The sequence below is a fragment of the Thermogemmata fonticola genome, assembly GCF_013694095.1.
GTDB lineage: Bacteria > Planctomycetota > Planctomycetia > Gemmatales > Gemmataceae > Thermogemmata > Thermogemmata fonticola.
Genome location: NZ_JACEFB010000014.1, coordinates 1 through 57,671, shown reverse-complemented (window position 1 = coordinate 57,671; position 57,671 = coordinate 1). Strand labels below are relative to the sequence as shown.

The following is a 57,671-nucleotide window of genomic DNA, read 5'->3' as shown; positions in this document are numbered from 1 at the left end:
GGTCCAGCGGGTGGATCGCTCGCGGCTAGCACACGACACAACTTTCAGGAGCAGCACCATGACGTACCACCTGTGTCTGGCTCCCCGCTTGGGGATTGTTGGTCTGGCCTCTCTGCTGGCAGTTTCCTCGGCTTGGGCCGGCCCGATCACCGTCACTTTCCAAAACGTCAACCCCGGTTACAGTCCGGCGGGACAATACAACTGGACTTCCAGTAGTACCATCCCCGGCTTGGTTTACACCTCCGGCAACAACTTTGCCACATTCTGTATCGAGCAGAATCAGTACATCTCCCCGAACACCACTTACTCCAACTACATGCTCACCGATTTGAGCAATGCCCCCAATCCCGGTTCCACATTATCTGCCACTCAAATCAACAATTTGAAAGCGATGTGGGCGCAATATCGTTCCAGTGTCGATACCAATGACGAAGCCGCCGCCTTCCAACATGCCGTGTGGCACATCGTCAATCCTAGCTACAATCCCTCACTGAGCGGAAGTGTGTTGAGTTACTACAATCAATATCTCAACTCTACCACCTGGATGAGTGGATATGCCAATCTGGTCGCCATGGTGCACCTCAACCACCAGGATCACGTGGTGGAAATTCAGCGCGGCTGGCGGGTCAATCAGCAAGGGGATCTGGAACCGGTACCCGCCCCAGCAACGCTCGGGGTGGCATTCGCCCTGGGAGTGGCCTTGTTGGTCCGCCAGCGGCTGGTCCGGCCCGCTGCTTGACCCGGAATAATCTCGGTACTCGTAGCCTGCCTCACTGTCACCGCTCCGTCCTGCCGTTCGGCCCGCGCTGACGGAGCGATTTTGCTTCCAGCAGAGGAAGTGTCCATTCAGCTCCGGGTAAAGAGAATAGGTTGGGTTCTGTCGAAAAGCCATGCAAGCCTCAGCGGAGACCGGCGAGGATCGCTTGCTAGAGGAAATGGCCGATTGGGGTTGAACGAAAAAGCAACTCTCTTACTCCCTTACTCCGGGTCTGACAAATAAATCTGGCGCCGGCTGGGGAACTGTGGCAAAATAGATAAGCCCATTCCTGTTGTTTCAAGGAGTTCGCTATGGACACAACGCCGAAACTGAATCGTGCCGAACTGATGCAAGAGTTGCGGGCCGACTTCGAGGAGTTGCTGACCAAGTTGGCCGATGCCTTACTCCGGGGTTGGTTTTTTTCTGCTTCCGATCTCGGTTCCCTCAGGTATAATCAAGTTTCCTGCCGGTGCGTGTATTCAGGCCCACCGTAGCTTATCTGCCCTGAGTGTGACCAATCTGGAGGGAAACTCGAGTAGAAACGGGAGGAACAGCCATGTGGACACGGCGAGGTTTTTTGGCACAAGCGGGTCGTGGCGCGCTCGCGGCGGCCAGTGTGCCGTGGGTCTGGTCGCGGGCGTCTGCCGTGGCGGCCAATGAACGGATTGCCGTGGGGGTTATTGGGGTCGGGACGATGGGCCGCGGCCATTTGGGAGCGATGCTGGGGCGCAGCGAAGTGCAGGTGGTAGCCGTCTGCGATGTGGTGCAGGAACGGCTCGACCATGCCCGCCAACGGGTAGAAAGTCACTATGCCAGCCGGAGCAAGTCTGGGGTGTACAAGGGAGTCGGGGCGTATCGGGACTTCCGCGAACTGCTGCGCCATCCGGGTCTGGATGGTGTCATCATTGCGACACCGGATCACTGGCATGCCATGCCCTGCATTCTGGCGGCACGGGCGAAAAAGCATATTTACTGCGAAAAGCCGTTGACTCATAATGTGGCGGAAGGCCGGCAGATCGTGGAGGAAGTCCGGCGTGCCGGCGTCATCTTTCAGACGGGCAGCCAGCAGCGGAGTGAATTCGGCAACCGTTTCCGGGCCGCCGTGGAGATGATCTGGAACGGTTGGATTGGCAAAATCCGAACGATCCGCATCGGCGTTGGCGGGCCAGCTCGACCTTGCAACCTCCCGGCCCAGGAAACACCTCCCGGTACGGATTGGGACTTCTGGCTCGGCCCTGCCCCAGAGCGGCCCTACCACTCCGATCTGTGCCCCAAGGGGGTCCACAATCACTTCCCGGCTTGGCGGAACTATCAGGAATATGCCGGGGGCGGCCTAGCCGACATGGGCGCCCACCACTTCGACATCGCCCAATGGGCTTTGAAGATGGACGAGAGCGGACCGGTGGAGGTCATCCCACCCGAAAATCCCCAACGCGGTGCCGGCCTGCGCTTCATCTATGCCGACGGTACAGTCATGATCCATAACGAATTTGAAGGAAATGTGCGAGCCGATTGCGTCTTTGAAGGCACCGACGGTATCCTGCTCGTCGGCCGCGGCCAACTGGAAGTCCGCTTCTACGGAGGGAACAAGGTCCGCTTCCCCGATCAACCGCAACGGGTCTACCCCTCCCAGAACCATCACACCAACTGGTTGGAATGCATCCGCAGCGGCAAGCCCTGCATCTGTCCTGCGGAAGTAGGACACCGCACTGCCACCATCTGCCATCTCGGCAATATCGGCTACCGCTTGGGACGCAAATTGCGTTGGGACCCGGCACGCGAACAGTTCCTCGATGATGCCGCGGCCAACAAGGAACTGTCCCGCGAGCCGCGTGCCAAATGGAAACTGGTCTGAACCACCTGCCGTATGCTCTGAGAATTGTAGAGGACTGCTTTACGTTTCCCCCAGCTTGAGGTTGACTGCCTTTGCAGCCTGTTTTTCCAACAGTCGGCGCTGGGGGGAGCTGAGGGGAAAGCGGTCCAACTCCTGGGGTGTCACCCAAACCGCCGCCGTGTAGAAACTGGAGGCAAAAGTGCCGCGGAGATACCGAGCAGACCAGGCGTGGAGATGGATGCGGAAGCGAGTGACGCTATGGCACAGCGTGGTCAAAGGTTGCCCCGCTTGAACCTCCAGAGCGGTGAGCTGACGCACCACTTCCGGGAGCTGGGCGCGAGCGTCATTCGCGGTAGCGATCTCGGCGTGGGGAACCTCCCATAAGCGCGGCCAGCGGTTGGCTGTGGCGGGCCGCTGACAGAGAAGCCATCGCGAACCGCGGCGGATCAGCACCGCAAGCTCCTGGACTTCCACCGGTACTGGGCGAGAAGCGGGCGGTGGAATCCGCTCCTGCTCGCCGAGCTGCCGGGCGCGGCACCAGCGCTGCCAGGGACACTCGGCACAGCGGGGCTGCCGGGGCGTACACACCAACGAGCCTAGCTCCATCAAGGCTTGATTGAAGTCTCCTACCCTTTGGGTCGGAAGCAAGGCTTGCGCTGCCCGCCAGACCCAGCGTTGCCCCGCTCCCTGCCGGGGATCACCTCGGTAGCCGTAGAGGCGAGCCAGAACCCGCAGGCTGTTGGCTTCCACAATCGGCAAGGGACGATCAAATGCCTGCGACAACACCGCAGCGCAGATATACCGGCCCACTCCCGGCAGGGAACGCCACAAGTCAGGATCATCCGGCAAACGGCCTCCGTGATGTTGCACGAGAGTGCGCGCTGCGGCGTGCAGGTGGCGTGCCCGGCGGTAATACCCCAAGCCTTGCCAGAGCCGGAGTACATCCTCCTCTTCGGCTTGGGCCAGCGCTTCCACCGTGGGGAAGGTAGCTAGAAAGCGTTCGTAATACGGAATCACCGCGGCGGTGGTCGTCTGTTGCAGCATCACTTCGCTGACCCAGATGCGATACGGGTCGCGGCTGTTGCGCCAGGGGAGGGAACGCCGGTGCTGGGCGAACCAGACCAACAGACGACGTTGGAGTGCAGCACGCACCGGCCCAGGCCAAAGTGCCGGTTCCTGCTCCGACGAGCCAATTTTCCGAGGCATGGGCGGAGAAAAGAGACATGGGAAAGGATCAAAACACCGGTCGCCCTTTGATCCTAGGCTGTTGGGTGATACACCGCGGCTGTTGGGTGATACCCCACGATTCGAGAAACTCTACTCTGGTGCTACCGCTCAGCGAGGGCGGCGCATGATTCGGCGGAGGGCTTCATTAGCGGCATTCGACATTTCTTCCCGCGTCGGGACCTGCTTTTTATCCGGCTTTTTGGAGCCGCCGCTTTCCTGGCTCTGCCCCTGGGCTTCGGAGACTGTTTTCAGGGCTGGCACATCAGCCACCGTGCTTCCTTCAGGTACCTCTTCGCTTTCCAAGGACAGCAGGATGGCCGCGATCCGATCCTGGTCGCTGATTTCCTGTCCTTTGGTGAAGGTGGGGGGCTGGAGGGCCGGCTGTTCCTTGGAACCACCCGCGGACTCCGCGGACTTGACGAGCTTGCCCGGTTGCGGGGTCGTGTCTCGCGGCGGGGAAGCGGCAGCACTGCTGGCGGCTTGCACGGCTGCCAAGGCGGCGGCTGTCTCCGGTGTCGCTTCGGGCAGCGGCGTACCATCTGCGGGCATGGGGGGCACTTCGATCCGCATCTGGAAATCCAACGGGCCGATCTTGAGCGTGGCCCCATCCTTCACTTGGACTTCCGCACCGCGAATCGTGACATCGTTGACCGTAGTCCCATTGGTACTACCGAAGTCCTTGATGAAGACCTGTCCATTGCGTATAAGAATTGCGCAATGCATCTTGCTCACTGCCTGACTCGCCGGGCGGAGATGGCATTGCGTATCCCGCCCAATCAGAAACTCCGGTATAGTAATAGGGATCACTCGGCCTTGGTGAACGCCACTTGTCACAATCAGTTCGACTTTCATGACCGTGCCCCGCCACTCAACCATGTGCACCGCCTACCCCTGAGAGATGAACAAGGGGATTGTGGTTATCGTACCACACATATCCGGCGGCGCCCATACGGTCGTGCTAGAAATTTTGGGTTCTCTGTTCTGTTCCGTTAACACATGGGCTTGAAGGATGGCTCTGTGGGTTGGCCCTTCCTCACTTCCCATCATAAAGTTTGGAAGGGTGCGAGTCCCCCCAGAAGCATCCTTAGCTTGCATTGTATTACCTGAGGCAAGACCCATGCAATCGTCTTTACCGCAAAAAAGGCCCGGCTTTACAATTTTTCATAATTTTACCAATAGCAGAATCCCTACCCTGGCAAATGAATTTGCCTGCGCTCCCTCGCCATTGCGTCAAGCGGCACCCTCCGCCACGAGCGAGCAGGAAAACGCACCGGCACTCTGCGAATCTTCCCAGAAACACAGGACGAACAGGAAGCACAACGTGCGCCTCAAGGGCGCTGCAAGATTGCTGCTCGTCGCGAGTATTTTGCTATCCAGCAGCGGTTGTGCTGGTGAGATGGAAGAGGCGGCGCCGAAAGCGGAGCGCCGGTGGGAGGGTGTAGAACTGATCCTAAGCTGCCCCGATACGGCCTGGCGGACGACGTTGGGACCCCTGGTGGAGAGCTGGGCGTACCGGACAGGTGCCCACGTACGATGGCGAAGCGAAACGATGCAAGCAGGGGATGACACAGATATGGCCATAATACCGGCCGCGGAGCTGGGAAGTTGGGCCGATCGAGGCGAACTAGCCCGCGTTCCCGCCTCCTTCCGCCAGCCGGGCCATCCCTTCCAGTGGACCAACGTCCTACTCCCCTACCGCGAGTATTTGATCGAATGGGGCGGGCAAGCCCAAGCCCTGCCTCTCGCGGGCGACGCCTTCCTTGTAGTGGTCCGGCGCGATCGCCTGGAAGATGCCCCAGTCCGCGCCACCCACGAGCGGCTCTGGAAGCGCGTTCCAGCTCCCCCGGCGACCTGGGAAGAGTTCGCCGAGTTGGCGATTAGCATGACCCAGGCGAGCGGCCAGCCTTGTTTGCCCTCCTATCACGGTATCGAGCTAGCCGACTTGTTCTTCCGCATCGCCGCCTGTTATGACCGACCGGCCCTAACTGACGTCGAACAGACCCGTTCCACACCGTTTTTCTTCGATCCGCAGACGGCTGCTCCACGGCTTACGGCGCCGGCGTTTGCCCAGGCGGCCCGCTGGTTAGCGTCGCTGGCGGAACATCGTTGTCTCCCCCTACCCCCTGCCGGTTCCGACTCCGTTTCTCCGAATCCGTCCTCTGCTGCGGGTCAGGCTTTGGCCAATGGTCAGGCTTGGCTTGCCGTTGTCTGCCTGCGGGACCTGGAACAATTACCTCGCCCGGGCGGCTGTGTCGATCCCCGCTTTCTCCTCGCCCCTCTGCCTGGCAGCCGCGGCTATTACACGAGCGCGGGGAAGTGGGTTCCCACCGTCACTCCCAACTATGTCCCCTATTTCGCCGGAGGATATCTCGGTGTAGTCCGGCAGCGTTGCCGCTTTCCGGAAGCAGCCTTCGAGCTGCTCGGCGAACTGGGCGGACTAGCCCGCAGCCTGGAAATCCTCAGCACACCGGCTCTCAATGCCGGCCCTTTCCGCTCAGCCCATCTCGACCGGGAGCGCCTGCAGGTGTGGTATGGCTACCGCTTCGATGCGGAACGCAGCCTGCACTTGCAAGATGCTCTTCGCCATTATGTGCGGGTGGAAGTCCGGAACCCGGTGGTGGGTTTGCGGGCGCCGGATCAGGCACGTCTGCGGGCTGCGGCGGCCGCAGAGCTGAGCCGCTTGCTCCGTGGAGCCGACCCTCAGGAAGCCGTCCAGCGCCTGTCCGCCGCCTGGCAGCGTCTCGACGCTGACACTCCGTTAGCCGACCGCCTCCGTTGGCGCCAGTCCTCCGCCGGGCTGGCCGACTGACCGTTGCTAGCCTTCCGACGCTATGAGAAACCCCTCGGTTTCGGTTCCGCCTGCAACTGCCGAAGTTTTCCCGGATGTCGGCTTTCCTGTAGACTCTCAAGGATTGCTGACTACAACAGGCCATCTCCACGATGTAGGAGCAGAACGTCCGGAGCAGATGGAATAACCATGAGCCACCCGACATTTGCCATCAGCCGCGGACGCCCCATGCCTTTGGGGGTCACCTATCATCCCGAAGGCCACAACTTTGTGCTCATGTGCCGCCACGGAACCAAAGTGGTACTGGTGATTCTGCCAGAGGAGGGGAACGAGCCTTTGGCGGAGATCGAGTTGGACCCGCGCCGGCATCGTACAGGGGACATGTGGCACGTGCGGGTCAGCGGTTTACCCTCGACGTTCCGCTACGGTTGGCGCGTAGATGGGCCACGTACTCCCCGCACCCGCTTCGATCCCTCCCGGTTGCTGTTGGACCCAGCCGCCACCATGCTCTCGGATGGCGCCATCTGGGCTGGCACTTGCGAAGTCGATCCGCAGCGGACCAGCCGCCGCAGTATGGTTCACTACAGCCGCCGCTATCACTGGGATGATGACGCCCCACCCCTGACCCCCTTGGAAGACACCATCATCTACGAGTTGCACGTGCGGGGTTTCACCTGCCATCCTTCCAGTGGAGTGCACCATCCCGGTACCTTTCGCGGGTTGATCGAAAAGATCGACTACCTCAAATGGCTCGGCATCACTGCCGTTGAGCTGATGCCCATCTTCGAGTTTGACGAATGCAACTGTCCCTTTGTCAATCCGGAAACGGGCGAGCGGCTGGTGGATTACTGGGGTTACAATCCCATCGCCTTTGCCGCCCCCAAAGCGGCCTACGCCGCCTCCGCGCGCCAGCACGGCCAGAACCGCGAGTTCCGCGATCTGGTCAAGGCCCTGCACGCTGTGGGCATCGAAGTCATCCTCGATGTCGTTTTCAATCACACCGGCGAAGGAGACGACCGCGGGCGCACCTACTCCTTCCGTGGTCTCGATAACGAGTTGTACTATCTGCTGGACGAAGAGGGAAATTACCTGAACTACTCCGGCTGCGGCAACACGGTCAACTGCAACCATCCCGTGGTGCGGGACCTGATCATGACTTGCCTGCGCTACTGGGTCGGCGAAATGCACGTGGACGGCTTCCGCTTCGACCTGGCCAGTATCCTGGGGCGCGACCGGCAGGGACGGCTGATGGTAGAACCGCCGGTGATCGAAAGCATCGCTGAGGATGCCATACTCGCCGACACCAAGCTGATCGCTGAACCGTGGGATGCCGCGGGCGTCTACCAACTCGGAACCTTCCCCTACGGACGGCGCTGGAGCGAATGGAACGGCCGCTACCGCGACGAGGTCCGCCGATTTTGGCGTGGCGAAGCGGGACTGGCCGGTCAGCTCGCCTCCCGGATCTGCGGCAGTGCCGACCTCTACCAAAACAGCGGGCGGCTACCCCGCCATTCCATCAACTTCATCACCTGCCACGACGGCTTCACCCTCTACGATCTGGTCAGCTACAACCAGAAGCACAACTGGGCCAACGGCGAGAATAACCGCGACGGTACCGATCTCAACTACTCCTGGAACTGCGGCGTTGAAGGCGAGACGGAGGACCCAGCGGTTCTGGCCCTGCGCCGCCGGCAGGTCCGCAATCTGATCGCCACCCTTCTGATCAGCCAAGGTGTTCCCATGCTCCTGGCCGGCGATGAGTTTCTCCGCACCCAGAAAGGGAATAACAACGCTTGGTGCCAGGACAACGACATTTCCTGGGTCAATTGGGAATTCGCTGAGCGAAACAAGGATTTCCTGCGTTTTGTGCGGGAGATGATTTGGCTGCGTAAGCGGCATCCCGCACTGCGCCGCCGCCGTTTTTTCGTCGGGCCGCTCCACGGCGCGGATCCACGCCTCAGCTCGGTCGGTCCTTTTCCACCTACTGGTCCCGTGCGACCTGACGAGGCGGGGCTTTCTGGCCTCCGCGCTCATCCTGGCTATCTCCCTCCGCCGCCCCCGGATGTCTATCCCGGATTGGCCGATATCCACTGGCACGGAGTGGAACCGTACCAACCTGACTTCTCTCCCACTTCCCGCTCCCTCGCTTTCTCTCTGGATGGACGCTTCACCGGGCGCGAACACGACCCCGATTACCGCATCGATGCCGATTTCTACGTCGCCATGAATGCCTGGGAACAGCCCCTCCACTTCCGCATTCCCCCTTCCCCCACCCGCCGCCCCTGGCACCGCGTCGTCGATACCGCACTCCCCAGCCCGGACGACTTCATCCCGGAAGAACAAGGACCCGTTATCGAACCCGGCAGCCGCTATACCCTCATCCCCTTCTCCATGATTATCCTCGTTTCCCGAATGTGACCGTGCTTCAAGCTGAACTTTGATCGCACCGTGACAACCGCCGGTCAGCACCGGCTGCACGAGCTTCCCGGAGAAAATCCACAACTCTATCGATAATCTCGATAGAGAGGCCATCGTGGCTTACACGGACTGTCTGCGCTGTGCCCGTCATCCTCTCTTCAGTAGGACCGACCTGGAAGTAACAGCAAGGTTCCCGATTGGTCCATAAACTCGAGAAACGTAACAGTAAAAGATGGCGGTGGCAGTATATTCGCAGGACTCATTGAATAATCTAACTTGCCATTCCCTGAGAACATGAGTAAGACACAAAGGGGTTTCGCATCGAAGAGTGACAACGTCATAGCAAATATCTCGATCCGAGATACGGGTTGAGAAGGCGGATTGTTTTCCGAGCCTCTATGTTCCGGCGGAGGATGCCGGCGGAAATATGAGCAGCGTATCGCCCAGCGGGTCGGTCTCTTCGAGTGCAGCGGAGGCCCAGCTTTTCCCGGCCATTTTTGAGCATGCGCCGGAGGGAATCTTGCTGCTCGACGACAGCCGCCGCTGCGTAGAGGCGAATCCAGCCGCCCGGCATCTGCTCGGCTACTCCCGCGAAGAATTGCTGCAACGGACGGTGGAAGACCTAACGGTGCCAGACGACCGGCCTCACATTCCCTCCCGCTGGCAAACACTCCTCAGCCAGCGCACCTGTCAGGGGTTATGGCGTATCCTTACCGCCGTGGGACAAACCCTTTATGCCGAGAGCCGTTGCCAAGCGCATATCCTTCCCGGCGTTCATCTCTGTCTGTTCCGGGACGTCACTCCACCTCAGCAAGCCGATGCCGACGCTCATTTGCTGCGTCAGGCTTTGGATGCTCTTTCGGCTGGCATCATCATTACCGATCAGCAACAGCTCCAGGAACCCATCGTGTACGTCAATCGGGCGGTGACGCGCCTGACTGGTTACCGCCCGGAGGAGCTGCTAGGGCAGAACTGCCGTATTTTCAGCGGTCGGTATCGGGATCAACCGGGACTGGAAGAAGTGCGTGCCGCCATTCGCCAAGGGCAAACGGCCCTGGTGGAACTGGTCCAGCAACGCAAGGACGGCACTCTCTGGTTCAACTTGCTCAGTCTGGCCCCCCTTCGGAATCCCCGCGGTGTCGTAACCCATTATGTGCGGGTACTCATTGACATCACCCACGTGCGACAGCGATTAGGCCGGTGGCAACCGGAGGTCATTGCCTCATCCTTGCCAGATCAAGCACCCACCATTCCTGATCAAGCACCTGCCGCCTCTCCGCCCCGGATACCCCAAGCAGATCCGCCAGAAGCGGCTTCAACGACTCCACACATTCTGGTGGTAGAAGATGAGGATGCGGTGCGCGAGTTCATCCGTCTAGTTTTAGTACAGGCCGGTTACACCGTATCGCTGGCCAGCGATGGGGAAGAAGCCTGGGACATTTTCCGGCGCGAGCCGCACCACTTCGACCTGGTCCTCTCAGATGTGCTCATGCCTCGGCGCAATGGTCCGGAGTTGGCGGCCCTGATTCATTCGCTCCGCCCTACCCTGCCCATTCTTTTCGTTTCGGGCTATACCGGCGCTGCCGCGGCAAAACTCCAGCAAATCCCTGCCAGAGAGTTGCTCCTGGAAAAACCCTTCAGCATTGATAAGCTCTTGCAGGCTGTTCGCCAGGCCCTGGCGAGGGGGAAATCTGAGACTCCAGACAGCTCCCCTGCCGCCACTCCTTCATCCTCTCCTGGGGCTTCAGCCCTCTGAGCTGCCCCGGCGGCGAGTGTCGTCACACAGTCAGAGACCGGTCACGTGCCGCTACCAACCAGCGATCGGCCACGATACCGTTTTCGACTACGAGCAATTCCCGATACAGGGCCACCGTGGGGCAGATGTGGCCGGGCAAAGCGTAGAGGACATCACCGATCTGAAATTGCTCGGCGGCTGGGGTCTCTATGACCAGGTGCTCTTCGTTATGGGCTACGACGGTGTATTCCGGCACATCTAGGAGCCGGACGCGGCGCTCCAGCGGAGGATCGGCAGCTACGGCTTTGGTCCCCAGGTCCAAAGTGACACGTCGTGGATGCGGACGGCTGATAACGCGAGTCATCAGCGCAGCGGCGGGGATCAATTCTGCCAGGTCGGCATACTTACTGCCATAACCAGCATCGTGCAAGACGAAGGTGCCAGGGGAACATTCCAGGCCAGGGATCTGCTGCCAGCGGGAATGCACGGGAAAGCTCGGTGTTCCTCCCACGACCAAGCGCGGCACTGGACAGCCCTGTTCCTCCAACTGCCGCCGTAAGGCCAGGACATCCTTCCAAAACCGCTCCGCGGTCGCCTCCCGTTCCGATCGCTCCGGAGCGTTATTGTGGCCATCGTACACGTGGAAGCCTTCCGGACGCACACCGGGACTTCGGCACATCTGCTGGTATAGCGCCGCCGCTTCCGGTCCGACTGCTATTCCCGTGCGATCTTGTCCGACATTGAGGTCGAGCAGGACGCCTACTTCGGTCCCGGCTCCTTGCATTGCCGACGCCAGTGCTGCCAGAGCCGCCGGATGATCCACTAGCGTAGCAAAATGCGTGTGTGGATAGCGACGGATGAGTGCCGCCAAGCGTTGCAGATTCGGCCCGACCAGGGGATAAGCAATGAGCACTTGAGGGGCGCCGACTTGAGCCAGCATCTCCGCCTCGGCCAGCGTCGCGCATTTGTGCCGCTGCACACCGGCTTCCAGAAGCCAGCGGGCGATCTCGCGAGTCTTATGCGTCTTGACATGAGGGCAAAGCCGCTGGGGTCCGCCCGCCCACCGCAACACACAGGCGATGTTCTGCCGAATCAAGGCGGGATATACCAGCAGAGCCGGTGAGTAAACCTCCTCTTCCCTTTCCAACCGATAGTTCACAGCCATTTTCCCTCCTCCACCGCTACTGGCCCGTATTGTGCTCATCCTAGCAAGTGGCATAACAAGCTCCCAGCAGCTGGCCTCATTCCCGCAAAGAAGATGGAACAATGCCTGATTGGGCAATATCGTTATGGCGACATCCGCACGTCATCGAGAATCCACGGGTGATGTGGAAAAAGAACACCTCACGGAGCTTCCTCTGGAATGTCTTCGAGAGAATAGATGAGGAACAGGCGAGTCCGGGCGAGCGGAGTGCGGGTTTGGAGCCAGCGAAGCATATCGCGGTGGTGGGGTGTGATATCTGGATTGCAACGGAGGCAGCCTACGGAGACCGCTAGAAGCTTACCTCCTCCGCAGAGTGCGCGAATCTGTTGAGGGTTCCCCTGATGCGGCCAGTGACTCAACGGTGCGCGCTGCAACGGCGGGAGTTCAACGCTAGGATCCTTGCCGTAATACCACACCGCAATCCGATCCACCTGCTGCTGCTGACACCATTGACGCAGCTCCGGCAACCCCTGTCCCCAGTCATAATTCGACTCATGCAGTAGGGAATCCGGAGCTTGCGGCCCGCCCCACATATCATTGATGTAACAGAGCAAATGCGGCCAGTGCCGCCGCACTTCCCCGGCCTGGATCAGGAGCAAAATCCCCGCCAGTGCTAAGGTCCAACGGCGACTACCAGGCCGACACCATCCTGCTGCTGAGGTGCTGGTCCCTACATACCGTCCCAGGGCTGCTGATGCCGCAATCACCCCCAACACCAGAGCCGGAAACATAAAGCGGATGCCGATCTGCACCCGGTAGGTGGGGCTGAGCACGAGCACCAGCAGAGCCAAGGCTGCCAGTGGACTGACCAACTGTCGTGATGCTGTCACCATTGCCAGCAGGAACAATCCTAGCAGGGACAATGGCGTTTTCATCGACAATGCCACTGGGAAGTACCAGGGCGTGGCTCGCGGATACCACTGCCCATTCAAATAGGTGCCGTGACCCCGGATGTTGTGCTTGATCTGATAGAGTAAGGCTTCGCCAGCATTGGTAAAAATCGTCAGACGATGGCTCAGCGGCTGCATCACCCTCTTGAGCTGGCCTTCAGGAAGCTGTTCAGCCCAACGAATGAATGTCGGCTCTGGACCCCAATCACAACCGGTATAGGCGAAGGCGACGGCCAGGCCGACCAGCACAATTGCAACAATGTCCCAACGTAAGGTGACACTGCGTTGCCAAAGGAATCGCAACATCCTCCCTGCGAACTGCCAGTTGCCGCCCTCGCTGGGTGCCCTTTGAACCTTGTTCCCGCTTTGCCAGAGATGCCACAACCCCAGCACAATCATTCCTTGCAGACCGAACACCAGGGCTGATGCTTTCGCTGTCAGTGCCACGCCGTAAAACACTCCCGGCAGCAGCACACGCCTCGACCACGGCTGATCCCGTCCGCGCCAGAAGCTGTCCAGGAACAGCAGCAGGCAGGCTGCTAGGGCTATGTCCGTAGTGGCCAGTCCCGCATGGGCTAGTAAGTTCGGTTCACAGGCGACAAATGCCACTGCCCCTCGGCCTCCCCACGGACCTCCCCACTGCCAGCCCAGGCGCCAGACCATGAAGAGCAGCAGCCACCAGAACAACAGATTGGCCATGCGGGCCACCCGCAGCATCTGCGGCCAGTCGTGGGACAACTCCCACGGCACACCCCGCCATGTCTCCCAAAGATAGAGCGGCAACGTCTGCACATCCACGGCCAGCGTCATCGTACCGGCCCGCATGAGCAGCTTGTTGCTTCCGCTTCGCCAGGCGGTCAGACCCGCTTGCACATAAAATGGTTCATCGAACGTGGCACCAATTTCACCCCCCGTAATCCCATGGACAATCACAAGCGATGACAACACACAGGCAGCGAGCAGCCAAAGCCAGTCGATCCACCCACGCCAGGAATTGTGCCTCTTTTCCCCTACCGAACACCCCCCCTCTGGAAAACCGGATACCGCTGCTGGCAGGCGTTCCATTCTCAGGTCCTCCCCGGAACAAAGCACCTGCATAACCGGATCAGGCTGTTGGTACAAGCACAATTGCCCAAAAGCCAATCCAGCGGCGTCCCACCTCTGGACGCAGAACTCCGGTAATCCCGGCCACCGATTTCCCGACACCTATGATGAGAGATGAACAAACGCCAGAACTGTTCGCAGTGTGTTCACCTAAGGAGTTGCCGATGCCGACGCGGGAGGAGTGGAGCGGGGAGCTTATGGCTGGCCGACTGGCTGACGGAGGACCCCGCTACGTCGAGACACCCCAGGAACTGGGGAAACAGACTCTGGCGGAACCCTGGAATGCTGCCACCGCTGCTTTGTTTATCCTCATTCCCTTGCTTTGGGCTTGGCGTTTGCGAGGGCGCTACCGCCAGCATGCCTTCCTCACCTGCGGCTTGCCCATCCTCCTGGCCGGAGGTATTGGGGGAACGCTCTACCACGCCACCCGTGCCTCCCGCCTCTTCTTCCTCCTCGATGTCATCCCGATTTCCCTGCTAGGGCTGGGTGGTGCGGCCTATCTCACCGCTCAACTCTGGGGTCGCCGCGGCTGGTGGTATCTCCCCGCCGTCCTGCTCTTTTACGTGGCGGTGCAACTTCTCCTTTTCCGCACCTTGCCCCCCACTTGGAACATCCAATGGCGAGTCAACCTTTCCTATGCTGTCCTCGCTGCTATCGTCGTGACACCGATTTTCCTCTTGCTCTTGCGCACCGCCTTCCGCCACGGCGGCTGGGTCCTCTGCGGACTGCTCAGCTTTTCGATCGGCTGGTTCTTCCGCCTCTTGGACTGGGAAATGGGACTGTACTTGCCGATGGGCAGTCACTGGCTATGGCACATCTTCGGAGCGATTGCCACCTGGTGCGTCATCGAGTATGTCTTCCGCCTCCAGACCGACAGCATCGTCCGCACCGAATGCCGCGGAGGATAATCGCCTACAGTCCCTCCACTTTCAAATCAAGGTGCTCCGTTACACCGCGGACGTCAGGAATTCGTTTTTCCAACGTCGAAAGCTTCGTTTCGTGGAAGCGACGTCGGCGTAAAGTGGAATCTTCCTCCAAGTCCGATATCAACGGCGCGGCAAAAAGCGTTCGGCCTCCTGGCTTTCGCGCTCAGCAGCTTGAGCAGGAGTCAGATGCTGTGTTTTCTGATGTTTCTTCTCCGCTTCTTCTACTTCTTGCTGCTGCTGGCGGAGCTTCTGTTCCAACTCCGGTGTCAAAGGCACTGTGGCGGGAGATGAACCACAACCCAGGCTCAAACCCAAGCTCACCACCACATAGACGCCCGCTAACAAGCGAACCATATCCTCCTCCTTACTTCATCATTGCTAGCCGTCGTGCAACAGTTTGGTTGTCTCCTTTAGTTCGCCTTTCTACTCCCTCGATAGAGATCAGGCGACACGATTCAGTCACTATGAAGGCAACAGGCGGCGTATGCGGAGAGCCGCCCGTCGTTCTCTCCCGTCGTTCGCCTAAACTTGACAGGGCAAGTCAGTGGAAACCGGGAGTAAAGCTGGAATGCATCCGGTGGGAAATCTGTTACTCAAGGGTGACAGATTCTCCACCATTGCGGGTACAAGTGGCGGCCCAGACAGCCGGATCGACACCAAATCGTACAAACCGCACAGAACCATCTGCGAAAACCGCGTTCATACCGCCTGAGTGCGAAGAACCAAACTGCTGATTCCAAACTGAACCACTGCTCGGATTGGGAGCGTCGGCGTCAGGCTGCGGGGTTCGAGGAATCGTCACCGTCGCACCTGTGCGGGGATGAGTATAGGTGAATGTGCCTCCGCCAATTCGGACGATGTCTTCATCCCAGCCAGCGTTGACATACGGTTCATTGTCACCGCCATCCCTGCCCCATTGATTGGGGTGCAACCACTTTTCCGCCACCATCACCGTATTGGAAGTTCCATCCGTGATCATAGTGAGGCTAATCTGTGGCACATTGGTACGAACTACCACTCCATTTGCTGCACCAGAACCGGCATTGACAGAATTGTTGGTCGGAGTGCCATTCGAGAAGACTGTACCCGCATTTCCAGCATAATCAGATTTGGCGCTGCTTCCGTAAATCTGGGGAGCACGGCGCGAAGGGCAGTAATAAATTTTAACAGGCGTTACATAAAGCTGTGTACGATTCGGTAGACGGAATAGGTTATCTTGTTCAATGTATGGCATAATTTGATAGCTCCAACTGTATCCCGTACGATCATCCAGTTGACCGTTGGCGTTAAGGGTCGCTGCATTCTGATCATCCCAGTTGCAACAACTCTGGTTGGGTTGGCCTGCAGGTCGACCATCTCGCCCACCGGGAGGTAGCGTTCCGCGAACGTCGTGGAAATTGTGAAACGCTAGGCCGATCTGCTTCAAATTGTTAGCACACTGCGTACGGGCGGCTGCTTCCCGGACTTTCTGCACCGCCGGCAGAAGCAGACCGATGAGGATGGCAATGATGGCGATGACCACCAGCAACTCGATCAAAGTAAAGGCTTTGTGATGTCTCATGTTACTCCTCCTTGCTGCTTTCCTCAAGAAATACAGTTGGGCTAGAAACCTTTCAGGAATGATTCCGGCAGTTTAGCCTCACAAATATCCATATCGGCCAATAAGCGCCATGTCAATTATGGATTGCTCGATGGCTGCTTCCAAAATCCCTAGTCGTTAGTACTGGAGTGGAAGTGTTTGGAGGCGAGCGAAGGGCCGGTGGATAGGTTGGTCATTTTCCGCTGCGGACGAACTGACCAGAGAGATTCTCTCCACCTCCATCCAATAGGTTAGAGGCGGAAAAGAGGGGGCAGTAGCCCAAGGCACGCAGGGCCATCGCTCGCAAGGGTGGCTCGTGCGCCTGAATCAGGTCCAGTGGGAACATGTTGCCGCCTCAAGGGGGAAGAATGCGAGGTAAGCGGTGGACTTCGGGGGGTTGATCGAGGGAAATGTCCTCCCAGTTCCCCACAGCGTAGCGGGTACGGGCCGAGGCCACATGATCCGCCCAGACCGGCCAAGTGTATCGCCCCCTCTCGGCCAGCAGGAAGGCTCGCCCTCTCTGGCTGCGATAACGATCCTTGACGCGCTCCCAAAGGCAGACTTCATCGACCAAATGGGTGCTTTCGCCGAGAGACAGTCCGCCGAAACGGGACACCTGCCGCGGATCGATCAGGGCCTGCTGAACCCGTTCTTCCAAATGGGGCGGGGCATTTTGTTCTTCCGCAGAATCCAGCCAGAGCAGCAGTTCGACGAAAGGATGCTCAGCGGAGGCGCCGGTCAGGAGCTGCTGGTAGTCTGGACGTATATTCCTGCCACAACCAGGCAGTGTTTGTTTCTCTTTCCAGCGCCAGACGGTGCGCAGAGCGACGCTCCGGGCCGTGCGATTCAGGTTGACCGCCGTGAGGCGGCAGCCGACGTGGCGCTGGCGCTCGGTTTCCCCCACAAGTGACAAGAGGAAGCCATAGCATGTGGACGGCGGCGGCAGCGGCTCGGTTTCTAAATACTCGCGGGACAGAAGCCGGCGGAAGCAGGTCACGGGCACAGTCACAAAGATGCCGAGCATGGCTTCAGCCTCCCAGTCCGAGCTTGGCGTTGATCCGCTTAACAGCTGTCGCACAGGCTTCCTGGACGCCTTTGCAAACGGTGACATTCTCCGGCCAGCGGCCATTCCCTTCTCCGTGAGGCAGAACAGCAGCGACGATCAACTCTTCGGGGACAATGTCGCCATTGTGGAGGCGCTGATAGAGGCGCGGGGCGATCACCGTTCGGCCTTCATCGGCGGTATCGAAGCAGTAGAGCATGCGCGGAGCGGGATCGTCGGTGATGCGAATGGCGATCGCCTCGGGAGAAAAGTCGAAGAGGAAGCGGCTGTGGTTGCCGGCCACAGGACCGAGTTTGCAAAGGCATTCCAGCGCTTGGGCCGCTCGGCGTTTGTCGCGCAGGCGTTCCGGTGTCATGGCGATGCTGTACTGGTAGCGCGTGGCATGGAGTTCGGTGCCGTAGGGGACGGGGTTGGTCCCTTTTTTCTGGGCGGAAGGAGTGGCACCGGGCGAAGCGGCGTTGAAGGTGACATCCCCCGGCCAAGGGGTGAGCGAAACCGCACGAGTGACTTCCAGCACAGCCCGGCGCACAGTGGCCTTGCCCGACGATTCCCCCTCCTTGGCCGCTTCGGCACTCATGAAGCCGAGCAGGTCATCGTCAATGCACACTTCCTGACCATCCGAGTTCCAGCGCTGAAAATCCGGGTCTTGCCATACGTTGCTGTTAGCTCTCTCATCCCAGGAGCGATTGGTAGGGCCGTACTCAGCCAGGCGGCGGCGCAAAGCGAAACGGATGGCTTCTGCACTGACCGTCGTGTGCGTCTCCCCCATCCAGATGATTTTCTGCAAAGTGGTGATGTTGCCCTCAGTCTCGGCCCGATTGTTGGCGGCGGTCCCATAGGGCGTCACGATGCTAGCAAACACATGCAGAGTCATGGCACAACCTCCTTCCAGAGTCAGGCAACGAACAGACAAATCAGCAGATCCGGCATTCTCCCTCGTGGGACTGGAACAAGTTTTTGCAGCATAGCGGCCAGCCCCGTTTTTCTTAGGTCGCGTTGGCCTGTCCCTCGACAATCTCCGGCGCATCAGCTTTCTCGTCTTCGCGCCCGGTGTAACTGGCTAGAGCTAGCAGGGCGAGGTCACGGGTCAATTGCCAGCGGTCATCGGCGAGCTTGGGCAGAATGTCCCGCCAATGTTCGGATAACACCTGAACATAACCGGCCCGGCTGAACAGGTCGCAGAGAGCATGGCGGGCGTCGTTGGCTGTCTTGGCTCCCGCGAGGCGCAGGCGCAGTTCCTCACGGAATTTGTCCCAGCGATTTTTGGTCGCTTGCGAGGGGGACTTCCCTTCGCCATCGGTCTCGCGGTGGATGCGCCCGAAGGTACGGCGGATAGCTTCGTGCACCGCTTCGACAAGGCGGCGCTCCCCTTCCTCGTCCCACATCTTCGGTTCAGCGATCATGGCATGCAAACCTCCTTTCTCGTAACGAAGCTGCTCAAGGTAGGGCTTATCCGTGGCGGGATTCTTCCGCGTGTAGAACTTGATGAAACCGGCATACCAGGGGCGTCCCAAAGCCAGATTTTCGGCAACGTGCGGGCGGACAACGCTCTCCTGGCGATAGACGGGGGAGGGCGGTGGGACCGCTCCTGGTTGCTCCGCCTTGGCCGTTTTGCGTTTGCGCGTCGATTTGCCGTCGGGAGTGGAATCGGCAGGTACCATCACCCGCAGCGGCAGACAGGCCAGTGCTCGTTCGTAGCGCTGCAAATCTCGATCCGCCAGGCGGGGGACGTGAAGCGTGTTCACACGGGACTTCTGCTGCGTGGACCAGGGGGTTGGTGCCAGCGTCATGGCATCGATCGCAGGAATGCTTCCTCCGCTTCGGCGGATGATTTGGCTGGACCAGACGCGGACCTGCGCTTGCAGGGCGGCATCCGCTGCTCCCGCCACGAGGGTTTGCCGGGCATTCCGGGGTGTGATCAAGGGGCGGACATCGAGAAAATCTCTCAGGTTCTCCACCTCCGGAATCAGCAGCACTCCCAAACCGCGATTCACCAGCAGGGACAAGCACCCCACCATCGCAAAGTACAGGGGCAAGGCCCGTTCCGGGGGGTCCTTGAGCTTGGTCAAATCCCCCCAAGCCTGATGCCGCACTACCGCCCCCGGATAGACGGGGCCATCCAGGTCCACAGGCGTCTGTTTCAAACGGCCTTTGGTATCCACCAGTTCTTTCCACAGAGACTGATGTTTGTAGCCGGAGCATTTCTTGTAGGTCACCGGCAGGGCATGGACGTTGTCCACATCGCCGGGATCGTACTGGACGGTGCTTTCGTCCTTGGCCAGGTCGCGCGTGCCGCCGTGCTGGAGGAAGGTCAGTAGCAGCCCGGCTTGAAGGTCCGCCAGCACAGCTAGAGACGGCTGAGTGTCACCATGCTGGCCCGGCAGGTAGATCAACCCCTCTGGGGTGATCTGGAAGGCGAATTGGAAAAGTTTTTGCAGATAAGCTCCAGCATTTTCTGGCGTACCGAAACGCAGAGTGATCTGCTGCTCTTCGATGTCCCACTGAGGTTGGCCATCGAGAATCAACGGGCGGACCTCCGCGTCGGTGAGCAGTCCTTTGTCGTAACGCTGTCGCAAGACATCAAGGGTACAAGCCAATCCACCCAGACCGGCGCGGTGCATCAGGGACATGCCGGGTGCGAACAGATGCAGGATCAAATCGTCTGGTGCTGCCTGTTTGGTCGTGGTCGCCGTTGGGGATTTTCGGGAGCGGGGCATGCGTGCATCTCCTGATCGGCCATTCCGGACATTCCTCGTTTCAGCGGCTGCAAGCCAGGGTTATTCACTCCTCGCGGCGAGTCGAAACTGTTCTCTCCATTGGGCACCGCGGCGAGGGTCGTAGTCGACAGCCTCGTCGGGGGCGATAGGGACACCGCGGAAGCGAGGCCAGGTTTTCCACTCCTTGGAGCGGGGCGGCGGCAAGGGCAGAACATAGCGGGCTAGTTGGCGGGGCTGGTCCTGCACCTGAGAGTAATCCTGGCGTAACAGGACGTTGATACCCGGAGTCCCCTGGCGCAGTTCTTTGACCTCGGTTTTCGGGCCGCCATCAAGCCAGGTGCTATCGCCATACGACAAGCGAGTGTCACTGTTCTGCTGCCAGGCGGTCACAAGGTCGCGCTGGCTGATGGAGCTTTGGGGCAGGCGGTCCAACCAGCGCCGGGCTTCCTCCAGTTCGGCCGGGGTGTAAGGTTGAACATCATCCGGTTCAAGGATGAGGAAGGGGCGGGTAGGGTCTCCCTCTGCGGCGCGGCGATTGAGGCGGCCCAGGCGCTGGATCAGAGCAGCAATGGGGGCCAAGTCGCTCACTAGCAAGTCGGCTGACAAGTCCAGACTCATTTCCGCCACCTGGGTGCAGAGGCAGAGGGCCGGACCCGATCGCCGAAAAGCATCGATGACATCTCGGTGTCGTTCCACGCGATCTTGGTACTTGAAGCGGCTGTGGTAAAGAATGGGCTGAAGGCCGTAACTTTCCGCCTGCTGAGCCATCTGCATCGCCCGGCCGACGGTGTTGACCACCCAAAGCACTTTCTCCTGGCGTTGCAAAGCCTGCTGGATGCAGCTCAGCACGTGGTGCAGGGAGCTGCCGCCGCTCAGGCGGTGATAACGAGGCCGGTTTTCCAGTTCGGGCGGCCCTTGAATGACCAACAGTTCCAAGCCGCGGCGTTGAAGGACGTCACGCAAGGCTTGTTCCCGAATCCGCGGCAGACTGGCGGTCATCAACAACATGGGGGCGCCGACCATCTCGGAGATGAATCGCAGGAGAGACTGAAAAAGTTTGTCGTCATAGGCGTGGATTTCGTCGAAGATGAAGGCGGACTGGGCTAGGGCGGGCCAGGCAAACAAGGCGCGGCGATGATTTTGCATCAGTCCTAGGACGGTATCCACGGTGCACGCGACAATCGGGGTGGACCAGGCTTCCAGAGCGTCTCGCCGTTGCCAGGCCTCCACTTCCTCCTGCGCGGCATCCCGCCCCGTGGTCAAAATGATGTCCCAATCGACGTCACGGCGGCTGTGGAACAGGCCCGCCCCGAGCTGACGGATGTCGGCAGCGGTAATTCGAGAACCGGCAGACACAAGATCATCCGTGGACCATTCCAACTCAACCAGGTCCGGCGGGAAGAGATAATCGCGGAAGCCTTCGGTGGCTGTCCCCGTAGTGGGATAGCAGAAGTAGAGGCGATAGCCGGGCCAGCGCCTCTGCGCCCAGAGATAAGCGGCCAACGTCTTACCGGTGCCGCAACCTGCCTGAACTAGTGTGACCAAGGCCGGCGATTGAGCCACTTGCTCCTGAAAAGGGCGAGGTTTCTGACCGCGCAAGCGATACTGGACAATCCACCCCAACGCCTCCGCGGACGGCTTGTTCTCCAGAGCGTGGAGAATCCAAGACCACTTGCTCCCCGCTGCTGTTGAGCGGAATGGTAGGGCGGAACCAGCTACGTCAGCAGCAACCAAAGCCGCTTTGACAGCAGCCAGTAAGCGCTTCTCTGTCGGAGAAAAGTTTCTCCACAGTTTTTGAGCCTGACGATGCCAGCAAGCCAGATGGACAAAGACACTGTCATCACCGATTAACTCATACCGCCTCGCGCACAGGTGGGGCGGAGGAGCTAGATGAAACGTCTCAGCCAGCCATTCCAGGATCGTTGTGAAGTCCGGATGATCCGTCAAAAAGGTGATGTGGGGACCGCATCCACCCCCTTCGGGAGGGCCAGTCGGAGGTGTCTCGCGATCCTCGGCCGGATGATGGCCTCCGACAGCCCATTCGACAATCGCCCAATCTTTCCCTTCATCCTCCAGCGCGGGCATGAGCCAATGGCGCAGTTGCTGTAAGAGCAGCACGGTGACCCACTCGTGGCGCAACCCCTGGGGATGGGTTTGGACATCCCGCTGGCCGCGGATCATTTGCTGGAAGTGATCGTTGGCTTTACCCAGATCATGAACAGCGGCAGCGAGCAAGAGGCAGCGGCGGAAGCGATCCCTCCATTCGGTTTCGTTCAGTCCCAGGATGCGCAATTGGTCTGCACCGCTGCTATCGAGCAAGCAGCCGGCCGCCTCGTAAACATCCCGCAAATGCTGCGGCAGGCGCATGGATTCCACCAGGCGGTCCTGTCCGCTTTTCGCCCAGAGCGAACCTGCATCTAGAAGCATCAACTTTACATCCTCATGGGAACGAAGAAACCGCATCCCAGACGGATCCGACCGCCTAATCCTTCTTCTTGCAAACGCAGTGAATCTGCATCACTGAGTCCCCGCACAACCAAGGAATAACCGACGATAGAGCGCCCCTTGATGCGGATGATGCGCCGTTGCGGTTGCCCACGATGGGGGCCGGAAGTCAGCACGGGAATGGATGGCTCCCCCCGGATGCCGCGAGTCTGGAGTTGTTCCACAGCGGTGTCGAGAAAGGCGGCAGGGTCCACATTGTTGCGGAAGGTGACCAGCCAGGCTCGCAACTCCGAGGCAGCACCGATACACCCGACATGAGGAGTGCCCAACAGAACAGTGTATCCGTGAATATCGAGGCGTTTACCAGCCAGGGAAACGACGCGCGGAACATCCTGTTCGGGCAGTCGCACCCGCAACACCGACTGGCGATGCAATTGGAGCAACCCCCCGCCCACCGGCTGCCCTGTGATGGGAGCAAACCGCCAGTTCCCCTGCGGATCGTGAAACTTCGGCAAGCGCCGCGACAGGGCCGCATAGAGCGGATAGGCATGATCTGTCGGCAGGAACCTTCCTTCCACGTGGAAAACCACATCGCAGAGCATACCTCACCTCCTTTCCCGGAAGCAGAAGTGGTTCCCAGCGTCCCCTTTCCCTTCTTAGCTCTTCGTTTCCGTCGCTCGATGCGCAATTACAAATCAGAACGTCAATACCCTTCCGATGACTATACGCTGTCTTCCTGAGATCCTCCCGTGTTATTTCACGAGCCGGGGTACACCTATCTTTGCCAATGGAAGCCACGTCTCCGATTACCCAGAGAATTACCATGATTTTAACCACGTCATGACATGATGTAAAGTGCCGACCGGACTTGTCAAAGTGAGTAGTCAGGAAAAGTTGGAAAGGCAGGTCGAACATTCCCGCCGGTGGAGAGGGCAGCTAGAAAGCTGCGGAGCTTGGCGCGTCAGGCTAGGACGGCACTTCCAGTGGAATGATAGCGTGGGAGGAATCAGCGTGTTTCGGGGAATTGCTGCAAAGCGAGAACACAGAAGGCAGTGCCGATGTTGGTGATGTAGTGAGCTTTGTCGTTATTGAGGGAACGTGTGAACCACCGCCCGCTGTCGCGCTGGTGTTGGAGAAGCCATTGCCGGGCTTTGACCAGGACGGGGTCCTGGGGGGGCAAGCCTGCTTGCAGCAAAATGAACGTCACCATGCCGGTGGCGTAGCCATCGCTAGGGGCTTGGGGATCGTTGGGTGAGCCATCCCGCCGCTTGTAATGGCCCAAGGCTGGCAAGGCCCAACCGCCGTCGCGCTGCTGCCGGCTTTTCAGGTCGGCGATGATCTGGCGGCGCTGTTCCTCCCGGAGCAGTCCCGGCAGACGAGTGGAGGCCCACAGGAGCATGGCGGCATGGTGCAGGTCCGGGGGTGGTGTGCGCTCCAGGTATTGGCGCAGGCGCTTGAGGCCGGCTTGAGCTTGGGGTGTTTCGGCGTAGCGATCTGGAGCGTATCCCACTGCCACCGCGGCCAGGACGGCGCCGTAGTAATCGTCATGTTCCAACGGGGGCCAATCGCATTTGAGCCAGTTCCACTCGCCGCTTTCCCGCTGATGCTGCCACATGCGATCCAAGGCCGCCCGCGTGCTCGTCTGGAGTTTGCCGCTAGTGAAAGCATCATGAAGTGACAAGGCGAAGGCAGTGACAACCACATACGTATCCCCACGCGGCTTGCCCCCTTGGGACCAGCTTTGCACCTGCTTTTCCAGGAACGCCCGCACTTCACGCCAGGACTTATCCTCCCCGCCCAGCCGAGGTCGGACTGCCAGATAGAGCATGTTCGTGTGGCAACTGATGCATTGTCGCTCGCGCGTCCAGTGCACGGCCACGCCATCCAGATAGGCCGCCGCTCGGAGGGGGTCGTATCGGCTCGCCAGAGGTTCATCCGCTTTGCTCGGCGCCGGCTTGGCCGGCTCAGCGACCGGTACCAGTAAAAGCCCGCCTGCCACCCAAGTCCACAAAGCAGTAGCCATCTCAGCCTCCATGAGGAAACGGCGACACAACTTTAGGCTAACGCCCCAACTTTCAGGCCAATGTTTCGGATTCAGGTACGAGAATACATCACGGCGGGAAGCCCTGGAGGCCCTGGCATATCTGGCCGGTTCCGGAGCCTAGCCTCCAGGAAAGAGGAATCGCGGACATCGTGATGTCCATGAGGATGCGAGGGGTGAAAGCCCTCCCCCCGCAAGCTGCCACGGATTACGCCAGCACGTTCATCTCCTGGTTCATCCCACGTCCTTCAACTCGAATCCCTTGCGGTATTCGCGGAAGAGCATGGCATTGGCGGCGTCGTTGCCCACGATACGCTCGGTTTTCGGGTCGATGGTCAGGAGGGGGCCAAAGCGGCCGACAGTCTTCTCGACATCCACCTTGTTGTCCTTGAGATGTTGCAGCATAGCGGCGGCGAATTCCTGAACGATTTTGTGTTCGCTGACTGAGCGAGGGCTGCCGATGGGAGCCTCTTGACCCAGGCGGTAGCTGATATTGGCCAGGTGGCACAAGGCCGCGGAGAGATGCCCTTCGGCGATGTCGGCGTGCAAATCCTGAGCTTTGCGGCTGCGCACGGCCTGGACGAAGTTGTCGAAGTGGTATTGATCGTTGCCGCCGCTGAACTTGGTGACCACCTTGCCAGCCTTGTCATAGGCCACGCCGCCCGAATAGTTGGGGCAAACCACATAACCGTCCGTACCGACCCAGATGTTACCGACTTTCGCCCCCTTGTAGTCCGCCGTGGGTAGGCCGCGGACTTCAAAGATGAGCAATTGCGGTTCATAATCGAAGACGCAGAGTTGCGTGTTGGCCGTTTCGCCATCGTCGATATAGCCGAAGCGCCCGCCGAGACTGAAGACGCTGCGCGGCAGCGTGTTTTTGTTCAGACCCCAACGAGCCTTGTCCATCTCATGGACGCCCTGGTTCCCCAAGTCGCCGTTGCCGTAATCCCAAATCCAGTGCCAGTCGTAGTGGACGGTGCCATTTTTGGTCCGGCGTCGGGGAAGCTTGTAAGGGGCAGGACCGCACCAGAGGTCGTAATCCATCGTCGCGGGCGGTTTCTGCTCTCCTTCCCGTCGCCCGACATCACCGATGCTCGGCCGCAGTTTATAGCACAGGCCAATTGCCAGTTCGACCTTGCCGATCTTGCCGCTTTGCACATATTCGATGGCTTGGCGCATGCCGGGATTGCTCCGGCTTTGCGTGCCGACTTGACAGATACGGCCGGTGCGGCGCGCCACGGCGGTCATGATGGCTCCCTCGCGGACATTGTGGGAAGCCGGCTTTTCCACATACACATCCTTGCCGTGTTCCATCGCCCACACCGCCATCAGAGCATGCCAGTGGTTCGGCGTGGCAATGGCCACAATGTCCACTTCCTTATCTTCCACGACGCGGCGGATGTCCTTCTCGAAGCGGGGCGGTTTCCCCTGGGCCTTCTCCACCGTCCGCATCGCATTGCTGATGACCCCTTCATCGCAATCGCAGATGACTGTCACCGTGGTTTCGGGATTCTTCAGGAAACCGTTGACGTGGCTCATGCCCCGTCCGCGCACCCCGACCACCGCCACACGCAAGCGATCCGCCCGGCTTGCTGCGCGACTCGCGGCGGCTGCCTGCTGGTGGACCGGCTCCGCGCCTAACACAGCCGCAGCACTTGCCAGCAAGGCCGACCGTTGCAAAAACTCCCGGCGTTGCAGCAGTTCCATACCTTCTCCTCCTCACTTGAACCTCTGCATGTGGAAACGACGCACTACCATTCCCAAACTGTTGCCCCTACTTTACCCCAGCCCACCGCTCCCTGCAACGATCTTTTGACTTCCTGCCGGAAGAAGATAAGGAAGGAGCCGAGGGAAACTTGCGAGGGGGCCGTAAATATCGATACGGGGGTGCCGCGGGCGTCGAAATGGAAACCACATCTATCCTAGCGCAGTGGCAGCCAAACAGCAACCGGGCCACGGCGGAGGGCAACCGCGACCCGGCGCTGAAGGCCAGAATGGGATTTATGACTTGACGGCGAGAAGCAGGGCGGCTCGCAAGCGGCAGGTTCGGAGCAATTGGCTGCTATCTTACCGCTCAATCCGTGGTCTGCTGCTGTCCCCGCAGGGGTGCCATGATGTCGTCCACGGACTTGTCGGCAGCCGGTACCGGCGAACTCTCGAGTGCAGCGGGAAGCAAGCGGAGTTTTTCCCGCTCCACCTGAATCTGCGCTTGCAGTTCACGGATGCCTTCCTTGATGCGGGCCAGGCGCGTGTCGTCCGTCTGATACTTGCTCTCCATTTGCTGGAGTTTCAGCACTTGCAGCTCCGCCTCCAGAGCGTCGATGGTCGCAGTCAATTCGGCTTTCTGCCCTTTCATGACCTCCAGTTGTTTGGCCAGAGTATCCCGGATGCGCAGGCGAGTGGCCAAGGCCTGTTCCATCGATTCGAGAGTCTTCTGCTGCAAGGCGTAGCGCCGCACGCCTTCCTCCAGCATGGCCTTGGCTTCGGCCACGGTCAGCTTGCGGTTATCGAAGATAACGAACTCTTGGGCTTTCTTGATCGCCTCCGCCCGGGCTTCCAATAGCTCCTTGGCCCGTCCCTGGCTAGCTCGCAGCTCCTTGACCCGGCTTTCCAGTTGGCTGGTCTGCACGTTCTCCTTGGCGAGTTGATTCACCACCTCCAGGATGTCCTTGTCCAGCTTGCGGACCTCATGACGCAGGCGAGCGATTTCCCGCTCCGGCGGAATGGCAGCTTCGGCCCGCTCCCGCAGCGACTGCGCCTCCGACATCAAAAACGACCCCAAACGCGTACCCTGCAATGCCGCCACGGCCAGAAAACTGACAACACCCACAATCAACAGCTTCTTCAACATGGTTAAACCCTCCCATGAAGATGGGGACGATCATCAAGGTTCGGAACGGTTCCCACCTCCTTTGTTCCCGTGCACAAGGTAGAAGCCCAACACTCCGCACAGGAGGTCCATGAGATTGGACCATTCCACTTACGTGGTTTACCCCGGTCTGAGGTTCTAGTGGGGTATTCGTGCCAGCGCGATCGATATTTTACCACGGCGGGATTTTTTTGGGCGGTTACACCGATTTTGCGGATTTGCCTTGGGGCATTTTGTTCCCCGCGGCCCAATCTGCCTGCTGGGGGGAGAGGAAATAGGCCTCCACCTCTTGCGGCCAGGAATCGGCCAGACAAACGCTTTGCCGCACGTAGAGGCGGGGCACTTCTTCGAAGGCATCCAGAGCAGCCAAGCACTCCTCCGTTACTTCCCAGACTTCTCCCGCAATCGTCTGGGCTTCCTGTTCGCTTTTCGCCACCACCAGGGCGGGGTATCCTGCGTGCTGTACCAAGCGGTAGCACTTCCGGGTCACTGCTTCACCCTGGAATCGTTGTCCGGCCAGCCAGTGATGGTTTTCCTGACCGCGGCGCAAACTGCCATAAACAAAAAGCCATTTCATGTCCGGCCTTCCCTCTTTGTAGCAAAGATCATTTCACACCCAGCCTTCTTAACAGCTTCCCTCTGGTTTCCCTCTCCCCGACGGGGCGATAGCAGGCATGGGACAGTCGGAGGAGTCTCTGCCCGCCGGTTATGTCGGCCTCGGCGTTGTGTCCGGAGATGCCCGGAACATTCCAGACTGCCACAACGGCGTACCCCGGAAATCCTCCTTTTCCTAGCATAAGCATGAGGGATCGCCTGGCGGCAATTCTACTTCCCAGGGCTATGGTCTAGGAACCGCCCGGAGAGGGCCGCTCCCGGTAAATCCGCGAAGGATGCGGGCTGCCTTGGACGGATAGATACGACTTATGGCCAGCAGCAGAAGGATAAAAACGTTATGACGGCAGCCATAGACGAAAGGGGCGCTGCACGGCGGCGTTACACGGCGTTAGTCACCGGAGCAACGGGATTTGTCGGTTCCCACGTGGTGGAAGGCTTATGCCAGCGGGGCGACAATGTCCGCGCCTTGGTACGTCCCGGCACGGAGACCCGCTTTCTAGAGCAATGGGGCGCCACGGTGGTGCGGGGCGACCTGACGGACCCAGCCTCTCTCCCTGCTGCCCTGGAGGGGGTCGATTTAGTTGTGCACTGTGCCGCCAAGGTCGGCGATTGGGGGCCGCATGAGGAGTATCGCCGGGTCAATGTCGAGGGGTTGCGAGCACTGTGTGATGCAGCTTTAGGTCGACCTTTGCACCGCTTCATCCATCTGAGCACCTTGGGGGTTTACGAGGCACGGCATCACTACGGCACCGATGAAAGCGAACCTTTGCCCGAACGCCACATCGACGGTTACACCCAGTCCAAGGTCGAAGCGGAACGCCTCATCTTGCAATACCACCGCAAGCAGCAGTTACCGGTCGTCATTCTCCGTCCCGGATTTATCTACGGCCCACGGGATCGGACCTTGCTTCCCCGGCTGGCGGCACGCCTGAAGGAACGCAGCGTCTTATACATCGCCGGAGGCCGATATGCTCTCAACACCACCTATGTCGGCAATCTGCTCCATGCCATTCTGCTAGCCATCGAGGCGCCGAACGAGAAGGTGGTGGGGGAAATTTTCAACATCACTGATGGCGAACATGTCAGCAAGCGAACCTTTTTCGAGACCGTAGCCGATGGTTTGGGATTGCCCCGCCCGCGTGCCTTCCCCCCGATCCCCATCTGGCTGGCTCGCCTGTTGGCCCATTGGCGTGAAAGCAAGTTTCGGCGGGAAAATCGCCCTCACCCCCCACGCCTCACTCAAGCCCAGCTCAAATTCGCCGGCCTCAATCTCGACTTCTCCATCGCCAAGGCCCGCCAGCGCCTCGGCTACGAACCCCCTACCCCCTTCCATCAAGCCATGCAAACCACCTTGCAGTGGTACAAAAATAACTTCCCCGTCGCCTGACTAGCCCGAATCCTCTGCCAGGTCCTCCCTCGATCCTGCCCCCTTTCTGTCTCGCCGGCCCCATCCCCACCCACGATCGCCGCCTGAGACGCCCTCCGACGGCCAGCCTCTCATCGACTGCCCTCCATCTATAACCACCCAATCGAATGTCCTCTCTCTACAGCCGCTCCCTGGTAACACCACAACTGGCATAGGCAGCGGAACCTGCCGAGTGTACAAGGAAATAGAGCCATTCGGCGGTTGGAGAGGTAGGTATGATCCCGGTCCGCATCCGACTCAAAGGCTTCCTTTCCTACAAGGAAGAACAGACTATCACTTTTGAAGGAGCGTCGTTATGGGTCCTGGCGGGTCCTAACGGCAGCGGCAAATCCACGATCTTCGATGCAATCACCTATGCCTTGTTCAACGCCCACCGCGGCGGACAGCAAAATGCCGAGGAACTGATCCATAAACAGGCCCAGGCGCTGGAGGTGGACTTCCAATTCCGCATCCGCAACAGGCACTACCGCGTCTACCGCACCCTCAAAAAACTCCGTAGCAAAGGAGGCAAAACACGGGCGAGTGGCACACGGCAGGCTTACGAACGGCACTCCGACACCTGGGTCCCCATCCCGAATACCGACAAGGAGGAAGGGTTCAAAAACTGGATCAAACATCTGCTCGGTTTCGACTATGAAACTTTCACCTCCTCTGTGCTTCTGCTTCAGGGTCAAGCCGAGAAATTGCTGCAATACAAACCCAAGGAACGATTTGAGGTCCTCAAACACGTCGTCGATCTGGAGCGCTACGATCGCCTCTACCAGTGTGCTGAAGAGAAATACAGAAATGCCCGTACTCAATGGGAGGCAGTCCGCCAGCAGTACGATAGCATCCCCACGGTCACAGACGAGCAGTTACAGCAGGCCGAACAAGCCCTCCAGCAAGCGGAACATGAACTCCAAGCCTGTAGGGAACGCTCGGAAGAGTTGCACCGCTGGCGCGGCGAAAGCATCCGCTGGGTGGAAGTCCGCCAGCAACTTCAGGAATGCCAGCAGCGCCTGGCTCAGACGCAAGCCCTCTGCCGTCAAGCCCCCACCATCGAGCGGGACTACCATCGCTGGTGCGAACTGCGCCAGCACCTCCCTGGGGTTGAGACCATCATCACCACGCGGCAGAACATCCAGGAATCCCTGAACCGCCTCAGCCGTATCCGCCAGGAACTCGCCACCCTTCAGACCGAACTCGCCCGCCTCCAGGAAGAGCAGCGCCGCCGCCAGGAGGAGTACACTGCCCACAAGCAGCAACTCGAACAGGACCGGACCCAGCGCGAGGCCATCCAGCGCCGCCTTCTGGAACTGGCCCCTCTGGTGGCCCTTCTGGACCAATGGAAGCAGGTGGAAGAAACAATCCAAAGGTTGGAAGAAGCAATACACCCCTACCCGGCGGACCTAGAAGAGCAATCCCGCAAACTGGACGCTGAAGTCGATCGGCTCAGCCGTCGAAAGGAGGACTACTCCCATCTGGAGCACCTGCACCGGCAGCAGAGCCGGTTGCATCAGGCCGTCGCTCAACTGCGCGAGGCGCAGACTCAGGAGCAAAAGCTGTTCGCCCAAGGGCAACAGGCCCGGCAACACCTCCAGTCCCTGGAACAGCAACGGGACCAGACCCAGCGAGCTTACGAGGCAGTCCAGCAGCGCTTGATTCAAGCCCAAACGTTGGAGCAACAGGCTCGCCGGCAGTTGGAGGAGTTTCACAGCCTGCGGGGAGCGCCCACGTGCAGTCTCTGCGGCCAACCGCTAACGGCGGAACATTACGCAGCCGAGGAACACCGCCGCCAGAATGCCCTCGCCGCTTCCCAAGCGGACCTTCACACCGCCCAGATCGAAGCCCGGAAAATCCGGCAGCAAAATGAGGAGGTAAAACAAGCCTACGAGCAAGCCCGCCAGCACTTGGAGCACCTCCGCGAGCAGTTTTCACAAGCCAAACAGCGTGCTCAGCAACTGGCGGAACAGATTCAAACCCTCCAGGCCGAGTGCACCGATGCTTGGCGGCGGCTGAGTCCGGAATGCCAGGCCAATTTCGGCTCCCAGCCTCCGGTGGATTGGACTGCCATCACCTATCCTTCCCGTGAGGACCTGACACAGTTGAGCGACGAAATCAAACGCCTTCCTGTTCTCAAAAGCCGAGCCGACGACCTACGCAAACAGCGCGACCGCCTCCTTGTGCTTCAGGCCCAATGGAAGCAGACCCTCCAGCAGCGGGACGATCTCCAGCGGAAACTTCCTCCCCACGTCGATCCCGCTTCCATCCGGCAACAACAGCAACAACTCCAAACCCAGGACGCCGTCCTTCAGCAAGAGATCGAAACGCGGCAAAAGACGATCCGGGCGCTGGAAAACGAGATGCAACGCCGGGAGAACGCAATCCGCGAACGGGAAAATACTCGAACCCGCCTGCAGAGCGAATGCAAAGCGGAAGAAGAGAAACAGAAACACTTCCAGCAGCAAATCGAGCGGGAGGAACGCCGCCTCCCCCCTGCCTGGCAGCAGGCGGTCAACAACGCGGGATTGCGTCAATGGCATGCATGGAAACAAGAACAAGCGGAACTGGAACAGCGCTCGGTCGAGACGTTGTACCAGCAGTTGCAACAAGCCCAGCAACAGCAGCAGGAACTACAACAGCAGCTCCAGATACTGCAAGAGCGGGAACGGGCATTTCCACCAGAAGTCCGCCGCGATCCTGCCGAATGGGACAAACAGATTGAGCAGGTCAAAAAGCAGGACAACCTCTTGCATCAACGTTGGATGGCCGCAAGCGTCGAGTTCGAGACGCTCCGTCGGCACCAGAAGGAACGGGCCGACCTGGAAGAACGCCTCCGGGAAGTAGAATTGGAGCAGAGTCGGTGGAAGAAACTAGGCCAGCTCCTGGGTCGCGAGGGGTTGCAATTGTACCTGCTGCGTAAGGCTGAGGAACAGATTGTTAGTTACGCCAATTGTATACTCGACCGCCTCAGCGACGGCACGCTCTACCTGCAACGAACGCAAACGGAGGATGGGAGCGGTCCGGACCGGGCCTTGGACTTGGAGTGCATCAATCGGCGCAGCGGGGGCGAAGCAATTCCTATCGCCTATCTCAGTGGCAGCCAGAAGTTCCGCGTAGCCGTCGCCTTGGCTCTGGGCATCGGCCAGTATGTCAGCCACCGCCACCAGCCGATAGAGTGCGTCATCATCGATGAAGGCTTCGGTTGCCTGGATCGTGAAGGCCGGCAGGTCATGGTCCAGGAATTACGCAAGCTCGGCCAGTATCTCAAATGCATCTTGCTCGTCAGCCATCAGGAAGAGTTCGCGGACGCCTTCCCCAACGGCTATCGCTTCCGCCTCATCGATGGCACAACCCGTGTGGAAGCGGTCTAGGTGCTGAACCTGCCGCCGGAACCACCTCCTTACTTCAACCCCAGCCAGGCCCAGTCTTATGACGGCATATTGAACAGGGCCCGACATTCTCACAAGCGCTTCGGATTGGGCTAATCGATGATTCTCAGATTACAGCTGATTTTCACTAGCATGGGGCTGCAAGCGGATTTATCATGACTCGTAACTCTCTTTTGTCTCTCAATTGTACCGAGTCTCTCCCACGAGCTGCTGGAGACGCTGCTATGATTCGTCGGTTCTGTCGTTATGGATTCACCCTGATCGAGTTGTTAGTCGTCATCGCAATCATCGCCATTCTGGTAGGGCTATTGCTCCCGGCGGTGCAGAAAGTGCGCGCGGCAGCAGCCCGCGTGGCCTGCCTGAACAATCTCAAGCAGATCGGGATCGCCTTGCATCATTTCCATGATGCCAACGGTGTATTTCCGGCCTCCGGGTGGACGATGCCAGGGCCGGGCAATCCAGAGGGAAAATACGTCGGCTGGCGGGTTTTGACATTGGCTTACATCGAGCAGGAAAACGCCCGTCAACTTTACGATTTCCGTCTCAACTGGTGGGAAGGCAGCAATCTGGACGTAGCCAGTATCACTCTCAGGACGTATCTCTGTCCCGCCACCGCCGATCGCACCGAAGTGACCAGTGCCATCGCCAAGCCGCCCCGCCCGGCTCTGTCCTTCCCCCGCCCGCTGGGACCCACGGATTACGAAGCCATCATGGGAGTGCAGCCATCTTCCATCAATCCGCATCTGGGCAGCGCAGTGTACAACTCGGCCAATCGTTTCGCCGTTTTGTTCCGCAATTCGCGCGTGCGCCTGATGGATATCACCGATGGTACGTCCAACACCGTGATGGTAGGAGAAGCAGCGGGACGCCCCTTGGTGCATCGCCGGGGCCGGGCCTATCCCCATCTCGCTAACGATCAGGGAATTGGCTGGGTCGATAGTGAAGGTCCCTTCAGCCTCGATGGCAGTTCGGCCGATGGACAGCAAGAGGGGTGCGGTCTCCCGTGTTTCCTAGGCATCAACGGCAAAAACGACAACGAACCGTACAGCTTCCATAGCGGTGGCGCCCATTTTCTCTTCGCTGATGGACATGTCGCCTTTCTGCGGGAAACCCTGCCGTTGACGACCCTTGCTGCCCTCTGCACGCGCGCCGCGGGAGAAGTGGTTCAGTATGAGTGACGTATGGCTGTCCAAACCTCTCCTGCTCCAACTGGCCAAACAGCTACTCTGCTGGTCCTCCCCGCGGAGACAATCCCGCGGCGGCTAGCGAACGACAAAGTCTGCCTGTTACCACGAGAAAGGAATTCCTATGCTAACGGCATGACGATGAAATCCTCGCAGGAATGGGCCCCACCGCCTGGTACGGCGGCGCTGATCTTCGATTGCGATGGCACCTTGGCGGACACCATGCCCGCGCATTATTGCGCCTGGCTGAGCATGCTCCGGCCCTATGGCATTCCATTCCCGGAAGACCGGTTTTACGCCATGGGAGGCATGCCCACGGCCCAGATCATCCGGGTGCTCGCCCAGGACGCTGGTGTATCCCTCAGTGAGGTCGAAGTGGAACGGATGGTGCATTGCAAGGAGGAAACCTTCCTGCGTCATCTCCAGGAGGTGCGCCGGATCGAGCCGGTGGTTCGAATCGCCGCCCGCTATCGCGGCCAATTGCCCCTCGCTGTCGCTTCCGGCGGTTACCGCCACACGATTACCCGGACCCTGGTTCATCTCGACTTACTGGATTGGTTTGACGTGCTGGTAACAGCGGAGGACACGCCCCGGCACAAGCCAGAACCGGATGTCTTTCTGGAAGCCGCCCGCCGCCTGGGTGTGCCCCCTGCCACCTGTGTCGTCTTTGAAGACACCGACATCGGCCTCCAAGCAGCTTCCCACGCCCAGATGGTAGCGGTGGATGTTCGCCCTTGGCGGGAGGCCTGGTGGATGTCGCTGCGTCGGCAGTGAATCGCCATGACGCTAAACCAGTCCACCCCGGTCCACCTAGTAAGCCGTTCGATAGTTGATGCCGGAAGGGGCGAAGCAGCGATTCACCTCCGGCTGGAGGGAATCAGTTACCTGCCCCGAGGCAATCCAGGTCGTTCGTCATGAATGGGGAATTCGAATACATCGCCTGGTTATGTGAACGCACGCGGCCCGATCCCCGGATGTTGCTCGGTCCCGGCGATGACGCCGCCGTACTCCGCCCGCCCCAACGGGCTTTGCTGGCGACTACCGACATGCTCATGGACGGCGTCGATTTCCATCTGGCCGAAGTCGGAGGGGTACGGGCAGGCCGCAAGGCCCTCGCTGCTAATCTTAGCGATCTCGCCGCTATGGCTGCCCATCCGTATGCGGCTTTGGTCAGTCTGGCTCTACCGCAGCATCCGCCCATCCCTGGCCTAAGCACCCGCCAATTGGCGGAAGAAATCGACACGGGCATCCGCACTCTGGCTGAGGCTTTCGATCTCCCGATTGTAGGGGGGGACACGAATAGCTGGGCGGCTCCTTTGGCTATCAACATCACGCTGCTCGGCGAGGCCGATGAGCGGGGTTATGTCACCCGTGGCGGGGCGCAAGCGGGGGACTGGATTTTCGTCACCGGCCCTTTGGGCGGCAGTATCCTGGGCAAGCACCTGGATTTTGTCCCGCGCGTCCGGGAAGCCCTGGCCTTGCTGGCGGCAGCGCCTCTGCATGCTATGTGCGACATCAGCGACGGCCTGGCCGCAGACCTGTTCCACATCCTCGAGCAAAGCCGGTGCAGCGCCGTGCTCCGCGCCCAGGACATTCCCATCGCCCCCGCCGCTGTCACACTGAGCCAGCAGACCGGCCGTTCCCCCTTGGAACACGCCCTCCAGGATGGTGAAGACTTCGAGCTGATCTTCACCCTCGCCCCGGATCAAGCTCAACGCCTACTGGACCATCCCCCCATTCCCCACCTGACCCCTATCGGCGTTTGCCTACCGGACCTGCCCCCCACTCTTTGGCTGGAACTGCCCGATGGCCGCCGGCAACCCCTTCCACCCCGCGGTTGGAGTCATCCGATGTAATGTTCAGACCTTGGATTTTTCCCCTTTCACCTTCGCCAAGCGGTTGCTAATATAGGGATGCCTGCCCATACGACTATCCCACCTATTGACCCACCTGGCTGATCAAGGGTTCCCGCCATGCTGACGATCCATTCCGGCCCTCCGCAGACAAATTGTGCAGGAATGACCCGTCGGGCTGCTCTGCGCGCCGGTGTTCTGAGCCTGACCGGTTTGACGTTGAGCGATTACTTCCGCCTCCAGGCTGCCCAACCCACAACCGGTAGCGGGGAAAAGTCGGTCATTCTCATCTGGCTCGACGGCGGCCCCAGCCACATGGAAACGTTCGACCCCAAGCCAGAAGCTCCGGAAGAATACCGCGGGCCATTCGGCGTCTGCCGAACTGCAATTCCGGGAGTATGCGTCAGCGAGTTGATGCCGGGAGTGGCTCAGCGGATCCGCAAGGTGGCTTTGCTGCGTTCACTGCATCACGATAACGGGGACCATTTCGCCGCGGCCCACTGGATGACCACAGGCCGCCTCGGTTCTAACAGCGTCAATCTGCCGCAGAAATACCCCTCGATCGGTTCCTACGTAGCCCGGATTCAAGGCCCCCGTAAAGCGGGCCTACCCCCGTATGTCGGGCTTCCCTCGGCTGAAACGGTTTACCTGTTCCCCGGCTACATGGGTCCAGCCTATCTCGGCGGAGCCTATGGCCCCTTCGATGTGGATCGGGAGAACAAGTACCTGGGGGCCACGGACACGCGCCCGATCCGCGCCCCGCAATGGTTACGGCATCTGTCCGGTTCTGGGGAGGCTGCGGCCCAGGTTCAGGAGCGCCAGCACCTGCTCCACGCTTTCGACACATTGCGGCGAGACGTCGATCAGTCCGGCGTGATGCAGTCGATGGATCAGTTCCAGCAGCAAGCCCTGGATCTGATGCTCGGCAGTCAGGCCCGCATCGCCTTCGACATCGAACGAGAGCCGGCGAAACTGGCGGAGCGTTACGGCGCCAACGCCTGGGGTCGATACACCCTTATGGCCCGACGGTTGGTAGAAGCGGGCGTCCGCTTCGTCACCGTCGATATGCCCCACTGGGATGACCACAGCTCCCTCCACCGCGGGCACGGCACCAAAGTCCCTGTGGTCGATCGGGCTGTCAGCGCGCTGCTCGATGATTTAGAGGTCCGCGGCCTGCTCGATCAGGTGCTGGTCATTGTCATGGGAGAGTTTGGCCGCACTCCGCGGATCAATAAAGGCCTGCCCAATGACCCGGTGCCCGGACGAGACCACTGGGGCAATGCTATCTCCGTGCTGCTGGCGGGCGGCGGCATCCCCGGCGGTGTCGTCGTCGGTGCTACCAATGCTCGCGGCGAACATCCCGTCCAGCAAGCGGTCACGCCTCAAAACCTCCACGCCACCATTTACCACCACCTCGGTATCGACCCCAACCTCACCTTCAAGGACCACACGGGCCGTCCCATTCCCATCCTGGACGACCCCACTCCGATCCGCGAGTTGATGTAGCCGTTCCTATCCGCAAGTGGATGGAACCCTTCCCCCGCGCCACCAAACTACCCTGGTGGTGCGAATAACTTCCTTTTCTCCAATGGCCTGAGCGCGGACTCCGCTCCGCAGGTTGCGGATTCCGCTCCGTAGGCTGCAGTTCGATTCCGCACACTCCTCGTCAGTTTTTCCCTCTCCTGCTCGTATATAGGGGCAGAGGCCACCCTCTGGGATATATTTGTTTGGGGACAAAGCTCACCCCTGGTGGCAACATCGGGAGTCGGAGCAATGGATGGAGTACTCGATTTTTTCTCGCGGAATCTTGTTGCGATCTCCACGGCTGCCCTAAGCGGCATCGCGAGCTTCATCGCCACTAAGTTCGCAGATGCGGTGTATCAACGCTGGTACAAACGGCGCCTGGTACGGCGGATGCTCCTGCATGAAAAGAAGCATGGCAAGCGCCAGGCGGTGTTGATCCTCAGTATCGGCAGCGACATCAAGGAAACTGTCCTCCAGGACCTGCGAGCACGGGGCTGGCTTGAAGCCAAGGAACCTGAAGAAACCGACATCCCTGTTTTCACCATCCACCAACCGGAGGCACTAACAAGTGAGACAGGCCAATGGCATGCGTATCTGGACAAAGTCAAGACTCAAGTGAACGAGCTGCGGGAGGCCGGGATCAACCGCCTGCATCTGTACGCCCGCCTGCCCGTAGCCCTAGCTGTCATGGTCGGAACCACCCTGAGCAATGCCCCGTTCATGACCCACGTGTATCACCACCAAAATGGCCGGTATGAAGCAGTGGGACTGATAGCGTTTGAAACCACCCGGCTATAAGAGAGCGGCAAGCTGCTTGTCCAAGTGATCGGAATCCAGGAGCGGAGGCTGCACGGAGCAGCTCGAAGGAGGGGACGCCAAAGCGGAAGGAGCCGGCGCGGGGTAGGTACAGGCCAAGCAGATCAACTGCTGCGCCGGGATTTGTCCCGCCCGCGGCGGCGAGCCACACGCGGGGCGGTATTGCGGCTCATCTCCGTCTGGGGCCGGTTTCCCGCCTCGCTGTACATTTCCAGGAAGCGGAACTGGGAACGGACCGCTGCTTGCCCCGGCGCAGGACTGAGGCGGCGATAGCTCCCATCCGGCATCAGTTGCCGGGCTTTGACATTGTCAGCCAAAGTGATGTTCAATATCTCGATGACACGCTGCTTGATGTCCGCCTGTTCGATCGGGAAAACCACTTCCACGCGGCGGATGAGGTTACGATCCATCAGGTCGGCACTGCCGATGTACACCTCGGGATGCCCGGCATTTTCAAAGTAGAAGATGCGGCTGTGCTCCAGGAAGCGATCAACGACGGAAATGACCCGGATAGTCTCGCTGACTCCCGGAATACCAGGCCGCAAGGAACAAATCCCCCGGCAGGCGATGTCGATCGGCACACCGGCTTGGCTGGCCCGATACAGGGCTTTGACCACGGTCGGTTCGAGAATCCCGTTGACTTTGAGCAGAATCCGCGCCGGCTTGCCGCTGGTGTGATGCTGCACTTCACGCTCGATCCGTTCGAGAACGAACTGCTGAAGCCGGGCCGGGGCAACGATCAGCTTCCGCCACTGCGGCAAGGCTGCATAGCCGGTCAGATAGTTGAACAGAGCCGAGACATCCTCAGCAAAATCCGGATTGCAGGTGAATAGACCCAGGTCGGTGTAAATGCGGGCTGTGTGGGGATTGTAATTGCCTGTGGACAGATGCACATAACGGCGGATGACGTTGTCCTCATCCCGGCGGACCACTAGAGCGACTTTGCAGTGGGTTTTCAACCCCACGAAGCCGAAGACGACATGGACGCCTGCCTTTTCCAGCTCTCGCGCCCAAAGGATGTTGCGTTCCTCATCGAGGCGGGCTTTGAGTTCGATGACTGCAGTGACTTGCTTGCCGCGATCCGCAGCCCGTTGCAAAGCCCGGACGATCGGGGAATCGCTGGAGGTGCGATAGAGGGTCTGCTTGATGGCCAAAACCCGCTCGTCGGTGGCCGCAGCCTCGATGAAATCGACCACGGGGGCAAACGACTCGTAGGGGTGGAAGAGCAGAATATCCCGGGCGCGGATGGCAGCCCACGGAGTCGCAGCTTGGGTAAAAGCGGGCACGGGGGCCGGCACAAAGGGCGGGTCCCTCAGATCCGCAAAACCTGGAACATTGTACACCTGGAATAAGCCTGTCAAATCGAGCAAGCCGGGAATGAGATAGACATCGGCCAGGGGCAGCTTCAAGCCGTCGGCCAGGAATTGCACCAACTCCGGCGGAGCGTCCGCTTCGATCTCCAAGCGCACCGGATGGCCGCGCCGCCGTGCCTTGACATGCGCTTCGATCTCCTCGAGCAGATCATCCACCTCATCATCCAATTCATATTCGCTGTCGCGCGTAACGCGGAAAGCCACCGCCCGGATCAATTCCATACCGGGGAACAAATCGCTCAGATGCAGGCGGATGATCTCCTCCAGCGGAACAAACGCGAAGGTAGGAGATGGAGTCAGGCCATATCCGGGAGCTGCGGCGGAAGAGGGCAGTTCGCCATTCTGCTCCGCCTTGCGGGCCACCGCTTCCAGGGAAATCACACGGGAATCCTTGCCGCCCTCGCCTCCTCCCAAACTCGCGGGCAATTCCACGAAGCGGGACAACACACTCGGCACTTGGACCAGAGCATAAAGCGTCTCAGCCTCGCCGGGCCGGCGTAAGGCCACCGCCAGATTGAGCGAGCGGTTCAAGAGGTGGGGGAAAGGGTGGGCTGGGTCGGTCGCCAGGGGGGTGAGAATCGGAAAAATTTCGCGCCGGAACAGGTCCCGCACATAGCGCTGTTCCTCCTCGGTCAGTTCGTGGGCCAAGCGGATGACAATGCCGCGCTCGCGCAAGACCGGCAGCACCTCTTCTTGGAGGCAGCGGTACTGCTCGGCCACCAGTTCGCGGACCCGCTGGCGGATCTGTTCCAGTTGCACTGCCGGCGGCATCTGATCCGCGCCGCTGCCCGTGGGAATCCGCGACTGGACCTTCTGCTGCGTATTCCCCACGCGGACCATGAAGAACTCGTCCAGGTTCGAGCTGAAAATCGCAAGGAATTTCAGCCGTTCGAGCATCGGCACGCTCGGATCGCGGGCTTCCTCCAACACCCGCCGGTTGAACTCCAGCCAGCTTAAGTCCCGGTTGATGTACAGACTGGGGTCATCCAGCGAAACAGCCCCTGAAGGTAAAACGGACAGGCCCGCCGGAGCACCGCTAGAAGCTCCCGAAGGCACTCCTGCCGCGGGCGGTGGAATCAGTGATTGTGAACTGGATGCTTGCATCTCGGCCCCTCCTTCGGTTGCTGGGCCGCCTTCCCATTCCGTGCGTCGTTTTGGACCGCCGGTTCCCCTCTAGCATGTTTGTACCAGGAGGCAGTGGTTCCGTGGGTGCGCCATTTCCCCGTGGGCTATTGTCCTTCCTCTGAACCCCAGTTGACTACAACCCTGGGACAATGGCGATTCCTCCTTCACCGCCTCTTTTCCAATATATCCCCTCTTCCCCCTGTTGATAAAGCACAACTGTCGCGAACATGCCGGTATCTTGCCTGGCAGAAGATCAAATTCCTTCTGGAATCTGTCTGACAGGAGACGGCGCCAGTCAAGCCAACTGTGCCCCTCTCCAACTCACCCTGTGCAGGAAGATGTTCGCGCCGGCCCCACGTTCTCCTTGTATCGCGCTTCTCTATTTGTCCGGCATTACCCCCAACGGATACCCGTCGGAGTTCTTAGCGCGGGATGAGGCAATTGTCCAGGAAAGGGCCATCGTAACGATCGCACAGAATGGACGAGTTATAGCGATCGTAACAGCAGTCGACAAACTGAGAGGATTTGGAATCTCCGGTCACCCGCTCTCTCCGTGTCATCCGCATACTAGATCATTTCCTGAAGGCAGGCATATTCGACAGGAAAGAATCGATTCTGAAAACTGACAGATTCGGCGTAATCAGCATGGACGCTACGGCAACAGTTACCCCAGCCTTCACGGTTCAAGCTGGGTCTCCATCGCAAAGAGAGAGCACCTATGGAGCGTCCGAAAAACGGCGGGTCATACGGGTCAGCGGCAGTCTTGGGCTTGGAAGTGCTGGAGGAACGGGAGGTCCCGTCGATTACCATTCGGATTGATTATTCGCTGGATTCACCAGCTAATGGCGGCACGGGCTTTTTCACCACTCATCCCGCAGCGCGGCAGGTGATGGAACAAGCCGCCTATGAGATGGGGCAGCGGATTGACGCACGCTTGGCAGCGATTTCTCCCTCCGGAAGCAACACTTGGACAGCGACGGTCTATCATCCCGGTACCGGCAGTCTCTACTCCCTTCCCAATCTGCGTGTACCGGCGGATACGATCATTGTGTATGTGGGCGGCCGGTCCATTCCCGGAGCGGAGGCGGGGTTCGGAGGTTATGGGGGCTATAGCTGGTCCGGTTCAGCGAGTTGGGGCCAGCTTTTGGCGACGCGGCAGTGGAGCGGTTTTTCCCTGTGGGGGGGAAGCATTGCTTTCGATTCCAGCCGCAACTGGTATTTTGGCCTGGATCCGTCGGGATTGCGGGCGGACCAACTGGATTTCTACTCCGCCGCGGTGCATGAATTGGGCCACGTGCTGGGCATCGGCACAGCGCGGCAATGGTGGTCGCAAGTTCAAGGGAATCAATTTGTGGGACGGCAAGCGCAAAGCATTTATGGCGGTCCGGTGCCGCTGTCTTCGGAGCGCGCCCATTGGGCGGATGGTGTGCGCGTCAGCGGTCAAGCCGCGGCGATGAGTCCGTATCTCTACTATGGGCGCCGGGTCGGCTGGTCGGCGCTGGACCAGGCGGCCTTATATGATCTGGGTTGGGCAGCACCGGCACCGGCAGGACTGGCCGTGCGCTTCCCCGTGACTCGCCCGCCGGTGCTGGTCAGTTCCGCAGGCAATCCGACCGTGCAGGTTTACGGCTTCGATGCCACAGGGAATGTGTCTTTCAGCGGGTTGAGTTTCACACCGTTTGGTGCGAATTATCGCGGAGTGATCCGGGCCACGAGTGCTGATGTCAACGGCGATGGCTGGGTGGATTATCTCTTTGCCACCGGGCCGGGTGTGGCGGCACGAGTGCGGATCGTAGATGGCGTCACAGGGGCCGACCTGCTTCCGGTCACCCCCGTGCTGGGAGGATTCGGCGGCGGCGTCTTTCTCGCGGCGGGAGACATCGACGGAGATGGCCGGGCGGAAGTCGCCATCAGTGCCGATGCCGGCGGCAGTCCTGTCGTGACGGTGGCGCGGGTGGCCCAGGCACAGTTGGCATACCTCAGTTACATCCAGGTGCTTCACCCTCTGGCGCGATCGGGGGTGCGGGTGGCCATGGGGGACGTGAATGGAGACGGACGGGCCGACCTGATTGCTAGTGCGGGGCCGGGGTGGTCGCCGGTGGTGCGGATTTACGACGGAGCTGCACTGGCGGACGGCCAAGTCCGCTTGCAGCGCTCGGCATTTTTCGCCTTCGACCCCACTTGGCGCAACGGCGTCAATGTCACGGCCGGCGATCTGGATGGCGATGGACGGGCCGAATTGATGACCAGTCTGGATGCTGGCGGTTTGTCCCTGGTTCGTGTCTGGAATGGAGTTGCCTCCAGCGAGGCACTGTCATTGCGCTTGCAGTTTTTTGCCAACGGGGTAACGGACCGCAGTGGCATTCGGCTGTTGGCCCGCGATGTGGACGGTTCCGGCCGCACCAGTCTCATCACGGCTCCCGCGAGCGGCTCCCTCGCCTGGCTGCGTGTCCTGCGACTCAACGCTACCAGTGTCCTGCCACTTCCCCCGATCTTCCCCCCCAGCTCGATCTCGGCCCTTCAGGGGATCTTCGTCGGCTGATGTGCGCCGGCCCTTTTTCCAGCGACTCATGCTGTATTCGCCTTCCTCTTAGCCCTCATGCCGGAAGGCTTGCAATAGGAGGAACTGGCATTTGGCTATGGCTCCGCATTCCATTCGGGAAAGTCTCAGCATAGATTCGGAATCCGACAGGACAGGGGTCACAAGAAGGCAACTTGCGATCTCAGGGCGAATGCCGTTCATGGAATGCCGATCATGAGGCCGGGCGGAGATGCTGGGCCAGACGTTGCAAACCTTCTTCTAGAGTCAAGCGGGGATAGTAGCCGAGGTCGCGGTGGGCGGCGGAAATGTCGAAGTAGTGGCAGGTGGAGAGTTGCTCGGCGACGAAGCGGGTCATGGGGGGTTCGCCGGGGAGGCGGAGGAGCCAGTAGGCGGTTTCGCACAGGGTACCCAGGGTGCGTGCCCACCAGGCGGGAATGGTCTTGGTCACAGGGGGGAGTTGAGCCAGTTCGAGGATGCGGTTGATGAAGTCCCACAGGTCCACCGGCTGGCCATTGGTGATGAAGTAGGCTTTGCCCGCGCAGGGGGCATGCGGCTGGAGCCGATCGGCGGCATCGAGATGGGCATAGGCTGCATTGTCGATGTAGGTGACATCCACCTGGACAGCCCGACGGCCGATGCGGCGGAGGCGTCCCTGCCGTGCTCGTTCCAGCAGGCGGGGAATCAGGTGGGAGTCGCCGGGTCCAAAGATCAAATGGGGGCGCAGGGCCACGGTAGCCAGTTCTGGGCTATTGGCTGCCAGGACCAGCCGCTCGGCTTCGGCTTTGGTTTGCGGGTAGTAGGCGCTGTAGCGGGACGGGTAGGGCAGGGATTCATCGCCGCGGATGATGTCCTTGCCGCCGTAAACGACGCTCGGTGTGGAGGTGTATACCAAGCGGGGCACACCGTGCTGGCGGCAGGCTGCCAGAATATTCTTCGTGCCGAGGACGTTGGTGGCATAGAAGTCGGCATAGCGCCCCCAGATGCCAGCCTTAGCTGCCGTGTGGATGACCAGTTCGCACCCTTCGACCGCGCGGGCCACAGCCGCCGCATCGGCCAGATCAGCCAGGGTTTGCTCGACGCCTAGCTCGTCCAGCCAGGGGTAATGGGTGCGCGTCAAGGAGCGGACGGTATCGCCCCGCTGGTGGAGCAAGCGGACGATCGCTCCCCCGAGAAAGCCGCCGCCACCCGTGACCAGCACTTTCATCAGGTTGTATCCTGTCGAGGTTGCCAGTGGGGACCGAGGCGTCGATCGGCCCAGCGTGCCAGGGATTCGCGAGCAATTTTCGCATTATGGCGGCGATCCACGGGAAAGGGCCGGGAATGGGCCAGGAAGGCAGCGATGGTGCGCGTCGATTCCAGGCTCTGGGCCTTCTGCCGCAGGGAAGACTCCACAACCGCCCACGGCTCTGTCCGGTCCCACTCCACGCACAGCACCGGATAAGTGACCCCGCCGCGCTCCACACCGACCAGGGCAGTCCGCCCTACTCCAGGCAGACCATGAAAAACTGGTTCTACCATATCCGTGAACAGGGTTCCCCAAGGCGTCACCACTCGCTGGGATTTCCGCCCGCAAAACCAGATGCGCCCCTGTTCGTCGCGGTAGCCCACGTCTCCCATCCGATGCAAGATTTCGCCGGTCGTCGGATCATAGATTTTGGCCAATTGTGTCGCTTCGGGTTGCTTGTAATAGCGAGGAGTGACGATTGGCCCCCGCACCACCAGCTCGCCGATGACGCCTGTGGGCAGTTCCAGTTCCTCACGCCACTGCGGGATGGCTTCGTCGGTGATGGGAATGATATGCAGGCGGATGCCCGGCAACGGCCGGCCGATGCAGACGCCGCGCCCCTGCGCCGTCAGCGCTTGCGTCTCGTGGAGGATTTCTCCACTGTCGATGTTGGCCACGGGCAAGGCTTCGGTCGCCCCGTAGGGTGTGTAAATGGGAACCGCAGCCGGCAACAGGGCGGTGAAACGCTGCAACTGCAGCGGACTGGCCGGTGCTCCCGCCGAGATTACCCGGCGCAAAGCGGGCAATAGCGGACCCTCCGCTTCCGGTGCCGACGGTGATGAAGCCGATGCCTGCGACCCGGCCAAGGAACTACCCCAGCGCTGATGGTACCATTCCCCCAGGACGCGGATCACCGCGGGCGAGCCAAACATGTTTGTGACGGTGAATTGCCGCATTTGGGCGATCGCTTTGTCCGGCCGCAGGCGGGCGGGCCGACTGGCGTCCATATCCGGGATGACGCAACTCATGCCCAAAGCTGGACCGAACAGGGCAAAGAGCGGAAACGTGCCATAGTCCACTTCTCCCGGCGCAATACCGAACGCCTGGCGAAGCATCTGCACCTGGGCAGCGAAGATGCCGTGGGTGTACACCGCTCCTTTGGCCGGTCCGGTGCTGCCGCTGGTGAAGAGGATAGCAGCCATCTCCTCGGCGGAAACAGCGGGGATCGGATAGGTTCCGCGGGTACTGCCCAAGCGGCGAAGTTCCTCCAAAGAGTAATCGCAGAAGAAGCGGCGGCGCCCGGCGTGAATGCTCAGGCGGAGCGAGGACCTTGCCCAACCGAACAGCCAACGGGCGAGATGCGCCCGGAGCACACCGACGAAGGCTGCCGGTTCCGCTCGTTCCAGGCAGCGTTTTAAACCCTGCCATCCCATGCCTGGGTCAATGAACACCGGTACGGCGGCCAGCTTGAACAAAGCGAAAACCACAGCGTAAAACTGCGGCGACGGCGGAATGAACACAGCCACGCGCGTTCCCCGCTCGACACCAGCGGCTTCCAGACCGTGGGCCAGGGCGTCGCTGTCGGCATTCAACTCGGCATAAGTGATGACCCGGTGGGGTGTAGGGCGGTCCCCGCGCACCGCACGCTGCGGCACATACAGGGCCGGCCGCTGCGGCGTCTCCGCCGCTTGACGCACCAGATGCATTGCAACATTGAGCGCCGCCTCTGCCGTCGTGGCGGGAGAAATCATCCTCGGCATGGACCCTGACTCCCTCGGGGCAGACTTCATTTTCGGCTCCGAGCCATTTGCTAACGGACGGCTTCCGGCGGCGACAGCGAATGGTAATGTCGCACCAGGAAATCGCGCAGAGCGGGCAGGACTTCCTCCGGGGCATCCTCCAGCAGGTAATGTCCGGCGTCCGCCCAGGCCTGCACCTGGGCCTGGGGCAGATACCGCTGCCAGGCTTCGAGAAAATGCCGGTCGAAGACAAAGTCCGCCAATCCCCACAGCAGCAGAGCCGGCACCCGCTGCCAGCGGGAAAAACAGGCGGCCGTTTGCTCGACGATGTCGTAGCCGGCGTCGGTACTGCGCAGGGGAATGGTCTGGACAAACCGGAGGATGGCCCAGCGCTGGGCCGCCGAGCGGTAAGGCAACAGATACAGGCGGCGGACCTCCGGCGGCAGCGGTCGGCGCACGACGCACCAGCGCGCAGCGAGGCGGCAGAACAGGCGGGTCCGACGGACGAGAAAGGCCCCCAAAGCTGTATGGCGGGCCAGCCACAGACCCCAAGGCAGGCGTTTCGCCGCCGGTTTGGGAAAGGCCGCTGTGTTCATCGCCACCAACGCTGCCAACCGCTCCGGATGCCGGGCCGCCCACCCCAGTCCGATCATCCCGCCCCAATCGTGCACTACCAACGCGATCGGCTGTCCCGGAGCCACGTGTTCGACCAGGGCTTCCACATCGTCGATGCGCCGCCGGAGGGAATAGTCGTACTCCTGAGGCGAGGGATGATCCGACAAACCGCAACCGATGTGATCCATCGCAATGCAACGAAAGAATGGCTGGAGATGAGCAATGGCCCGGCGAAAGTAAAAACTCCAGGTCGGGTTGCCATGCAGGAACACGACTGGCGGCCCGCTCCCCTCATCCACGTAATGGAGCCGCCAGCCGCCGGCTACTTCGAACCAGCGCGAGGTCCAGGGATATTCCGGGTGTAAGGACCCCGCAACCGTCGGCATCTTCGGGGATGGTACACGCAACCCTTCCTGAATAGACATAGTCTTGTCACTTCCATCTCACGGGCCACTTCCCTCTCACCAGCCCAAGGGCCGCGCGTGCTCCAGGATAGCCGCTCCACGCCCGCTCGGCGCTAGGCCACGCTGGAAACACCCGCTTGCTGCCATCGCTTCCTACTACCATTCCAGACCCAGCATCAGGCAATTCAAGCCGCTGCCGATACCCAGCCAGCCGACACGATCTCCGGGGCGCAGGAACTCGCGTTCCTCAGCTAACGCTGCCGTCAGGGGTAAGGAAACAGTCCCTATATTTCCCAGATAAGGATAGGTGCTGAAGTCCTTTTCCGGAGGGATGCCAAAGGCCCGCAACATGGTCTCACGATGTACCGCTCCCACCTGATGGCAGATGACTTTGTCGATTTCCTCGACGGCCCAACCGAAGGTACTCAGGAAGCGCTTCCAGGTGCGCAGGCCGACTTCGATGCCGTATTTGAGTAGCTCACCAGCCTGAGTTTCCATGAAGGGCACCATGACGTGTTTGAGGCCGAAATCCAAGCCGCGCTGGAGCAAGACACCCGCTTGCGTGCCGAAGAGCTTCTCCACGGTGTGCACAGTCGCAGGCAGCAGCGAGCGCATGCCCCAACGGCAGAGGGCGTGATACTCCGGGGCCGCCTGAGCTACGCCGCCAAGCACCTTGCGCCGCTTGTGGCGCGACAGCTCTTCGCTCACCACTAGCACCGCCACCGCTCCCGAACCGCCTGTGAGAGTGGCAATCGATGCCCGGAATAGCTCCAAGGATCTCGTGCGGATGATCTGATCGATGATGTTTTCGTTGATCTCGCGGGCCGTCTCAGCAGAAACGACCAGGCCGGCGCGGGCTTGGCCCAATTCGATCCGGTTGGCGATATCGAGCACGCCGTTGAGCACCCCCAGACAGGCATTGCTCAGATCGTAGATGAGAGCGTGTCCGCCGATGCCCAAGCGGGCTGCGACAGCGCAGGCCGTTGCTGGCTCGAATTGCTCCCGGCAGACGCCCGCGTAGATCAGCACATCCACTTGGGCCGGGTCCAGCTCAGCCGCCGCCAGGGCTTTGCGTGCTGCTGCCGCAGCACCTTCCGACAACGGATAACCTGGCTCCCACCAGCGCCGCTCGTTGATCCCCGTCAGCAATTCCAACTGCCCCGGCTGCAATTGCAACGCCTCATATACCGGTTGCAACCGGGCCTCCAAATCCGCCGTCGAAACGACCACAGGCGGCAGTTCATAGCCGATGGCCTCAATATGCACCTGCGAATAGCGCATGCTCAGCTTCCGTGGCCGGACACCCGACTCTTAGCTCCAAATGCTTCACACCCACAACGACCATATCTCCATCACTGTAGAACTCGTGCACCCGGATGGCAGCCGACCGAACGTACACTGCTTTCCTGTTCCGTCTGATGGTAGTCGGATCGTGGGAACCCCAGCATCCTTACGGTCGAATCCGGCAGACCCCTTTATCCTCACGCTCAAATCCGGCGAACCCCTGGGCCTTTACCCTCCCGGCGGCCATTCCAGCGTGAATTGCTCCATGCGGTAAATGGGGCGGCCATCCACCCAAAGCAATCCGTTGGCGGTCAGCCGCCGCTGCCGTTCGTCAATCGCCACAACGTCGGCCTCCACTGTAACGCGCTGGTGGGTCGGGATAATCTGGCCGCGATAGCTCCAGTGATGGCGCACACCCAAGGCAGGAGCTTGCCACGAAACATTGGCCGGTAAGTGATGAGCCACGGTTCCTGCTCCCTCTCCCTGGGGACAGCGATGAGTCGAAGTCTCTTCCGTCCCCCACCGCCGCCAGGCCAGATATTGGAGCAGTTGCAGAAACGATTGCAACCCCAGCGAACCAGGCCACACCGGGTCCTGGTAAAAATGGGCTTGGAAGAACCAAGCGGACGGGTCAACGGCGCTACTGCCCACGACTCGCCCCAGTCCCCAGGGGCCGCCATCAGACTGATACGTTTCGATCCAGTCGATCATGCGCAACTGCCGTCCCGGAAACGGCGGATGGACGGGATAAGGTTCCCGCACGCCGGGCGGACCGGCCGGCGGTTCCCGCCGCTCTGCCGCGACCTCCCGCAGCCCCACTTGGTCTCGGAGCGCTGCTTTTGTGAAGAAACCGAAATAGGTGGTTCCCTCGTAAACCGGGCCGAGAGCATCCCGTACCTCAAAGGCGAAATGTTCGAGGATCATGCCGGCAGCGCGAGCCGTCTGGGTCAGGCGGGCGCGTGTGAAGAGCCGGCCGCTCGCACGAGTCACCGGACGGTGCTGGATGGCCGAGCCGCCCAGGTTGCGGAAGGATAGGTCTTCGTCGCTGAGCAGGGCCGAGCCGCAATAGGCCGCCAGCCAGCCGCACGGTTGCAATGCGATCTCCAGAAGCACGCACAGCGGCATGCATTCGGAGTGCTGTTCCTGGAAATACCATGCGGACGGCGGAACGTCATAAACCGCTTCGCAACTCGCCCCAGCTTGCAAGACGAACGGCTGGCCCTCCACCGCCGTGATGCCATCCAGGAACTGGTACGGCGGCCCAGGCAAACGGGCGATGACCCGTTCATGATCAAAAATCCGGTACGGTTCCCCGAAGGCTTCGGAAGGCTTGCCATTGGAAAACGCCAGAATGTGCCGAGAATCGTAAAGCAGCCGCAGCGGCTCACTCGCCTCAGAGGGGAAGGCTGGCACGCTTGGGGCAAAACTCTTCTCCGCAGCAGGGTCTGAAGAGGACGGCAGCCTCCTGCGATCGGCCACACTCCCCAGGCGGTGCGAGCGCTGCCATCTCTGTTCGACCTCCTCCCGCTTCAGCCCGCTCACCTGCAGGGACAAGTTGAGGATTTCCACGATCGGCTTGCCGTCGGCGTACATGAGGGCATCCGCCAGACAATACGGTTCCGGGCGGTAACCCAACTCCTTGATGGTCACCTCGTAAGCAGTAGTGCGCGTCGTGCCAATGACTTGACCACGGCACTTCAAGCGGCTGGCGATCCCCGGTACGGGTTCGTACATCACCTCTTCCGCTTCCCCAATCCAACCCAGGCGCAGTAATCCCACCCGCAACGTTTGCAAGCAGCATTCGTACATGAGGGTGCCGGGCATCACGGGATCATCCACGAAATGGCAGGTGAGGAACCAGTCGTCGGGGTGGATATCCAGTTCGCCGCGGATCAGTCCGAGTCCGAAGCGTCCGCCCTGCAGATCGATGTGAGGCACCCGGTCGAGCAGGCGAAGCGGGCCGTCCGGCAGCGTCCGGGGTTGCCGCAATCCCAACTGGGCGAAGGCCGGTCCGAAGGCTGCCGCCAGCTCCCCCCGCCGCAAGGCAGCCAGTTGCTGTTCATCCAAAGAGGCTGGCTCCAGGGGCGCCAATTCTCGCCAATCCGCCGGGCGCTTGCCAGGACGTGCCTGCCGATCGAGGGCCGTCTGGACGATTCCTTTGCCAGCCGCCAAAGCCGCCGGTGTGAAGAACCCCGCGGTGCCATGCCGCATCGTGATGTACGGTTGGCCGCCGATCGTACCATCGAAGCGGAAGCGGAACAGCCAGGCGCCCCCCTGCTGCACAAATTCATCGATGGCAATATCGTAGCGGATCGTCTCTCCGACTTGCGGCAAGCCGCGATGGAAGGTCACCACCGCATCCAGCAGCCGGTACACCGCCTCCCCTCGTGTCTGAAGATCGATCCCCAAAAAGCCGCTGAGGAATAAGTCCGCCTGTCCTGCTTCCACCGACAATGCTGTCGGCATGCGCTTGCTTTCGAGGTACCAACGCTGTTCGTGGACCGTATGTTCGGTAACCACCCGGCCCGGCTGGAGGGAAAGCGGTTCGCCCTCGATCTGCAAGATGCGATCCACCAGTTGCAGCGGTCCATCCGGCAAGCGGACGCGGGTTGGGAAGGTGTCAATGAGGGCATAACGGGGACCCAGTACCTCGGCGATGCGGCCGGCGGCGAACCGGCAACACTGCTCGTAATTCAAGCTCCGGGGCACCTCGCCCTCTGGACAAACCACTGTCATCGCCAGGCTGCCCGGCTGGGGCGGCATAACTCGGTCGGTCTCGGCCCGATTCGGCAATCCTCTCTCCTGTACCTGGGCTGGAGTGGGGAGCCATTTCTGGGCCGGAGCCGGGTCTGAGCACTGCTCTTCCGCCAAGGGGTTACTCGCCAGCAAGGTCTGGTGGTGTTCCCACAGGCGGGCGGCCAAGGTGAACCATCGCTGCTGGGTACGCAGGAAGGCCGACTGTGCCCCTAGCCATTGCTCCTGAACCCGGCCATAGGCCGCTAGGAGGAGCGCTGGCACTGCCTGGATTCCACCTTCGGGGGTAAGAGGAAGCCGATCGTTCATCGCTACGGGTTCCGGAAGAGGGGGTGCCTGGCCTGCCACCGGCAACGCCGCCCCACCGGCAACGCCCCCAGAAGCTGACAGACTGGAAGAAGAGGGGGGTATGCTCCCTGGAGTGCCGACGAGACCGCACCCGCTCGTCGCTCCTGGAGTTCTCCCCGCTGATACGGGAATGTCTTCGGCTCTGGGTCCAGAGAGGGGAGAAAGAGGAAACGGCAGTAAGGAAGCGGGGATGGAGGCGGAAGTTGCTGCTGCTGTTGAAATGGAACCAGGCTCTGGCATGCCGACCGGCAAGCGCAGGGTCCGAGTCGAACGGGGAGGGGGGAACACGGGTCGTGCAGACTGCCGGGGGACGTATTCCTCCAGCACCAGAGCCAAATGGGTCGTACAGGACGACGCCGTGACATAACATCGTCGTGAAGCCGGAGGTGGGACAGCCTGATCCCCTGCGGAGGAGGACGGGGAGCCAAAGAGGCGGAAGAAGGAGGACGGTTCCGCCGCGCCCATCAGGAGGGCGGCATAGGCCAGGTCCGCCGCTGCTGTAGCGGCACCACATTGTCCTATCAGTGATGCGGTGTGGACACGGGGAAGCTGGGTCGTTTCTGCGAGGTTCCACCCCGCTTGTTTTATGGCCTCCGCCAGGGCCGACGGTTCGTCCTCACCGCATCCCGCGCCCTGGATCACCGCATAGATCGCGTCACCATCCCGTTGGGCATCCGCTAGCCGTTTCAGCACGAAAACAGCCGCTCCTTCACCGGGGTATACCAACCCTGCGGGGATCACCGAACGCGGGTCCACGGCGAAGTCCACCGCTCCCACAATGGCCAAATCGATGGTGCCGCTCTGAAGGGCTTGCCACGCCGCCAGCACCGCCCGCAAGCCTGAAGCTTCCTCATTACACAGGGTGTAAGCCGGCCCCCCGATTCCCCATGCGCGCGCGATCCGACTGGCCGCAATGCTCCCAAGTGCCCCCATGGTCCGGTTGGCATTGAGCGGCGGACTGATCTGCTCGGCCAGCTCTTCCCGACCCGCTGCCAGCGCACTCCAGCGCAGATGGAAATTCATCGTGTTGGGGTCCAGTTCCAGACCGATGAAGACTCCCCAGCGCTCCCCATTTTCCGCCACAGGCGGGGGAAGGGGCCGCCCGGCCGCGGGTGCATCACCCGGCGGATCAACACCTGGCCGGTGGGACGTGGGATGCCGGCTCACCGTGGGCAGGATTCGCGGATAGGCGTGACTTGAAGGATCGGGACAGGACGAGTCTGCAACCGCTTCCCGTTCCTGGGGAGAGGTAGAAGGTTTTTGTGTCCGCCGCGGGTCATCAGTTCGAGCTGTTCGTCCGGCTTCCCGGCCTGCGCAGTGATCGGCGAGGGCTGCATCGGCCAGTTGCAGGATGAGCAACTGCTGAGGCAGAGTCTCCTCGATTTCCCGAGGCGGTATGCGGAAGCGATCGGTGGGAAACTCCAGCTCCTCGATGGCGTGCGCCGGGGGGCAGGGCCGGGGCGACCAGGACCAGCCCTGGCGTTTCGGCCGGGGAGGAGGCGGCGGCGTACCCTGGAGGGTGGCCAGTAAAGAAGGAGCATCCTGCCAGGGACCGAAGTGACTAGCCAAACCGACGATGGCCACGGGGATCAATCGCTGCGGGGAAATGTCTTTTGCTGGCAGCGGCATGTCACCTTGCCACTCTTCCAGCACAATATGGGCATTGATACCCCCAAAGCCGAAGGCGCTGACAGCAGCCCGGCGGGGTCGGTGCCGGGGACGGTCCCATGGTTCCGCGGCTTGCACGATGCGGAATGGACCGCCCGCATAAGCCAGTTGCGGAGAAGGGCGGGTGAAGTTCGCTTGCGGGGGCAGTTGCTGGTGCTTCAAAGCCAGCAGCACCTTGGCCAGAGCGGCGGCTCCAGCCCCGGTGAGCAAATGGCCCACCGTCGCCTTGACCGAACTGAGCACGCATTGGCCGACCCGCCAGGTGCCCCTATCCCACAACTGCCGCAGGCTTGCAAACTCCACCGCATCACCGACAGGAGTCCCCGTGGCATGGCATTCGATGTAATCCACTTCCTGGGGCAAGCAACCGGCTTGCTCGTAAGCGCGGCGCATAGCCCGGAGCTGGCCTTCCTGAGCTGGAGCGAGCAAATTACCCGCTCGATCATTGGATAAGCCTATCCCCCGGATCACGGCGTGAATCGTGTCACCGTCCCGGATGGCATCACGGAGACGTTTGAGGACGAACAGGGCTGCCCCTTCTCCGACCAGTAAGCCGTCCGCCGCTGCGTCGAAGGGAGCACAGCGGCCCGACAGGGACAAAGCCCGCAATTGGGCGAAACCCATCTGGGTGTATTGGCAGTCAGGACGGCAGCAACCTCCGGCCAGCATAGCATCCGCCCGCCCGCTTTGGAGTTCTTCCACTGCGAAAGACAAGGCATAAAGGGACGAGGCGCAAGCCGCATCCAGAGCATAGCCCCCCCGCCCCAGATGCAAGGCGTGAGCGAGCAGCGCCGCCGGAAAACCGGCCACCCGCCGATTGTCCGCGAGCAGCGGTTCGTTGGCTCGACCCCACCTCTCTCCCAGCAGCGACCGGCACAGCGCGGATGAACCTTCTGTCGGCAGGCAGATATTCCCCAACACCACGCCTACACGCCGACGATCCACCCGCTCCATGCGGGCGCTCCGCCAGGCCCGCGCCCCCACATCCAGCACCAGTTGCACCAGGGGGTCCAGCCGGGCCACCAGGGACGGATCGATGTCCAAACCCTGCAGATCGGGCACAAACGGTTCGAGGAAGTATCCCCGGCGGCAATAGACGCAATCGCTCACCCCTACGCGGGAGTCGTAACAGCGCTCCGGCGGGAGCATCCACCGCTGCGGCGGCACATCGCGGGAACAATCTGCACCCTGGACAATCGCCTGCCAGTACCGGGATTCTTGGTCCTGAGCGCCAGGCAAGCGCATCGCCATGCCCACAATCGCTACGGTCTCTGCTCTCATAAGTCGCTACACCTGCCGGGAAAGCTCCAGGAATTGCCCGCTTCTGCCAGGGGCATGTCTCGGACACCTTGGGCACGGGTCAATGACTTCGCAACCGGTTGTTCCGGAAGGCCCGTGCCAACTGTTCCTGGAGGACCGCCTCGCAGTCCTGGATTTGAGCGATCAGGCCGTGGTCATCCCGGAACTCGATGTCGGCTTGCACCAGGGCATGCTCCCGGCAACGCAGACGCAGGAGGACGGTGGTTTCGGTAGCCGGGAAGTGACGGCGGTATTGGCGGTAACGCCCTAAAGCCACGGGCAGACAGCGCAGTTGATAGTGCTCGTAGGCCGCCACGATCAGCAACTGCAAGGCGCCGTCGAGGACCAAGGGATCGGCCAGCCAGGCGGAACGCAAGGGGGAGGTGAGCCATTGGGCTGGTGGCGGAGCAGTTCGGACCCTGGCCAGCCACAGGTCGTCTTCCAGTTTCTGAATGTGCCGCACGCCGCGCCACTGCGGGCCGTGAAAGAGCAAATGCTCATACGTATCCTCCATGCTCCAGGGCCAGGGCTGGCCGCCCTCTGGTATCGGTTCCGTCGGCGGCGGGGCCGGCCACTGCTCGGCCACCAGCACACAAGCGCGGGCATGGAGCCATTCCCGTCCGGCAGCTCCCCGGCTGCGCACCTCCACCGTCTGCCAGTAGCCGCCGTCCTGTCGGGAGGATGGACCGCACCAGACTTGCAGCACTGCCGACTCGCTAGCCTCCAGCATCAGGCCGTGGTAAATCCGGAGCTGGTCGCAGCCGCAAAACTGCAAGCCGGGATGGCGATGCACCGCCGCGTGGGCCAGCCACTCCAGATGCAAAGCCACGGGCACCACCGCCCGCCCCTCTAGCACATGGTCGGCCAGTACCGGATGATTGCTGACATCGAGGGGCCGTTCGAATGCCAGGGTCATCTCCGCTCCCCGCGGCGGCGCAGGATGGGGTGTCACGCCGTTGCTGCGGAAGGCCGTCCCTTCCCCATTCCCCCGGCTGGGCATCCGCGGAGCGGCCAGAGGTTCCCCCGTCCCTCCCACCGGGCTGGTGCCGGCCAGGGTCAAGGCGAAAGTCGGAACATCCTTCCCGGAAGTCCGAGCACTGATGACAATTTCCACTCCGCTGTCCCACTTCTGGATTTCCCACGCTCCATAACGGCCACCAGCCTGGCGAGGAATCAAGCCGACACCTTCCGCCGCAAACAGCCGCTTGAGCGCGGATGTCACCATGCCGCCATCCCAGGGTCCCCAGTTGAAGGCGATAACGCGCGTCTGAGGGCGCCGCCGGGCTTCGCGCTGCATCAGTTTGTTGAGCACTTCGTTGGCGCAGGCATACGCCCCTTGGCCGGTGCGACCTAACCGGGCCGTCGTCGAACTGAACACCGCCAAAGTCCGCAGCGGCTCCTGACCTAGCGCCGCCAGCAAGTGTTCCAGGCCGATGACCTTGGTCCGGTACACCCGCTCGAATTGTTCGGCCGTCAGGTCCTCCAGGCGGCGGTCCGCCAGCACGCCGGCGCCGTGAATCAGCCGCGTGATCGGCCCCCAGCGCTGGCGAACTTCGGCCACCAAATGCTGCACCGCGGCCTGGTCAGCAATGTCAAGGCTGTAGTAAGCGATCCGGGCGCCCTGGGCCGACAGGCGCTGCAAAGTCCGCTGCAATTCCTGCTGTGCCCGCCGGAGTTGGTACTGCTCTTGAATCTGACGTGGGGAAGCTCCAGGTCCCAGATGTTCGGCGACTGCTCGCTTGAGGACAGCCTCCTCCTCGCTCTCCGGCCACCAGGAGGGCAGATCACCTGTCGGCAAGGGCGTGCGGCCCACCAGGACCAGCGTACCGCGTCCCGCCTCGGCCAGAGCTTGGGCCAAGTCCGCCGTCACTCCGCGCCCGCCGCCGGTGATCAACACCACATCGTCCGGCTGGAGCGGGCCATCCCCACGGAGGCCGTCCAGCGGTTCCTCCTTCAGCACCGGCACCCACCGCTGCCACGGTTCGGACAGTCCGATCTCAATCGGGCCGTCGGCCAGCACTTCTGCCGCCACTTCCTCGGCCATTTCCGGAGCTTCGGACCATTCCGGCGCCACATCGATCACCTTGCAAGCGACATGCGGCCATTCCCAGCGGGCGGTTTTGATCCAGCCGGCCAGGCCGCTTTGCCCAACCGGTGTATCCGGCCGCAGCGGTCCCAAGCCGAACTGACCATCCAAGCGGATCAAACCCACGAGGAAGGCCCGTCGATCTCCGGATCGCGGGAAGGCCTTCGCCGCGCGTTGCAACCAGGCCAGTACCCCAGGATGGAACGGCCGTTCCTGAAGCGGCGCTACCAGAATCAGACCCGCCCAGCTTCCCGTCGGGGTTCCCGCAGGGGCTGCCTCCCACGCCTGATGGCGCACGGACAGTCCGCGACCCGCGAGAGCCTTCCCCACTTCCGCAGCCAGTACGTCTCCCTCGTCCGCCACGAGCCAGACTTCCCCTGCTTCCGGCCAAGGTATTGTGGCCCGCGGCTCACCCCCCCAGCAGACAGAGCACAACACCTGGCGGCACAACACAGCGGTCCAATCGCCAGGAGGAGAAAATGGAGGCACCGAAACCGGTTCCCCATCAGGCCGTGGCACGTCCTCCCCACGAGGCGGGATCGGTTCAGCACGGTCCAGCATGGAAGGTGATGGTGCCGCTATGGAAGGTACGGGTACCCTTGTCGCCTCTACGGAAGGTGCAGGTATTTCTGCCACCGCCGAAGCACATTGGCCCTTGGACGGTTCTGGAAAAGGGTCAGGAACCGCTGTTAGGGGCGGCGGCACGGGGAAGGCGGGGGGAAAAAAATCGGGACCCTCCCGACGGCCTGATCCACCGTTCGCACAGGTCGGTTCCTTTTCCTGAGCCGCAGCAGTTCCATTACCCGCCGTGAGGAAGCGGATC

At 60.9% G+C, this 57,671-nt stretch carries 39 protein-coding genes; 16 read left to right on the top strand and 23 right to left on the bottom strand.

From position 1 onward, the window contains the following. Nucleotides 1-58 precede the first annotated feature (58 nt). From H0921_RS14870 to H0921_RS14860, 3 genes are all read left to right on the top strand, one after another. Nucleotides 59-739, top strand: a complete 681-nt coding sequence (locus H0921_RS14870; protein WP_194539305.1) for a hypothetical protein — start codon at nt 59-61, stop codon at nt 737-739. 329 nt (nt 740-1,068) lie between these two features. Next, a complete protein-coding gene (locus H0921_RS14865) occupies nt 1,069-1,251 on the top strand; it encodes a hypothetical protein (RefSeq protein ID WP_194539304.1) in 183 nt (60 codons plus the stop codon). A 62-nt stretch (nt 1,252-1,313) separates the two neighbouring features. After that, on the top strand, nt 1,314-2,612 hold the full coding sequence (locus H0921_RS14860) for a Gfo/Idh/MocA family protein (RefSeq protein ID WP_194539303.1): 1,299 nt from the start codon (nt 1,314-1,316) through the stop codon (nt 2,610-2,612). A gap of 39 nt (nt 2,613-2,651) precedes the next feature. On the opposite strand, the gene mutY is transcribed toward H0921_RS14860, so the two are convergent. Both mutY and H0921_RS14850 read right to left on the bottom strand, forming a co-directional pair. Next, nucleotides 2,652-3,743, bottom strand: a complete 1,092-nt coding sequence (gene mutY / locus H0921_RS14855; RefSeq protein WP_194539302.1) for an A/G-specific adenine glycosylase — start codon at nt 3,741-3,743, stop codon at nt 2,652-2,654. A 183-nt stretch (nt 3,744-3,926) separates the two neighbouring features. Beyond that, nucleotides 3,927-4,694, bottom strand: coding sequence for an FHA domain-containing protein (locus H0921_RS14850; RefSeq protein ID WP_194539301.1), 768 nt, complete (start codon nt 4,692-4,694; stop codon nt 3,927-3,929). A gap of 445 nt (nt 4,695-5,139) precedes the next feature. Here H0921_RS14850 and H0921_RS14845 point away from each other — a divergent pair, with 445 nt between their 5' ends. The 3 genes from H0921_RS14845 to H0921_RS14835 all read left to right on the top strand — a co-directional run bounded on the left by H0921_RS14845 (nt 5,140) and on the right by H0921_RS14835 (nt 10,780). Further along, nucleotides 5,140-6,627 (top strand): type 2 periplasmic-binding domain-containing protein, encoded by a 1,488-nt coding sequence (locus H0921_RS14845; protein ID WP_194539300.1) that lies wholly within the window; start codon nt 5,140-5,142, stop codon nt 6,625-6,627. 168 nt (nt 6,628-6,795) lie between these two features. After that, nucleotides 6,796-9,024: a glycogen debranching protein GlgX gene (gene glgX, locus H0921_RS14840; protein ID WP_194539299.1), complete on the top strand. Its 2,229-nt coding sequence runs from the start codon at nt 6,796-6,798 to the stop codon at nt 9,022-9,024. Between the two features lie 427 nt (nt 9,025-9,451). Beyond that, nucleotides 9,452-10,780, top strand: a complete 1,329-nt coding sequence (locus H0921_RS14835) for a response regulator (protein WP_194539298.1) — start codon at nt 9,452-9,454, stop codon at nt 10,778-10,780. Nucleotides 10,781-10,802: 22 nt separating this feature from the next. Here the strand turns inward: H0921_RS14835 and H0921_RS14830 are convergent, their stop codons facing one another. Next, complete coding sequence (locus tag H0921_RS14830) at nt 10,803-11,924, bottom strand: D-TA family PLP-dependent enzyme (protein ID WP_194539297.1); 1,122 nt, start codon at nt 11,922-11,924, stop codon at nt 10,803-10,805. 179 nt (nt 11,925-12,103) lie between these two features. Further along, nucleotides 12,104-13,918 (bottom strand): hypothetical protein, encoded by a 1,815-nt coding sequence (locus tag H0921_RS14825; protein WP_194539296.1) that lies wholly within the window; start codon nt 13,916-13,918, stop codon nt 12,104-12,106. Between the two features lie 203 nt (nt 13,919-14,121). On the opposite strand from H0921_RS14825, the gene H0921_RS14820 reads away from it, so the two are divergent. Further along, on the top strand, nt 14,122-14,865 hold the full coding sequence (locus H0921_RS14820) for a hypothetical protein (RefSeq protein WP_194539295.1): 744 nt from the start codon (nt 14,122-14,124) through the stop codon (nt 14,863-14,865). Nucleotides 14,866-15,003: 138 nt separating this feature from the next. On the opposite strand, the gene H0921_RS14815 is transcribed toward H0921_RS14820, so the two are convergent. From H0921_RS14815 to H0921_RS14760, 12 genes are all read right to left on the bottom strand, one after another. After that, entirely contained in the window at nt 15,004-15,237 is a 234-nt protein-coding gene (locus H0921_RS14815; protein WP_194539294.1) for a hypothetical protein, read from the bottom strand. Nucleotides 15,238-15,472: 235 nt separating this feature from the next. Next, nucleotides 15,473-16,444 carry a DUF1559 family PulG-like putative transporter gene (locus H0921_RS14810; protein WP_194539293.1) on the bottom strand — a complete coding sequence of 324 codons (972 nt, stop codon included), beginning with the start codon at nt 16,442-16,444 and terminating at the stop codon, nt 15,473-15,475. Nucleotides 16,445-16,655: 211 nt separating this feature from the next. Next, nucleotides 16,656-16,808: a hypothetical protein gene (locus H0921_RS14805; protein ID WP_194539292.1), complete on the bottom strand. Its 153-nt coding sequence runs from the start codon at nt 16,806-16,808 to the stop codon at nt 16,656-16,658. Between the two features lie 9 nt (nt 16,809-16,817). Continuing rightward, nucleotides 16,818-17,486, bottom strand: a complete 669-nt coding sequence (gene cas5 / locus H0921_RS14800) for a type I-MYXAN CRISPR-associated protein Cas5/Cmx5/DevS (RefSeq protein WP_194539291.1) — start codon at nt 17,484-17,486, stop codon at nt 16,818-16,820. A 4-nt stretch (nt 17,487-17,490) separates the two neighbouring features. After that, nucleotides 17,491-18,399 (bottom strand): type I-B CRISPR-associated protein Cas7/Cst2/DevR, encoded by a 909-nt coding sequence (gene cas7i, locus H0921_RS14795; RefSeq protein WP_194539290.1) that lies wholly within the window; start codon nt 18,397-18,399, stop codon nt 17,491-17,493. 112 nt (nt 18,400-18,511) lie between these two features. Further along, nucleotides 18,512-20,242 carry a type I-MYXAN CRISPR-associated Cas8a1/Cmx1 gene (cas8a1, locus tag H0921_RS14790; RefSeq protein WP_194539289.1) on the bottom strand — a complete coding sequence of 577 codons (1,731 nt, stop codon included), beginning with the start codon at nt 20,240-20,242 and terminating at the stop codon, nt 18,512-18,514. 60 nt (nt 20,243-20,302) lie between these two features. Beyond that, entirely contained in the window at nt 20,303-22,669 is a 2,367-nt protein-coding gene (gene cas3 / locus H0921_RS14785; RefSeq protein WP_194539288.1) for a CRISPR-associated helicase Cas3', read from the bottom strand. Between the two features lie 5 nt (nt 22,670-22,674). After that, nucleotides 22,675-23,289 carry a type I-MYXAN CRISPR-associated protein Cas6/Cmx6 gene (gene cas6, locus H0921_RS14780; protein ID WP_194539287.1) on the bottom strand — a complete coding sequence of 205 codons (615 nt, stop codon included), beginning with the start codon at nt 23,287-23,289 and terminating at the stop codon, nt 22,675-22,677. Nucleotides 23,290-23,693: 404 nt separating this feature from the next. After that, the gene (locus H0921_RS14775; protein ID WP_194539286.1) at nt 23,694-24,710 is read right to left on the bottom strand and encodes a prenyltransferase/squalene oxidase repeat-containing protein; all 1,017 of its coding nucleotides are present in this window, start codon (nt 24,708-24,710) and stop codon (nt 23,694-23,696) included. 252 nt (nt 24,711-24,962) lie between these two features. Continuing rightward, complete coding sequence (locus tag H0921_RS14770) at nt 24,963-26,435, bottom strand: Gfo/Idh/MocA family protein (RefSeq protein WP_194539285.1); 1,473 nt, start codon at nt 26,433-26,435, stop codon at nt 24,963-24,965. 367 nt (nt 26,436-26,802) lie between these two features. After that, a complete protein-coding gene (locus H0921_RS14765; RefSeq protein WP_194539284.1) occupies nt 26,803-27,579 on the bottom strand; it encodes a hypothetical protein in 777 nt (258 codons plus the stop codon). 217 nt (nt 27,580-27,796) lie between these two features. Further along, entirely contained in the window at nt 27,797-28,174 is a 378-nt protein-coding gene (locus tag H0921_RS14760) for a gamma-glutamylcyclotransferase family protein (RefSeq protein WP_194539283.1), read from the bottom strand. Nucleotides 28,175-28,549: 375 nt separating this feature from the next. Here H0921_RS14760 and H0921_RS14755 point away from each other — a divergent pair, with 375 nt between their 5' ends. The 7 genes from H0921_RS14755 to H0921_RS14725 all read left to right on the top strand — a co-directional run bounded on the left by H0921_RS14755 (nt 28,550) and on the right by H0921_RS14725 (nt 38,368). Then, nucleotides 28,550-29,599: an NAD-dependent epimerase/dehydratase family protein gene (locus H0921_RS14755; RefSeq protein WP_194539282.1), complete on the top strand. Its 1,050-nt coding sequence runs from the start codon at nt 28,550-28,552 to the stop codon at nt 29,597-29,599. 254 nt (nt 29,600-29,853) lie between these two features. Continuing rightward, the gene (locus H0921_RS14750) at nt 29,854-32,991 is read left to right on the top strand and encodes an AAA family ATPase (RefSeq protein ID WP_194539281.1); all 3,138 of its coding nucleotides are present in this window, start codon (nt 29,854-29,856) and stop codon (nt 32,989-32,991) included. 242 nt (nt 32,992-33,233) lie between these two features. Then, nucleotides 33,234-34,187 (top strand): DUF1559 domain-containing protein, encoded by a 954-nt coding sequence (locus tag H0921_RS14745; RefSeq protein ID WP_194539354.1) that lies wholly within the window; start codon nt 33,234-33,236, stop codon nt 34,185-34,187. Between the two features lie 3 nt (nt 34,188-34,190). Further along, on the top strand, nt 34,191-34,967 hold the full coding sequence (locus tag H0921_RS14740; RefSeq protein WP_228499825.1) for an HAD family hydrolase: 777 nt from the start codon (nt 34,191-34,193) through the stop codon (nt 34,965-34,967). 140 nt (nt 34,968-35,107) lie between these two features. Continuing rightward, nucleotides 35,108-36,049, top strand: coding sequence for a thiamine-phosphate kinase (locus H0921_RS14735; protein ID WP_194539280.1), 942 nt, complete (start codon nt 35,108-35,110; stop codon nt 36,047-36,049). A 117-nt stretch (nt 36,050-36,166) separates the two neighbouring features. After that, nucleotides 36,167-37,552 carry a DUF1501 domain-containing protein gene (locus H0921_RS14730; protein ID WP_194539279.1) on the top strand — a complete coding sequence of 462 codons (1,386 nt, stop codon included), beginning with the start codon at nt 36,167-36,169 and terminating at the stop codon, nt 37,550-37,552. A gap of 267 nt (nt 37,553-37,819) precedes the next feature. Beyond that, the gene (locus tag H0921_RS14725; RefSeq protein WP_194539278.1) at nt 37,820-38,368 is read left to right on the top strand and encodes an SAVED domain-containing protein; all 549 of its coding nucleotides are present in this window, start codon (nt 37,820-37,822) and stop codon (nt 38,366-38,368) included. Between the two features lie 122 nt (nt 38,369-38,490). On the opposite strand, the gene ppk1 is transcribed toward H0921_RS14725, so the two are convergent. Further along, on the bottom strand, nt 38,491-40,863 hold the full coding sequence (gene ppk1, locus H0921_RS14720) for a polyphosphate kinase 1 (protein WP_194539277.1): 2,373 nt from the start codon (nt 40,861-40,863) through the stop codon (nt 38,491-38,493). 739 nt (nt 40,864-41,602) lie between these two features. On the opposite strand from ppk1, the gene H0921_RS14715 reads away from it, so the two are divergent. After that, a complete protein-coding gene (locus tag H0921_RS14715) occupies nt 41,603-43,426 on the top strand; it encodes an FG-GAP-like repeat-containing protein (RefSeq protein ID WP_194539276.1) in 1,824 nt (607 codons plus the stop codon). A 211-nt stretch (nt 43,427-43,637) separates the two neighbouring features. Here the strand turns inward: H0921_RS14715 and H0921_RS14710 are convergent, their stop codons facing one another. The 6 genes from H0921_RS14710 to H0921_RS14685 form a co-directional block, all read right to left on the bottom strand. Next, nucleotides 43,638-44,630, bottom strand: a complete 993-nt coding sequence (locus H0921_RS14710; protein WP_194539275.1) for an NAD-dependent epimerase/dehydratase family protein — start codon at nt 44,628-44,630, stop codon at nt 43,638-43,640. Continuing rightward, nucleotides 44,630-46,411, bottom strand: a complete 1,782-nt coding sequence (locus H0921_RS14705) for a fatty acid CoA ligase family protein (RefSeq protein WP_228499822.1) — start codon at nt 46,409-46,411, stop codon at nt 44,630-44,632. Before H0921_RS14705 ends, H0921_RS14710 begins: the two co-directional genes overlap by 1 nt. A gap of 50 nt (nt 46,412-46,461) precedes the next feature. Continuing rightward, nucleotides 46,462-47,430, bottom strand: a complete 969-nt coding sequence (locus H0921_RS14700) for an alpha/beta fold hydrolase (RefSeq protein WP_228499819.1) — start codon at nt 47,428-47,430, stop codon at nt 46,462-46,464. A gap of 135 nt (nt 47,431-47,565) precedes the next feature. Continuing rightward, entirely contained in the window at nt 47,566-48,690 is a 1,125-nt protein-coding gene (locus H0921_RS14695; RefSeq protein WP_194539274.1) for a 3-oxoacyl-ACP synthase III, read from the bottom strand. A 231-nt stretch (nt 48,691-48,921) separates the two neighbouring features. Continuing rightward, nucleotides 48,922-54,744 (bottom strand): beta-ketoacyl synthase N-terminal-like domain-containing protein, encoded by a 5,823-nt coding sequence (locus H0921_RS14690; protein WP_194539273.1) that lies wholly within the window; start codon nt 54,742-54,744, stop codon nt 48,922-48,924. A 79-nt stretch (nt 54,745-54,823) separates the two neighbouring features. Further along, the gene (locus H0921_RS14685; RefSeq protein WP_194539272.1) at nt 54,824-57,211 is read right to left on the bottom strand and encodes an SDR family NAD(P)-dependent oxidoreductase; all 2,388 of its coding nucleotides are present in this window, start codon (nt 57,209-57,211) and stop codon (nt 54,824-54,826) included. 116 nt (nt 57,212-57,327) lie between these two features. On the opposite strand from H0921_RS14685, the gene H0921_RS14680 reads away from it, so the two are divergent. After that, nucleotides 57,328-57,660: a hypothetical protein gene (locus tag H0921_RS14680; RefSeq protein WP_194539271.1), complete on the top strand. Its 333-nt coding sequence runs from the start codon at nt 57,328-57,330 to the stop codon at nt 57,658-57,660. Nucleotides 57,661-57,671 lie beyond the last annotated feature (11 nt).

Excerpts from the sequence above, each read along its gene's own strand:
- H0921_RS14870 (WP_194539305.1), top strand. The coding sequence starts at position 59 with ATGACGTACCACCTGTGTCTGGCTCCCCGCTTGGGGATTGTTGGTCTG.
- H0921_RS14865 (WP_194539304.1), top strand. The coding sequence starts at position 1,069 with ATGGACACAACGCCGAAACTGAATCGTGCCGAACTGATGCAAGAGTTG.
- H0921_RS14860 (WP_194539303.1), top strand. The coding sequence starts at position 1,314 with ATGTGGACACGGCGAGGTTTTTTGGCACAAGCGGGTCGTGGCGCGCTC.
- H0921_RS14850 (WP_194539301.1), bottom strand. The coding sequence starts at position 4,694 with ATGGTTGAGTGGCGGGGCACGGTCATGAAAGTCGAACTGATTGTGACA.
- glgX (WP_194539299.1), top strand. The coding sequence starts at position 6,796 with ATGAGCCACCCGACATTTGCCATCAGCCGCGGACGCCCCATGCCTTTG.
- H0921_RS14835 (WP_194539298.1), top strand. The coding sequence starts at position 9,452 with ATGAGCAGCGTATCGCCCAGCGGGTCGGTCTCTTCGAGTGCAGCGGAG.
- H0921_RS14830 (WP_194539297.1), bottom strand. The coding sequence starts at position 11,924 with ATGGCTGTGAACTATCGGTTGGAAAGGGAAGAGGAGGTTTACTCACCG.
- H0921_RS14825 (WP_194539296.1), bottom strand. The coding sequence starts at position 13,918 with ATGGAACGCCTGCCAGCAGCGGTATCCGGTTTTCCAGAGGGGGGGTGT.
- H0921_RS14820 (WP_194539295.1), top strand. The coding sequence starts at position 14,122 with ATGCCGACGCGGGAGGAGTGGAGCGGGGAGCTTATGGCTGGCCGACTG.
- H0921_RS14815 (WP_194539294.1), bottom strand. The coding sequence starts at position 15,237 with ATGGTTCGCTTGTTAGCGGGCGTCTATGTGGTGGTGAGCTTGGGTTTG.
- H0921_RS14810 (WP_194539293.1), bottom strand. The coding sequence starts at position 16,444 with ATGAGACATCACAAAGCCTTTACTTTGATCGAGTTGCTGGTGGTCATC.
- H0921_RS14805 (WP_194539292.1), bottom strand. The coding sequence starts at position 16,808 with ATGTTCCCACTGGACCTGATTCAGGCGCACGAGCCACCCTTGCGAGCG.
- cas5 (WP_194539291.1), bottom strand. The coding sequence starts at position 17,486 with ATGCTCGGCATCTTTGTGACTGTGCCCGTGACCTGCTTCCGCCGGCTT.
- cas7i (WP_194539290.1), bottom strand. The coding sequence starts at position 18,399 with ATGACTCTGCATGTGTTTGCTAGCATCGTGACGCCCTATGGGACCGCC.
- cas8a1 (WP_194539289.1), bottom strand. The coding sequence starts at position 20,242 with ATGCCCCGCTCCCGAAAATCCCCAACGGCGACCACGACCAAACAGGCA.
- cas3 (WP_194539288.1), bottom strand. The coding sequence starts at position 22,669 with ATGCTTCTAGATGCAGGTTCGCTCTGGGCGAAAAGCGGACAGGACCGC.
- cas6 (WP_194539287.1), bottom strand. The coding sequence starts at position 23,289 with ATGCTCTGCGATGTGGTTTTCCACGTGGAAGGAAGGTTCCTGCCGACA.
- H0921_RS14775 (WP_194539286.1), bottom strand. The coding sequence starts at position 24,710 with ATGGCTACTGCTTTGTGGACTTGGGTGGCAGGCGGGCTTTTACTGGTA.
- H0921_RS14770 (WP_194539285.1), bottom strand. The coding sequence starts at position 26,435 with ATGGAACTGCTGCAACGCCGGGAGTTTTTGCAACGGTCGGCCTTGCTG.
- H0921_RS14765 (WP_194539284.1), bottom strand. The coding sequence starts at position 27,579 with ATGTTGAAGAAGCTGTTGATTGTGGGTGTTGTCAGTTTTCTGGCCGTG.
- H0921_RS14760 (WP_194539283.1), bottom strand. The coding sequence starts at position 28,174 with ATGAAATGGCTTTTTGTTTATGGCAGTTTGCGCCGCGGTCAGGAAAAC.
- H0921_RS14755 (WP_194539282.1), top strand. The coding sequence starts at position 28,550 with ATGACGGCAGCCATAGACGAAAGGGGCGCTGCACGGCGGCGTTACACG.
- H0921_RS14750 (WP_194539281.1), top strand. The coding sequence starts at position 29,854 with ATGATCCCGGTCCGCATCCGACTCAAAGGCTTCCTTTCCTACAAGGAA.
- H0921_RS14745 (WP_194539354.1), top strand. The coding sequence starts at position 33,234 with ATGATTCGTCGGTTCTGTCGTTATGGATTCACCCTGATCGAGTTGTTA.
- H0921_RS14740 (WP_228499825.1), top strand. The coding sequence starts at position 34,191 with ATGGCTGTCCAAACCTCTCCTGCTCCAACTGGCCAAACAGCTACTCTG.
- H0921_RS14735 (WP_194539280.1), top strand. The coding sequence starts at position 35,108 with ATGAATGGGGAATTCGAATACATCGCCTGGTTATGTGAACGCACGCGG.
- H0921_RS14730 (WP_194539279.1), top strand. The coding sequence starts at position 36,167 with ATGCTGACGATCCATTCCGGCCCTCCGCAGACAAATTGTGCAGGAATG.
- H0921_RS14725 (WP_194539278.1), top strand. The coding sequence starts at position 37,820 with ATGGATGGAGTACTCGATTTTTTCTCGCGGAATCTTGTTGCGATCTCC.
- ppk1 (WP_194539277.1), bottom strand. The coding sequence starts at position 40,863 with ATGCAAGCATCCAGTTCACAATCACTGATTCCACCGCCCGCGGCAGGA.
- H0921_RS14715 (WP_194539276.1), top strand. The coding sequence starts at position 41,603 with ATGGAGCGTCCGAAAAACGGCGGGTCATACGGGTCAGCGGCAGTCTTG.
- H0921_RS14710 (WP_194539275.1), bottom strand. The coding sequence starts at position 44,630 with ATGAAAGTGCTGGTCACGGGTGGCGGCGGCTTTCTCGGGGGAGCGATC.
- H0921_RS14705 (WP_228499822.1), bottom strand. The coding sequence starts at position 46,411 with ATGCCGAGGATGATTTCTCCCGCCACGACGGCAGAGGCGGCGCTCAAT.
- H0921_RS14700 (WP_228499819.1), bottom strand. The coding sequence starts at position 47,430 with ATGTCTATTCAGGAAGGGTTGCGTGTACCATCCCCGAAGATGCCGACG.
- H0921_RS14695 (WP_194539274.1), bottom strand. The coding sequence starts at position 48,690 with ATGCGCTATTCGCAGGTGCATATTGAGGCCATCGGCTATGAACTGCCG.
- H0921_RS14690 (WP_194539273.1), bottom strand. The coding sequence starts at position 54,744 with ATGAGAGCAGAGACCGTAGCGATTGTGGGCATGGCGATGCGCTTGCCT.
- H0921_RS14680 (WP_194539271.1), top strand. The coding sequence starts at position 57,328 with ATGGAGGCACCGAAACCGGTTCCCCATCAGGCCGTGGCACGTCCTCCC.